This window comes from Xanthomonas cannabis pv. cannabis, assembly GCF_000802365.1.
Lineage (GTDB): Bacteria > Pseudomonadota > Gammaproteobacteria > Xanthomonadales > Xanthomonadaceae > Xanthomonas > Xanthomonas cannabis.
Window position 1 is genome coordinate 1 of the sequence record NZ_JSZE01000023.1, and the last position, 44,890, is coordinate 44,890.

A 44,890-nucleotide genomic window follows, 5' to 3' on the forward strand; every position below is an offset into this window, starting at 1 on the left:
ATGGTGGGCGGGCAAGGGCCCTGCAGCGACGGCCCGGATGATCAGCTCTCCGCCTGATCTGGCCGTAGTGAACAATCAGGTTGAGACCCATGCGCTGTGCGCATCGTGATCGCTTGGCTGTCTTCAAGTCTGGTCGAGGGCGCGGTGCCCTCACCGCTCGCGGGACACGCCGCAAGTACGTCCCTGTAGGCTCGGTGGCGGCATCCATGCCGCCACACGGTCCCGCAATCGGCAAGGACACCACGCCAGACAGTTGGTTGGTGGTTTTATTGAAAGCAAAGGTCACCGCATCGCCAGCCTGATCGTCGCTGGTTTATATCCATGCGGACCGACCAACTCGACTGGTCCTTGCCCGCCTACCGTCGCGGGACCCTTGGCGGCATGGATGCCGCCACGGAGCTTACAAGGATGTACTTGCAGCGTGTCCCGCGATGGTGGGCGGGCAAGGGCCCTGCAGCGACGGCCCGGATGATCAGCTCTCCGCCTGATCTGTCCGTAGTGGACAATCAGGTTGAGACCCAAGCGCTGTGCGCATCGTGATCCCCCGGCTCTTAAAGCATGGTCGAAGGCGCCGCACCCTCACTGCCAGCAGGACACCCCATGAATCTGCGGCCCTCCCCATACCGTCTTGCAGAATCAGCGTGCACCAAACAGACGCTGATCCATTCGCAGCATCACCAAGCGCAGCGGCGTCCATGTCAGGCACAACCCGGCCAGGATGCCCAAGGTGTCGGCCAGCGCGTCATAGGGATCGGCACTGCGATTGGTGGTCAGTGCCCCCTGCGCAACCTCGATCCCGATCCCCAACAGCACCAACCCGAACGCCGCCAGCAACAGCGCCCGTCGCGTTGCGAACAACTGCACCGCCCCCCAGCACAACAGCGAAAAACTCAGGAAATGTTCGGCCTTGTCGCTGTTGGACGGCAGCTCCGGAAATTCTGGCGGCGGCCCCAGGCACACCGCAATGAGAACGCCGATGGCCGCGACCCACAATCCTACCCACACACGCGGCCGATGGAACGGCCGTAGCGCCGGGGTCACAGCCGCCACGTAAGATCGCCGGCCAGGAATGCAGGAGCGAAATCCACATCGCGCGAGAACCCCATCACCTGGAAGCGCTCGCCCATCTCGCTGGGCAAGGTCAGCCGCTTGATCTGCTCGCGCAGGCGCATGCGCCCCACGTCATCGGTGCGCGTCTCGGCCTGGGCCAGCAAGGCATCCAGCCCATTACCCAGCAGGAAACTCGCCTGCGTGCAGTAGCCGGCCAACTCGAAACCGGCACCGGTGCCGGCCTCGGCCAATGCGGTGAAGTCCACCGACGCCGTCAGGTCCTGCAGACCTGGCCAGCGATACAGGTCTTCATGCATGCGATGGCGATAGAACGCCCGCAAGGTGCCGTCCTCGCGCTGCGCACGATAGAACTCGCCGCGCGGATAACCGTAATCGACAAACAGCATTGCACCGCGTTTCAGACCGCCGGCCACCGCCTGGATCCAGTACGGCAGCTGTGGCAGCAACTCGGAGCGGTACCCGTCGGCAAACGGCTGTTGCAGGTAGCGCTCGAGGTGGCGCACCGCCGCGCTCAACAACGCATCGGCCGGCTGCTCGCCACGTGCAAACTGCTGCTGCGCGTCCAGGACCACGGTTTCCTCGTAGACCTCGCCATCGCGCAACGCGAACCGCGGCGTCGGCAATGCATCGATCACCTCGTTGGCGAACAGCACGCCATCCCAATCGTCGGGGAATGGCGCATCCAGCCACTCGACCAGATCGAACACCGGCGGAATCAGGCTGCGGCCCAGGCGCTCGCGCTGCCGCTCGCGCAGGTCGGCGCTTGGCTCCAGGATCGCGTAGCGCTCGGGTAGCGCATCCAGCTCCAGCAACCGCTTGAGGGTGACTTCGGCAAACGCGCCGCTGCCGCCCCCCACTTCCAGCACCCGCGCCTGCGGACCGAGCTGCTGCAGCACCGGGGCCAGCGCACCGGAGACGGTGGCAGCAAACAACGGCCCAAGCTCGGGGGCGGTGACAAAATCACCAGCCTCGCCGAACTTGCTAGCGCCGGCGCTGTAATAGCCCAGGCCCGGCGCATACAGCGCCAGCTCCATGAAGCGCGAGAACGGAATCGCACCCCCAGCGGCCTGGATTTCGGCGCGCAGGTGCGCGGCCAACTGGTCGCTGTGCGCCAGCGCGTCCGAATCGGGAGTGGGAAGGTCGGCGTGCATGCGGGCACCGGTTGCGGGGACAATGCACAGGATAGCCGAGCCCTCTGCAACGCCGAGCGAGTACGCCATGACAGACAGTTCCAAGGTGGTGTTGATCACCGGTGCAGCCCGCCGCATCGGCGCGCAGATCGCCACCACGCTGCACGCAGCCGGCTACCGCGTGGCCTTGCATGCGCACCACTCCGGCCAGGCGCTTGACGCACGCGTGACCGAACTGTGCGCACAACGCGCCGGCAGTGCGCACGCCCTATCTGCGGATCTGCGCCTGCCACAGGCCCCTGCGCAGTTGGTGGCCGAATGCATCGATGCGTTCGGTCGCCTGGATGCGGTGGTCAACAACGCCTCGGCGTTTTTCCCCACCGTCCTGGGCGAGGCCACGCCGGAGCAATGGGACGCGTTGTTCGCGGTCAATGCGCGTGCGCCGTTCTTCATTGCCCAGGCCGCCGCGGCGCAGCTGCGTCAGCACCATGGCGCCATCGTCAACCTCACCGACCTGCACGCGCAGCAGCCGATGCGCAACCACCCCATATATGGCGCCTCCAAGAGCGCACTGGAGATGCTCACCCGCTCGCTGGCGCTGGAGCTGGCGCCCCAGGTGCGCGTCAATGCGGTGGCGCCCGGCGCGATCCTGTGGCCGGAAGAAGGCAAGCCCTCCGACGCCAAGCAGGCGCTGCTGGCCCGTACCCCGCTGGCGCGCATCGGCACGCCGGAAGAAATTGCCGAGGCCGTACGCTGGCTGCTGGACGACGCCGGTTTCATCACCGGCCACACCTTGCATGTGGATGGCGGCCGTCAGCTCAGTTAGAGCGGCCAGCACCACGACTGCACAGCTGCCAGGCGCGCGGCCGGTGCCGGGATCGGCATGTGCCGCTCGCGCCGATTCATGCGCGCCGACCGCGCCCACACCCGACACTGCTCGCTACGGTTTGTCGGCCGCTCTTGGGGCTTGCGTGCCTGCACGCGCGGCTGCGACGCCGGACACCTTCGCCGATCACAGCGCATCCACCCGATCGCCCTGCGCTACACGCAACCACCGTGGCGCAGTGACGCCGGTCGGGCGGCGGCGCTACTGCGCGATATCGGCCGTCGCCGCTGCGGGCTCCAGGTCCACCGTGGTGAAGGCAGCGCCGTACTGCGCATGCGCCTGCCAGAGCGCGGCCAGCGTCTGCCCGCTCAATGGATCGACGAAGTCCGGCGCGATGTCGGCCAGCGGCTTCAGCACGAACGCGTGCTTGAGCTCGGGGCGCGGGATGCGCAGCTGGCCCGGGCCTTCGATGATGCAATCGCCGAAGAACACCACGTCCACATCCAGGGTACGGTCGCTGAAGCGTGGCCCGCTGCGATCGCGGCCGTGCGCGTCTTCCAGCGCATGCAACCAGTGATCGAGCGCATGCAGCTCCAGATCGGTCTGCAGCGCCACGGCGTTGTTGACGAAATCCGGCCCGTCGAAGCCCACGGCCGGCGTGCGATATGCCGGGGATACCGCGAGCGGGCCAAAGCGCGCGCGCAAGGCCGCCACGGCCAAGCGCAGGTAATGAGTCGGCTGGACATTGCTGCCGAGGCTGAGAAGCACGGTGGTCATGCGGTATTCGCGCATGCGGCCGGCGTCAGCGTCAACTGTTGCGGCATGCCGGCGGTGATCCGGCACGCACGCAGCGGACCGATGCGGCCTCAGGCCACTTCGAGCGCGTGCGCCACGGCACGGAACACGCGGCGCATCTCCAGCGGTTTGCGCAATACATGCACCGGGATATCCGGCGGAAAGTGCCCGCGCTGCAACGGCGCGCCCATGTCTTCCAGCACGATCGCCGGGCCCTGATACCCCAGCTCCTGCATGCTCAGCAGCACGCCCACCGCAGACAGCAGGATGATATCGCTGTCGATGATCACCAGATCCGGCATGGCGTGCTGCTGCACCAGCTGCAGCGCGGCAGCGCCATCGGTGGCCAGCTGCGGCTGATAGCCCTGACTGGACAGGGCATTGCCCAGCAGCGACAGGCGCGTGGCCTCGCCATCCACCAACAGGATGCGCTGCCCGTGGCCCAGCGCGAGCGGCGGGTCGGCCTCGGCCGCCACGACTGCCGCCGCACGCATCGGCACGATCATGTCAAAGCGCGTGCCCTCGCCCAGGCGGCTGTCGACCTGGATGCTGCCGCCGTAGCTTTCCACGATGCGCTTGCACGAGATCAGGCCAAGCCCGGTGCCATCGGCCTTGGTGGTGAAGAACGGGCTGAACAGGCGTGCGCGGGTTTCGTCGCTCATGCCCACGCCGGTATCGGCCACGCTCATGCGGACGCGCGTGGCATCGTGCTGATCGGCCGCCAGAATCAAGGTGCCGCCGCCGGGCATCGCCTGGATCGCATTCAGGCCCAGATTGAGCAGGCACTGCTGCAACTCGGTGTAGTTGGCTTCGATGGTCAGCTCCGAGGCGATGCTGTCCATCTGCAGGCGCACCCCGTCGGGCAGGCTGCTCTTGAGCAGCATCTGCACGGCCTGGAACAGGTTGGCGATGGACACCTGCTCGCGCGGCTTGTTGGAGCCGCGCACGAACGAGAGCATCGACTCGGCCATCTCGTGGCCGCGCCGGCCGCACTCGGCCACCACATTGGCCAGCTGCCGCAACTGCGGGTCGTCGGTGCGCCCGGCCAGCAGGTCGGGCACGATCAGCAACGGCTGCAGGATGTTGCGCAGATCGTGGCTCAGGCCGGCCGCCAGCATCGCCAGGCTTTCCAGACGCTGCGCGCGCATCAATTCGCTCTCCACGCGCTGGCGTTCCAGATCGGCGCGCGCCTCGCGGATCGCGCGCACCACCGCACTCGGCAATCGCGTTGGGTTGTGCTTGATGATGTAGTCGTTGGCGCCATCCTGCAGCGCCTTGACCGCGGTCTCCTCGCCCATGGTGCCGGAGACGAAGATGAAGGGCGTGGCGCCGTTCTGGCGCACCAACCGCAGCGCCTGGTGACCGGAAAACCCGGGCATGCTCAGGTCCGACAGCACGATGTCCGGCTGGAACGTATCCAGCGCGCTCCGCAGCGAGGGCTCGCTGTCCACGCGCTCGAACGCCGCATCGATGCCGGCATCGAGCAACTGATCGGACAACAGCTCGGCATCTTCCGGTGAATCTTCCACCAGAAGGATCTTCAGCTGCTCCAGATTGCCACCCTCATGCGGCATGGCTCAGTCCAGCTCCGGTGCCTGGTTGATCACCGCCCAGAAGGTCCCGAGCGTCTTGACCGCGTTGAAGAACTGGTCGACATCCACCGGCTTGACCACATAGGCATTGACGCCCAGGTCCCAGCTGCGCGCCAGGTCGCTCTCTTCGCGCGAAGAAGACAGGATCACCACCGGCAGGCGCTTGAGCGTCTCGTCGCTGCGCACCTGCTTGAGCACTTCCAGCCCGTCCAGGCGCGGCATCTTGATGTCCAGCAGCAACACCGCCGGCAGGCCTTCCTCGCGATCGGCGAAGGCGCCACGGCGCAGCAGGTAATCCATCGCTTCCACGCCGTCCTCGACGTGCACGATGGGGTTGGCCAGACGGGCTTCGCGCAAGGCGTCGACCGCCATTTCCGCATCGGCCGGGCTGTCTTCTGCCAGAAGAATGGTACGAATGGCGGTCATTCGGTGAACTCTTGGTTGGGCGCTTCGAGCGCAGGGGGAAGCACGAAATAAAACGTGGCACCTTCATCGACGATGCCTTCGGCCCAGATGCGGCCGCCATGGCGCGTCAGCACGCGCCGCACGCTGGCCAGACCAATGCCGGTGCCGGCGTACTCGCTGGCCTTGTGCAACCGCTGGAACACGCCGAACAGCTTGGCGCTGTACTCCATGTCGAAGCCGGCACCGTTGTCGCGCACGCTGAACTGATGGCCGCCATCGGCCATCGGCGTATAGGTGACCTCGATCTTGGCCACCTCGCGCTTGGCGCTGTATTTGACGGCGTTGCCCAGCAGGTTCATCCATAGCTGACGCATCATGTTTTCGTCGGCCACCAGCACCGGCAGCGGCGCAATCTGCCAGTCCACACGGTGGCCGGTATTCTCGCTCTGCAGGTTGGAATCCAGGATCGCGCGGGTTTCGGCGACCAGCGATTGCATGTCCACCGCCTGCAGCCGCAACGCACTGCGGCCCAGGCGCGAATACACCAACAGGTCGTCGATCAGCGAGGCCATGCGCCGCGCCGAGGAGCTGATCACTTCCATGTAATGGCGCGATTTTTCGTCGGCTGCATCGCCCAGGTGGCGCGCCAGCTTGTCCGAGAAACCGGCCACGTGCCGCAACGGCGCGCGCAGGTCGTGCGAGACCGAATAGCTGAAGGCTTCCAGCTCGCGGTTGACCTCCGAGACCTGCTCCACCTTGCCTTCCATCTGCCGGTTGAGCTCCTGGATGCGCAGCTGCGACGCCTTCTGCAGGCTGATATCGCTGACCGTCATCAGCACCACGTCCTCTTCGGCGGTGTCGGGCAACGGCATGCGCCGCGCGTTGATCAGCATGGTGCGCAACACGCCATCGGCGCCGCGCTGCTCATGCTCGAAATCCCACAGCTCGCGGCCGCGCAGCAACACATCGGCCAGCCGCTGGTGGATCTGCGGATCGCGCCACGCGCCCTCGCCCACCTCGTCCAATGCCATCAATTCGTTGCCGCGATCCTCCAGGCCATACAGCTCGGCGAAGGCCGGGTTGTGCAGCACGATGCGCTGGCTGGCATCCAGCAACACGATCGGCTCGCGCACGGTCTGCAGCACCGAACTGGCACGGCCGTTGGCGCGCAGGTATTCCTGCTCGGCCGCCAGGCGACGACGGATCTGCCGCTGCAGCAGCCAGATCACCGTGGCCAGCAACAGCAGCTGCACCGCCAGCGCGGCCCAGCTCAACACTGCGTAATGCAGGCGCTCGGTCTCGGCGCGCGCATTGCGCAAGGTCAGCAAGCGTCCCTCGGCGACCTGCACCTCGTCGATCAGCACGCGGATCGGGTTGCTCAGCGTCATCTCGTTGATCAGCGCGCGGATCTGCTCCGGCGAGGTGGTCACGGCGATGCGCTCGGCCAGCACCATCCGCCGCTCGATCGTGCTCTGGATCCGTCCCAGGCGCACCTGCTGCGCAGGATTGTCTTTGGTCAGTTCGATCAGACGCTGCACTGCAGCGAAGGCTTCGCTGCGCCCGCGGCGCATGCGCTCCAGCAGCGCCGGGCGCTCGACGCCGTGCGACCGCATCAGCGCAGCCGACTCGGCGTTGCGCATCGCCGCCTCCAGGCGCTGCGCGTTTTCCTGCACATCCTGGCTGTGCGACACCCACACCGCCGCCTGATTGGCGTTGTGCGCCATCTGCTGCAACAGCAGCGACGGCACCACGACGATCAGGCACACGGCGACCGCCAATGAAGGCAGGCGCCAGCGATCCCATCTGTCTGCTTGGACCGTTGTCTGCATTACCAGGTCTGTCTTCGCTCGCTGCGTGTGCCCGGGACCAGCCGGCATTGTCTCCGATTGCGCCCCGAACGAGATTAACGATTCAGCAAATCAGCTGCCATCGTGACATAGCTGAATGGGCATATCATACGTGCAGCAAATGTGAAAACCGCGAGAGTATCCGGTAGCGCTGCAGCTTCCCCGACGCCGGCAGCAAGGCAACAAAAAGGCGCACTCCTGGGGAGTGCGCCTGGTGCTCGGTCCCGCCGCCTCGCCTCGGCCGGCCCGGCATTCGCAGCGGCTGCGCTTACTTCTTCGCAGCGGTGACCTTCAGGCCGGTCGACTTGACGCTCTTGACGCCTTCGATGCCCTTGGCGACGGCCACGGCCTTGTCGTGCTCGGCCTGGGTGGCCACCGTGCCGGTCAGGGTCACGATGCCGTTCTTGGTCTCGACCTTGACGTCGGTGCCCGACACATTGTCGGTAGCGAGCAGGTCGGCCTTGACCTTGGTGGTGATCCAGGTGTCGGTCACCGGCTTCTTGGACTCGTTGATGTTGTCGGCAGCATGGTCCTTGGTGGCGTGATCCTTGTGCGCACCCATGTCCTGCATTGCGGCGAACGCCTGCGAGGCGCCCAGGGTCAGGCCGAGCGACAGCGCCACTGCCAGCAGCTTGCGTGCATGCATCATGTTCTTCATCCGAGACGCTCCTGTTGAATGTGCGTGGAGCTTGCGGTGGCGCTCGTCGAGCAGACGTGACCGCAACATGCAGAGGTTGTGAACCCGGCGCACACAGGCGTGTGCAATACCATGCTGGCTTCCTCCGTCGTTGCGATGAACCGTTTTCAATGCCTAAACCGTTCAATCTGGCCGTTGTCGGCTACGGCTATGTGGGCCACACCTTCCACGCCCCACTGATCGCCAGCACGCCTGGCCTGCGGTTGCACAGCGTGGTGTCGTCCAAGCCGCAACAGGCGCAAGCCGACTACCCCGACGTCACCGTGGTTGCCGACCTCGACAGCGCACTGGCCGACCCTGCGCTCGACGCGGTCGTCCTTGCCACGCCCAACCACACCCACGCGCCGTTCGCGCTGCAGGCCCTGGCCGCAGGCAAGCATGTGCTGGTGGACAAGCCATTCGCACTCGACGCCACGCAGGCACGCGCCATGGTCGATGCGGCCGCCAACGCCGGGCGCGTCATCAGCGTGTTCCAGAACCGCCGCTGGGACGCGGACTTTCTCACCGTGCGCCGCCTGATCGAAGAAGGCCAGGTGGGTGAGGTGGTGGAATTCCATTCGCACTTCGATCGCTACCGCCCGCAGGTACGCGACCGCTGGCGCGAAAGCGATGCTCCCGGTGCAGGCCTGTGGTACGACCTGGGCCCGCATCTGCTGGACCAGGCCCTGCAATTGTTCGGCACGCCGCAGGCCATCGCTGCGGACCTGCAGCGCCAGCGCAGCCAGGCGCGCAGCGATGATTATTTCCACGTCACCCTGCATTACCCGCGGCTGCGCGTGATCCTGCATGCCGGCTCGCTGGTGGCCGACAACGGCCTGCGCTTTGCCGTGCATGGCACGCGTGGCAGCTATCTCAAGCATGGTTTGGACACGCAGGAAGACCAGCTACGTGCCGGACGCCGTCCGGGCACGGTGGGCTGGGGGGTGGACCCGTTGCCTGGCACGCTCACCCGCATCGACGACGAAGGGCGTGTGCACAGCCATCAACCCGAAAACCTGCCGGGCGATTACCGCCAGTGCTATGCCGCCTTCCGCGATGCGCTGGCCGGCACTGGCCCGGCGCCGGTGGACGGCGCCGACGCGGTGCTGCTCATCCACTTGCTGGAGCTGGCGCAGCGCAGTGCCGCCAGCGGCCAGGTGCAGTGGCTGGATGGCGCACGCGGCCTGTAAGGCCACGATCAACTACACGGTGCGCGCGGCCACATAGCACGCGCATCAACATGCGAGCTTGCGCTGTCGGTCCGCAAAAGCATCCGGCGATGATGCGCCTGTGCTGCGCACGCCGCGCGGGTGACGACGATGCAGCGCCATCGATCGTGATCGAACAGCACCTGCGTTGTCAGCGGGTGCACGGCTGCCCGGAAAGCGCATGACGTCGGATTATGCGATCCGTCGGTGCAGCCAATACGCCTGAGCGCTGCGCTGTTCGAACCTGCGGCGAACCGCATGCTTGCCACAGACGGCTTGGCGTGAGCTTTCGCGCAACACGCATGACCCTGACAGCACACCGCCCCAACCCGACGGCCACGCCTGCCGCAAGGCACGCGTGGCCGTCTGACGGATCGCGCTTATGCGTCCTTGCTGCCGATCGTCGGCGCGGCGGGGGTGGTGGTCATCACCGCATGCCCACCGAACTGGTTGCGCATCGCCGCCAGCAACTTGTCGGTGAACGAATCCTTGTCGCGCGAACGCAGCCGCTCCATCAACGACAGGGTGATGATCGGTGCAGAGACTTCCAGATCGATCGCCTCGGCCACCGTCCAGCGACCTTCGCCCGAATCGGCCACGAACGGCGCGATACCGGCCATGGTGGGGTTGTGGCGTAACGCGTCGGCGGTCAGATCCAGCAGCCACGAGCGCACCACGCTCCCGTCGCGCCAGATCTCCGACACCTGGTGCAGGTCCAGCGCAAAATCGCTCTTGTGCTGCATCAACGCAAAGCCTTCGGCATAGGCCTGCATCATTCCGTACTCGATGCCGTTGTGGACCATCTTGGTGAAATGGCCGGCGCCGCTCGGGCCCACCCGGCCCCAGCCCTTGTCGGGCGCAGGCGCCAACGTGGCCAGGATCGGGTGCAGCGTGGTCACCGCCGCTTCCTCGCCCCCCACCATCAGGCTGTAGCCTTCCTGCAGGCCCCAGATGCCGCCGCTGGTGCCGCAATCGACAAACGCGATGCCACTGGCCTGCAACTGCGCCGCACGCCGCTGCGAATCCTTGTAATACGAATTGCCGCCATCGATGACGATGTCACCGGCCTGCAGCAACGGCAGCAGCTGCGCCAAGGTGTCGTCGACGATCTTGCCGGCCGGCACCATCAACCACACCACGCGCGGGCTGGGCAGCGCTGCCACCAGCGATGCCAGTGCATCGGCCGTCACGATTCCCTTGGCCTGCGCACTGCTGCGTGCGGCCGCGCCCGGATCGTACCCATGCACAACGTGTCCGCCGTGCACCAGACGCTCGGCCATGTTGGCACCCATGCGGCCCAAACCCACCATACCCAGTTCCATAACGACTCCTCGTGATCTGATCAGTGCAGGGTGCCACGGCCGGCGTACGCCGGCGTCGCGGAATCCTCAATGGATTGTTCCGTGGCAATGTGCCCAGCGCACTGTTGCAGCTGCCAGTCGATCCATCGCCAATACAACGTGGTGCGCAAATTGTGCAGGGTCAGGTCGATCGCATACGGCGTGCGCGGGTTGCGGTCGAGAAGGCGCGCCACGTGGTAACCGATCGGCTTGACGCCCTTGGGATGCACATAAACCAGAAACCCCTGATAGAACGGGTCGTCCAGCAGCGTCTGCAGCTGGTGCAGCCGTGCCTGCTGCTGCGCATCCAGGGTCGCGCGCAGCTGCGCATCGCGCTCGTACAGCAGGCGCTCGAAACGCCGCTTGCCCGGTCCACGCAACGGCTGAGCCAGCTCCCAGATCTGGCGGTTGAGCGCGTCGTAATGCGCAAAGCCCCCGTGCTGCGCCAGGGCTAGCGCGGCGGCATCGCTGACATCCACCACCACGAAGTTTTCGGCCTGATTGTGGATATCGTCCAGAAACGCCTTGTCGAACACATGCGCGATGAAACCCGGCGCACCGGCGAAGGCCTGCCGCCCGAGTTGCGAGGTCTTTACCGCCTTGCCGTCGGCAAAAAAATCGCCGGCATGTGCGCCGAGCAGAATGCTGTCGGTGTCGTGCAAGGTCAGGAAGGTGCCGATCGACAACTCGCCAGGCGTAAACACCTGGTCGAAACCCGCGTCGCCGTACAACTCGCGCTGGGTGGCGAGCTGGGCAACCTGCCGCCCCACGCCGCATTCAGAGCGCACCCGCCCCCGGTAGAACGCATCCAGTGCCTGTGCGTTGCTGCCTCGCGGCTGATAGCCGCGGCCGAGACTGCGAAAGCCGCTCCACCCTTGCGCGGCCGCACCGCGCCAACCGAAGCCAATCCAGCCCAGCTGCAGCGCTGAAAACCGATACCCAGGATTGTCCTGCAACTGGCTTACGGCGCGGCGCGTTGCCGCACCGACCTCGAACGCGTAAGCACACTGGGTGGCGCTGTCATCCAGCAACGCCGTCAGCGACGCGCGGCGCTGTTGCGCATCCCAGGCGGCCGGCACGGTCAACTTCAGGTCGCCGGCAGCACGCGCCTGCGCAAGCGAGCCGCGCGTGCACGGCGCACCACGCTCGATGACCGGTGCAGATACGGCGCCGCGCTCGATCCTCCAGCCCAGCCGGCGGAGCAGCCCTTCCACGCAGTCGGCGCTGGCCGCGGTTGCGGCCGCACTGGGCGCCGCGCCAGCGACCTGCTGCACCTGCGCAACCAACACGGCAACGGTGCACACCACCGCAGCAACGCGGTGTCGCGTTGCATGTCGCATCAGCAGGTGTTGCAGTGTGCGGATCCGGAAGGCGCGCATCGGTCAGCGGTCGACTCGGCAGCACGCAGCCGCCTTGGCAATAAAGAAAGCCCCGGCAGGGCCGGGGCTTATGACAGTCACCACATCAGGCTTAGTGACGTTCGCAGACGCGCTCGACCTGGCGGTTGCCATTGGCCTGCTGGCGATTGCCCTGGATGGTGCGGCCTGCCGCGCCACCGGCTACTGCACCGGCCACCGTGGCCAGCTTCTTGCCGTTGCCGCCGCCGACCTGGTTGCCGAGCAGGCCGCCGATCGCGGCGCCGGCAACGGTACCGCCGATGCGATTGGGGTCGGTCGAGTTCTTCTGCACTTCCACGTTACGGCAGCGCACGCGGGTGCCGTCGGAGAATTTGCGGCCTTCGTCCGCCTCGGAATACCGCTGCTGATGCGAGTAGTTCTGCGCCTGTGCAAACGTGCTCGTCGCCATCAGGCCAATCAGGGACATACCCAGCAAGGAATTACGCATCTTCATCGTCGGTCTCCATCGTTCTCGCCCATTCGGCGAGTCATGGCTGCACTCTGTTCGCTGCGTCGAGAACACGACGTGAAGCGCACGCCCCTCTATTCAGGCTTTGGAGCGGTGCGTGAACCGCGCCATCACGGCTGCTTGGCGGGCTCGCTCTGTGGCACATCGACCGGCGCCGGCGGCGGGTCCTGCGCTTCCACCGGCAACGGTGCAACCGGCGGCTGCGCCACGGTGCTGGATGCGGCCGGCGGCGTGGCTGCGGCAGCTGGCGTGCCGACTGCCGGCGCAGTGGTGGATGCCGCTGCAGGCACCGGCGCGGGCGGGTGCGGAGCCACAGGTGTCGGTGTCGGCGCAGCGCTCGCTGCGGCGGGCGCCACGTCGGTCACCTTGGGCAGATACGAGTTCAGGCGTTCGAAGAAGCGCTTGTAGAAGGCCGCATCCTGCACCGTGGTGCTGGACACGCGCACCAGCGAGTCGCCACTACTGCCCACCGGCAACGACAACGAACCCAGCACGCCGACGCCCACGCTGGCCGAGGTCGAGCTCTTCTTCAGTGCGTAGCGATCCTGCAACGCACTGACGAACACCTGCGCCTTGCCGCCATCCTGGGTTGCGCAGGAAATGCGCAGGTTGAGCTGCTCGCTCTGCTCGGCTTCCTTCAGCTGGAAATTCTTGCTGCCCTCCACTGCCGCGGCGTCGGCGCGCGTGACCGCGTAGCCCTGGCTCAGCAACACGCGGCGTGCGGCTTCGCAGGCCTGTGGCGAACTGGCCGCCACACTGCGCGAATAGGTGTCATCGGAATTGAACGACTCGCGCATCAGCATCGTGTCGCCCTTGCTGCCACCGCAGCTGACCAGGGTTGCCAGCGCGCCGAGCAGCGCGCCACGCGCGATCAGGGAAGTGCAAGACATTGGGAGATTCCATCATCCAAAACCGCTCAAAGCATAGCCGCAAGCCATGTGCGCGCGGCGTCGCGTTGCCGGCTCAGGGCACCGGCGGTTCATCCGCTGGCAGTTGCAGGTCCAACTGCAGGCGGCTGCCGTCGGCACCGATGCGCTCGGCGCGCAGGTAGTGATGGGCGCGCACCGCCGCCAACGGCACAGGTGCGCGGCACGGCTCGCCCCACAGGCTCAGGCTGAAGCCCTGCGCCTGCAGCCAGCTGGTCAGGCAGTCCCAGAGCGGCTGCTCGGCAGCCAGCATCAGATCCAGGTCCGCCGGGCCGTCCGGCACCAGCGTCGGCGACTGCAACCAGCGCGCGTAACTGCCGTGCAACACCACCGGCAGGCCCAGCGCCTGCACCGCCTGCAGCAGTTGTGCCGCCTGCTGCAGGTCCATCCGGGCATGGCAGCGCTGGAAGATCAGTGCGTACTCGTGGCTGCGGTTGCTGTCGGTGCGCGCGTGGGGCAGCGCATCGGCCGGGCGCTGGTAGCACAGCACGCGCTCCTCGTGCAGTGTGAACAGGCTGCCCACCAGCCGCCCTAGGTCCCACGCCTGCGGCAGCAAGCGCCCGCCGATGCGCACGTTCTGGACCATGGCCACGCCGAATGCACCTGGCCGCATTCGCCGCCGTAGCGCGTGGAATATAGCGCGCATTCCCGCGAGATAGCTGGCGTAGTCGGCACTGGCATACAGCTGGCCCGGCACTGTCTGCCCGCGCCACTGACAACCGAAGTACGGCACGTTGGTCAGGCATAGATCAACCGTTGACGCCGGGGCGGCATGCACCAGGCTGCCGACCACGATCGGCGCCGTCACCCCGTGCCGTTGCAGGCGCGTGCGGGCCAGCTGGGCGCGCCCGGCATCGATCTCCATGCCGTGGGTAGCGCGACCTTCGAAGGCCGCCGCCAGCAAGGTGCTGCCAAACCCGCAGAACGGGTCGAACACCTGCTCGCCCGGCTGGCTGAAATGGCGCACGAACGGCCGCATCTGGTTGACCCATCCGCAGTCGCGCCCGTTGAGTGGATCGGCGGCCCGTAGATCATCGGGCAAGGCCCAGGCCGCATCGTCCGCCGCCGGCGTCCACCAGCTGCGCTGATCGAACTCATCCATCGCGCGCTTCCGCCCCGGCGGCGTCCCACAACACATCTGCGTCCGGGTCCCAACCTGCGCACAGGCGCCCATTGGCAAAGAACACCAGCTTGTACACATCCCCGGTGGCGTGACGCGCATGCATCGCGGCATAGTCGGCGCTTTCGAATACCACCTGCATGCCGTCCGCGCTGCGCAGGCGCACATTCCAGAAGTAATACCCTTCGGTCATGCTGTCCAGCTGCCAACGCGACCACCACGGCTGTTGCATGCACTCGGCCAGCAATGGCTCCACCCCGACGCGATGCTGTGCGATGTAGCGCCAGGTGCCATTGCTGCGATACGCATCGTCCAGCCGCGACAGCTCACGGAAGATCACCTGCTGTCCACCACAGCTGCGTGCCCAGTCGATGTACTGCGCAACATCATCGGCACTGCACACACCGCCGCGTTGCACGATGCAGACCAGGCGTACCGGCAGACGCGCAGCCAAGCGGCGGGCGGTCTGCAGGAAGACGCCCGCCTCGGCAACCGGCTCGCCGGGGCGGAAACGCATGATCGCATCGTTGCGCGCCTGCACTGGATGGTGGCGCGACAGCTCGATCCACGACAGGCCGAACTGCAGCAGTGCCTCGAGCAAAAGGCCGCCATGCGCACGCGCCAGACCGGCGCCGTTGCTGTACAGCACGCGCTGCTCGACCTGCGGACCCTCGGCGGTGGTCGACAAGGTCTGCAGCAAGGTCTGCAGCCAGTCCGGATCGTCGGTCATTTCCAGACCGGACAATGAATACGACAACGGCACTGCGTGCAGCAGCTGCAATACCTCACGCAGCTGCCTGAAATAGGCGGGCCCCGGGCGCAGCATCGAGGCCGCCGGACCACTGCCGTGCTGGCGCAGGTTTTCCGAACAGAACCCGCAGCGTGCCGAACAGGGCCGCACCGACGCATACGGGGTGAATGTGATCGGCAATGCTGCGCGCAAGCGCCGTGCGCCGATCTGCAGCCGGTGCCAGCGGCCGGCGTCGTCTTGCAGCGGCACGCGCTGCTGCAGGCTCGGCGCTGCGGCGCGCAGCTGCGCCAGCAGTGCCGAGGGGGGCAATGTAGACCCCGCATCGCTGCAGGCGGGCATGCTCATTCCCGCCTGCAGGCCATCAACGGCGTGCAGCGTCGGCACGCGCGCGCACCTGCTCCAGCGTCCACTCCTGCTGCATCGCGCCGTTTTCCCACACCGTCACCAAGGCGTCCTCACTCTCGGCATGGGCAGCCACTTCATCGAGCAACGCACTGCGATAGCTGCCGTCGCGACGGTCGCGCAGCAAGGTCAGCCGGCCACGCTTGCTCTGCTTGCCCTGGTCGGTGATCGGGTCCTTGTAGACATCGATCCACTGCCCGTCCACACGCACCGCCGAACACTTCAATGCAAACTTTTGCGTGTCGCGGTCCACCTTCTGCAGCAGCGCCCCGCCCATGCCGAAGGCGACATTGTCGGCGGCATAGCCGGCGGCAGTGATGCGCTCCAGGATCGCGCGCAGCGAGGTGGGGTTGATGCCATCGCCCTGGATCACCCGTACGTGGTTGAGCACCTTGTAGCCCTTGCCATTGACCTGATGGCCGAACGCCTCGTCCAGCAGCGCCAGGCACTGCTCGACCACGTCCACCGGGTCGCCGGAGTCCGGACGGATCACCACCGTTGCGCCCGATGCGACGATTTCCTCGCGCAGGGTCGTGCCCCAATGTTCGCGAATGGCGCGGTAGATGTCGTAGCTGTCCGATACCACCGCCACGATCGATCCCGGGCGTGCGAACTGCGTCAGCATGTTGCGATACGCGTCCACCTCGCGCTCGCGGCCCCAGCTGGTGATGGTGCTGTGCTCGGCTGCCGGGATCGAATAGCCGGCCACCGGCGTGTGGTAATGCGCACGTGCCAGCAGCAACGCCGACAAGGTGTCGGTGCCGAGAAAATTCACCAGGTGTGCGGCACCGCCCAATGCAGCCGAGCCCAGGCTGGACACGCCACGCGCACCGAAATCATGCAGCTTGAATGGCAGCTGCCCTTCCGGATCGTCGCTGGTACGCTCCAGGTAATCGCGCACGATCTGCTTGACCTGCCAGCTCACCGTGGCCACCGTCACCGGGTACCACACGCGCAACAACAGGGTTTCCAGATACGAGGGCACCCAGAACGCCTTGGCGTCGGTGGACTCGATGGTCATCAACACGTTGTGGGTGGGCACCACCGCGCCCTCGGGCACCGCGCGGATGCGGATCGGCAGTTGTCCGCCCAGCCGGTCGACGATGTCGCGCCAGCCGGCTTCGTTGAACGGTTCGCCATGCGCGGCCAGCAATGCTTTCGCATCGTCGATATCGGCATGCGTCACCGGCCGGTTGATCGCTTCTTTCAGGATCGACTGCAACCCGAAGAACACCGTCTGGTCGTACACGCCACCGCGCGATTCGACATAGAAAAACGAGGCATCGGTGCCGGGCGGATATTGCAGCCAGTGGCTGGCCTTGTAGCTGTCGGTGTTGAGCAGCAGGTTATCGAGGTAATGCATGACGGAAGCTCCTTCGCGTCGGGTAAACCAGCGGTCTGTCCGCCGGTGGGAGGTCGTGGATCAGGCAAGCCCATCGCACCGTGCCGACGTCGGTCGGCGGCAGCACGCAGGCGATGGCAGCGCCCTCAGCCACGGCCCAGGCAAAATTCAAGAATATGCAGGTGGTCTTCGTACAGGCGCGGCCCCATCGCCATCACTTCGGCGATCGGAATCCAGCGCGCCTTGTCGGCATCGTCGCCGCCACGCACCGCAGGCAACTCCCCCGCAGGAAATTCGAAATGGAACGCATGGGTGATGGTGCGCCCGCGCAGACTGCGCTCGGGATGGTCGAATACCTGGCGGCCGCGTAGGGAGCCCTTCAGCACCGGCACCGGCACCTTGAGCCGGGTCTCTTCGCGCAGCTCGCGCAGGCAGCTTTCCAGCAGGCCTTCGTCCTGAGCGATGAAACCGCCCGGCAGCGCCCACAGGCCCTTGCCCGGTTCGGCACGACGCCGCACCAGCAGCACATGCCCCGAATGCACGACCACCGCATCGGTGGTCACGAAGGTCGGCGCATACGGCGCATCCTTCCACGCGGCACGGTACTGCTCGATGAAGCGGTATTCGGCCACCAGCTGCGCATAACTGGGCGAGTTGCGCCGGAACGCCTCCAGCATGTCGTACACCGGCGCGGGCACGTTGCCACGCAGCATCAACAGCCCGCCATGAAACCCGATGTCGCCGGCCTCGAACAGATAACGGCGTAATTCGGTGGCCGAGAGGGTGGCGGTGTGCTGCACATCTTCCAGCGGCCACTGCGGAAACTCACGCAGGTAATAGCTGCTGGCATCCTTGTCCATGCCGATCAACCCGATACGCGCATCCGGCGTGCCGCCATCGGCTTGCACGGCCTCGGCAACCTGACGCTGCACCTCGGCAATCCACAGGCTTTCGTTGTACAGATGGTCGCGCAGCGGCCGCAGGATCAACCGCTCGCTTTCACCCGGCAACGCAGACTCGATCATCACCGCACGTTCGGCGACGGTCCATGGATTGCGGATGGTGCGAGGGGTGTCGGCCGAGCCGATCAACACGATGAGCTTGCGCGCCTTGCCCAGCGCGTGGCGGGCGACGGCGGCATGGCCGTTATGAAAGGGCTCGAAACGCCCGATAAACACGAGATAGTCGTACGGTGCTGCCATGAGAATCCCTCACGGTTGAGTGGTGAGGCCAGCGGTCTATCCGCAGGCCTGCAACAAATGCTACGCCGTTGCGCAGGGACGTCAAGCGTGCAGTGGCAGCGACGGACCCCACCGCCGCGCTGTCACGGCCGTCATCATTGCTGGCTAGACTTGGCGTCTTGTTTCTTCGGGAATCTGCCTGCATGCCACGTCCGATCACACGCGCACTGACGCGCTGCCTCCTTGCCATCGCCCTGCTGTGCATCGCCTTGCCGGCACTGGCCGCACCGGCCATCGCACCGTTGCGCGTGATGTCGTTCAACGTGCGGGTTCCTGCCGACACCGAGGGCGACAAGCGCTGGCAGGTGCGCCGCAGCGCAATGGTCGCCTTGATCAGGCAGACGCATCCGGATGTGTTCGGGACGCAGGAGCTGGTGAGCGAGCAGGCCAGCTACCTGGCTGCACAGCTGCCCAACTATCGCTGGTTCGGCCAGGGGCGACGCGGCGATGACAGCGACGAACACATGGGCGTGTTCTACGACACGCGCGCGCTCGATGTCGTGGAATCCGGCAATTTCTGGCTCTCCGACACGCCAGAGGCCCCCGCCAGCATCACCTGGGGCAACGTGCTGCCGCGCATGGTGACCTGGGCATTGTTCGAACGGCGCAGCGACAAGCGGCGCTTCTACCTGTTCAACACGCACTTCCCCTATCGAGACGAAGACGAACCCGCGCGCGAACGCAGCGCGCAGCTGATCCTGTCGCGCATTGCGCAGCTTCCGAGCGAGATCCCGGTGGTGCTGACCGGCGACTTCAACAGCGACCCCGACAAGATCACCTACCCCACGCTGACTGCCGTGCTGGGCGATGCACGCGCAAAGGCATCAAAACGCAGCGGACCGGAAAAGACCTTCCAGGATTTCACCACTCACCCGACCCGGCGCATCGACTGGATCCTGTTCCGCGGGCTGACGCCAACGCACTTCGTCACGCTGGATGACCGCCCCGGCGGCGTGTTGCCGTCAGACCACTATCCGGTGCTCGCCGAGTTCGCCTGGCCGCGCTGAGCGCACGCACGCGGGATTGGTCGGTTGATTGGCTGATTGGCTGATTGGTTGGTTGGTTGGTTGGTTGATGGTCAGCACGCTCGCTTACGGAGGCTGAATCCCTGCCTGCGCTGCGCTTGCCTGCAACCATTCCAGCAAGGCCTGCAGGATCGCCGAGGGCCTGTCGCGCCACACGATGGACAGCTCGCGCCGCGCCCAGGGTTCGTCCAGCGGCACGGCCACCAGCTGCTGGCTGACGCTGGAGCACGCCAGCGCGGCGCGCGGCACGATGGCCACGCCGATGCCGCGCGCCAACATGCGGCACAGCGTTTCGATCCCCGGAACACGCGCGCGGATACGAAGGTGCACACCCGCCCGTGCCAGATGGGTGCGCAAATGGCGCTGCAGGGCGTTGTCCACCGATAACGCCAGCAACTGCATGTCGGTGAGATCGGCCAGCCGCAGCGCGGTCGCGCCGGCAAGCGGATGGCCGGCCGCAACCGCCACGATCAGGCGATCATGGCGCAATGGTCGCCGCTGCAGGCCAGTGAAATCCGCATGCCCGGCGACGACCGCCAGATCCGCGCGCTCGTCGCGCACTGCATCGGCGGCCTCCTCGCTACCCCATTCGGCCAGGGTCAGGTCCACCCGTGGATGCGCCAGCAGGAAGTCGGCCACGCATTCGGGCAGCCATTCCGACAGCGCCGCCGTATTGGCGGCCAGCCGCAGGCTGACCTGCCCGCCCGCGCCGTAATCGCCCAGTTCGGTACGCATCGCCTGCGCTTGCCGGGCCAGCGTGCGGGCGTGGCGCAGCAAGACCTGGCCGGCAGCGGTAAGGGTGACGCCACGCCGGCCACGCTCGAACAGCGCCGCGCCGACCTGCAGCTCCAGCGCGCGGATACGGGCGCTGGCGGCGGCCAGCGACAGCGCCACGCGATCGGCACCGGCGGTGATGCTGCCGGTCTCGGCCACCGCCACGAAGATCCGCAGATCGACGAACTCCACTTGCATTGCGCACCCACAGCCTTCGGCGTGGACGAAGTCTGCCTCAAACAAAGACAGCTTGCCGTGTCGCCACCGCCGCCGGATCCTGCCCGGCATGACTGATGATCGATTGCACTGGGTCCTGATTGCAGGCGTGTTCCTGCTGGCTGGCGGGGTGAAGGGTGTCGCGGGGATGGGGCTGCCCACCGTGGCGATGGGCCTGCTGGGGTTGTGGCTACCGCCGAGCCAGGCAGCTGCGCTGTTGGTGCTGCCTTCGTTGGTGACGAATCTACAGCAGGCCTGGGGACCGGCACCGGGGGCGCTGTTGCGGCGCATCTGGCCGTTGCTGACGCTGATGAGCGTGAGCACCTGGCTGAGCGTGGGTGTCATGATCGGCGGCAACCCACGCAGCCTGCGCGCCGGGCTCGGCGCCCTGCTGGTGGCCTACGCGTTGCTCGGGCTGGCGCGCTGGCAGTGGACGCTGCCACCCCGCCATGAACGCTGGGCCAGTCCGTTGACCGGCCTGGCCAGCGGCCTGCTCAACGGCGCCACCGGTGTCGTGGTGCTGCCGGTGGCGCCGTATTTCGCCGCGCTGGGGCTGCCTCGCGAGATGCTGATCCGCGCATTGGCAGCCTGCTTCGGCACCGCAACGCTCGCGTTGGCCATCGCGTTGGTCTGGCACGGTGGCGTGCCGTTGTCGGCGGGGGTGCCGTCGCTGCTGGCCTTGCTGCCGACGGCGCTGGGGGTCTGGGCCGGCACCCGGGTCCGGCGGCGCATTTCCGCCGAGACGTTCCGGCGCGTGTTCTTCTGCACCCTGCTGCTTCTGGGCCTGCAGGCCTGCTGGCAGGCGCTGAACTGAGACGCGGCAGGCCGTTGCCACTGTACGGCCGGCGCGGTGCATTGGCCCAAAACAAACGCCACCGACAGGCGGTGGCGTTGGTCAGTGCTCGGTCGTGCGGGCTGTCAGTCCGCCCAGCGCCCCGGCGCTGTGGACTGCGGCAGTACCTGCGCCGACAGCGGCCGATCCTGCGCAAGCAGGCCCAGCGCGTCGGCCAGGATGGCCGCCGATTCATGCAGCAACGGATCCGGGCGCTTTTCTGCGGCCTTTTCGCGTGCCGTGTCCTTGACGATGTCGCGCTCGTTGCCGGTCAGCCCGTCGTCGCTGTCATCGGCCAGCGGATCCAGCGGCAAGCCCAGCTGCTTGCGGACCTGCTGACGATCCTTGCGCTGCTGGTCCTGCTTCTGCCGTTCGGCGACACGTTCGGCCTCGTTCAAGGAGATGTACTTCTTGGCCTTCTCATCGCGGAACTGCTTGACGTCTTCCTCCCACCACTGAAATTCCTTGTCGGCAGCGATGCGCGCGGTGTGCAGGGACTGCAGCTTGGGCAGCAGTGGCGCGAAGTTGCCGTACTGGGTGTGCGGCGCAGCGGCAATGCGCGTCCACGGCAGTGCGTTGTCGTAGGTGCTCTCGCCGAATTCGGTGGCATCCACACTGGCCGGGAAGGCGATATCCGGCACCACGCCCTTGTGCTGTGTGCTGGAGCCGCTCACCCGGAAGAACTGCGCGATCGTCAGCTTGACCTGGCCATAGCGCTGCCCTTCCGCGGCCGGCCAACGGTCCAGGTCGACGATGTTCTGCACCGTGCCCTTGCCGAAGCTGGTTTCGCCGATCACCAGGCCGCGACCGTAGTCCTGGATGGCGCCGGCAAAGATCTCCGAGGCAGAGGCCGAACCACGGTTGATCAGCACGCCCAGCGGGCCGTCCCAGGCCACCTTTGGATTGCTGTCGCCATTGACGGTGACCCGGCCACCGGATTCGCGCACCTGCACCACCGGACCCTGTTCAATGAACAGCCCGGTCAGCTCGATCGCCTCGTCCAGCGAACCACCACCGTTGTTGCGTAGATCCAGCACCACGCCGTCGACCTTGTCGGTCTTGAAACCGGCCAGCAGCTTGGCCACGTCGCGGGTCGCCGAGGCATAGTCGGTCGCGTTGCGGCGACGACCTTCGAAGTCCTGATAGAAGCCCGGCAGCTTGATGATGCCGATGCGACGTTCCGGTTCGCTGCCCTTGGCCGGCAAGGTGATGGTTTCGCCCTTGGCGGCCTGCTCGGCCAGACGCACCTTCTGCCGGGTCAGCGTCACCGTGCGGTGCTTGCCGTCGATACCGGATTCGGCCGGGATGTACTCCAGGCGCACCTGGGTGTCCTTGCTGCCGCGGATCTTGGCCACCACGTCGTCGATGCGCCAGCCGATCACGTCCTCGATCGCGCCATTCTTGGCCTGGCCCACGCCGACGATGCGGTCGCCCGGCTTGAGCGTGCCATCCACCGCCGCCGGACCACCCGGGATCACCTCGCGGATCACCACCATGTCGTCCTGTTTCTGCAGCTGTGCGCCGATGCCTTCCAGCGACAACGACATCTGCTGATTGAACGTCTCCGCAGTACGCGGGGTGAAGTAATCGGTGTGCGGGTCGACAGCGTTGGTGTAGGCGTTGACGAAGAACTGGAACACGTCCTCGCCCTTGAGCTGCTTCACCGAATCGGCGAGCGCGGCATAGCGCTTGTCCAGCGTCTTGCGGATGTCATCGGGCTTCTTGCCGGCCAGCTTGAGGCGCAGCCAGTCGTTCATGACCGACTGGCGCCACAACACATCCAGCTGCTTGTCGTCGCTGGCCCAAGGCACGTCCTTGCGGTCGTACTCGAACTTGTCGCTGCCGGTGAAATCGAAGTCCTGCTTGAGCAGGTCGCGCGCGTACTTGACGCGCTGGTCCACACGCTTCTTGTAGACCGCAAACACCTGGAACGCCGGTTCCAGGTTGCCGCCGCGCAGTGCGTCGCCCACACCGGCCTGCAACGGCGCAAAGCCGTCGATGTCGGTCTGGGTGAAGAACTGTTTACCGCCGTCCAACGTTTCCAGGTAGCGCTTGAACACGTCCTTGGACATCGCCTCGTCCAGGGTGCGCGGACGATATGCATAGCGGCTGTCGGACAGCAGGCCGTAGACGAGCTTGGTGGCCGTTGCCTGTTCGGGCGTGGCGGCCGCCGGCAGCGCGGTATCGGCGCGCGCCAGCAATGCCATCGGAGTGGTCAACACCAGCGCCAGCAGGCCGGCCTTCATGGACGCAGAAACGTTGTAGGTCATCGAATGGCTCTCGGCACGGGGCCGACGAAAGAAAGGCGGTGAACGGATCAGACAGCATGACAGTGCCCAAAGTTGCTGGCGTTGTCATCCGCCGGCTGAATCAGCCTAGCGCCGGGCACGTAGCAGATTGTGAACGCGACCGTACCTTGCACCCGCGCGCTCCGGTGCCAAAAACGACACGGCCCCGTGCGATGCACGAGGCCGTGTGGAAGCGCGAACGGTCTATTGGCTGGTCAGCCAGCAGGTCACCAGTGGCAGTAGGCATCGCCACCGCCAAGGTGGGCTGGATGATCGGCGCCAAGGCCCGGACCCTGGCCCGGAGTACGCGCTGCGTCGCTCAGGCGGCAACGCCGGCGCCGGCCGCCTGGCGATCGGCGTGATACGACGAACGCACCATCGGCCCGGAGGCGACATGGCTGAAGCCGAGCGCGTTGCCGTACTCCTCCAGCGCCTTGTATTCCTCCGGCGTCCAGTAGCGCATCACCGGGTGGTGGTGCGGGGTCGGCTGCAGGTACTGGCCGATCGTGATCATGTCCACATCGTGCGCGCGCAGGTCGCGCAGGGTGGCCTGCACCTGCTCCATCGTCTCGCCCAGTCCCAGCATGATGCCGGACTTGGTGGCGATGGACGGGTGCTGCGCCTTGAAACGCTGCAGCAGGGTCAGCGACCACTGGTAATCGGCACCAGGACGCACGTTCGGGTACAGGTCCGGCACGGTTTCGATGTTGTGGTTGAACACATCCGGCGGACTCAGGGCCAGGATCTCCAGCGCGCGGTCCATGCGGCCCTTGCCGCGGAAATCCGGGGTCAGGATCTCGATGCGGGTCTTGGGCGAACTGACCCGGATGGCCGAAATGCAATCGACGAAATGCTGGGCACCGCCATCGCGCAGATCGTCGCGGTCCACGCTGGTCACCACCACGTACTTCAGGCCCATGTCGGCCACGGTGGCGGCCAGGCTGGCCGGCTCGCCGGCGTCCGGCGGCTTGGGCCGGCCGTGCGCCACGTCGCAGAACGAGCAGCGCCGCGTGCACACCTCGCCCAGGATCATGAAGGTCGCGGTGCCGTGGCTGAAGCACTCGTGGATGTTCGGGCAGCTGGCTTCTTCGCACACCGTGACCAGGCGGTTTTCGCGCAGCTTGGCCTTGAGGTTCTGCACCGCATTGCCGGAGGGAATCCGCACCCGGATCCACGACGGCTTGCGCAGCACCGGCGCATCGACGAACTGCACCGGCGAGCGATTGATCTTGTCGCCACCGATCTGCTTGACGCCGGTCTGCAGCGGCGCAGGCGCGGCGGTGTCGCCGGAGACGACCTGCAAGGGAATGGAACGGGCGATAGGCTGGGTCATGACGGTACGGGCGCTCAGGCCGGAAGCGAAAGGTCGGGCAATGCGGAGACAGGCTGCAACACGAGACCAAACTGGCGCGCCAGCTGATCGAGCAGCACCGCCTTGACGGCGGCCATCCCGGAGGGGCCGCCCAAGTCTAGCACCGAGGTCACCCGCAGGCCCTGGTAGCCACACGGATTGATGCGGTGGAACGGCTCCAGGTCCATCGCCACGTTGAACGACAACCCGTGGAAGGTGCAGCCGCGCCGCACCCGGATGCCCAGCGCGGCGATCTTGGCATCGCCCACATAGACGCCGGGCGCGCCCTCGCGGCGCTCGGCCACGATGTTCCACTCGTCCAGGGTGTCGATCAGCGCCTGCTCGATCTTGCACACGTAGTCGCGCACACCGATCTTGAGCCGGCGCAGGTCCAGCAGCGGGTAGACCACCAGCTGGCCCGGACCGTGATAGGTCACCTGCCCGCCGCGGTCCACCTGCAGCACCGGGATCTCGCCTGGCGCCAGCACGTGCTCGAGTTTGCCGGCCTGGCCCAGCGTAAACACCGGCGCATGCTCAACCATCCACACCTCGTCGGCGGTGGATGCATCGCGCGCATCGGTGAAGCGCTGCATGGCACGCCACACCGGCGCATAGTCCTGCCGGCCAAGGTCACGCAGCGATGCGGGCGGCACCAACACAGCGGCCGGCGCCGCTTGGGTCGCTACAGCGTCCACTTCACTTCCGGGTGATCACGCAGCGCCTGATGCGCCGCGTCGAACTGCTCCCTGCTCTCGGCACGGAAGCCGATCTTGACCGAGACGTACTTGCCGCTGGACGAATGCTTCCAGCTGACGCTTTCCTCCAGCAGTTCCACGCCGGTGGCAGCGAGCAGACGCGGCAGCTCGGTTTCCAGACCGCGTTCGGCCGCGCCCATCGCGCTCAGTTCGAAGGTGCCGGGGAATTGAAAGCCGTGATCAGGGTTGTCGGTGCTGATATCCATCGCCCCATTATCGGGCCGGCAGGGGGTAAACCCAAGCCCACGCCGCCTGAAACGACGCGCGGAGCCATTGTGCCGGGCACTGGCTCCGCTGCCTTGCCAGGCATTGACGCCTGGCGGAACTGCCGGACCACGGTGGCCGGCACGCGCGGCGACCATGCCCGCATCGACCACGCCGCTGCTCAGACGGCGGTGGCACGTCACTCGACCATCTGTCTACCGGTCAGCGACCATTATGCAAGCGTATCGAACCGCTGCGTCAACTAGGCAGCGCAGCGGCCGAGGACAGCACTTACTTGGACAGTTCGAGCATGGCCGAGGACACCCAGCCGCGGTTGCCCATCTCGTCTTCGACTTCCCACATCACGCCTTCCTTGGTGCCGGTGGGATACAGCATCATGCCGGGCTCCAGCGTACGCACTGCTGCGCCGGTGCCCTTGGCATTGGCCAGCAACCGACCTGCACGCGTCACGGTAACCGCCTGTTGCGCGTTGGATGCAGCCGCGTTGCCGGACAGGCCGCCGAGCTGGCCGACGATATCGGTATAGGCCTGCAGATAGGCCAGGGTGATCACCTGCCCGATTTCGGTATTGGCGTAACCACCCGCACCGGCCGCGCCATAGTCGCCGCCCTTGAATACGTTGCCGCGCGCGCCCCAGCCCAGGTCGGTCTTCTTGGCGTTGCCTTCGGCCATGGCGACCTGTTCGGACGAGCGCACATCGGTGATGGTCAACACCACGTCTGCCGTCTTCTTGCTGAGATTCAGACCGCCTACCAGGTTGCCGGCATTGCCGCCCACCAGGCCACCCAGCATGCCGGCAATGGCGCTGCCGCCGGCATTGCGGTTCTGCGAAATGAGGTCCGGCGTCATCACATAGTCGGCCGCGCGAATCTGGCCCTTGCCGACATTGGAACGTGCACGCAGATCGCCATTGGCCGCCATCTCGCGCTCGCGCTGCGATGCCGCCATGCCGGCGCCACGGTCCACCAGGGTGAAACAGCGGGACTTGTTGACGAACACCTTGATCAACTTGGACGGCGCCGGCAGCTGCTGACCCGACCACCAGTTGACCGCGTCTTCCGGCTCGATCACCGACAGGCTGCCGAGCGGCTTGGCGCACACCGGAATCTGCGCGGCGGCCTCCTTGCGCTGGTCCTGTGCAGAGCCTTTGAAGGCATCCTTGAAGCCGGCCGATGCCGGCGCGCTGACGCCGCTCAACGCAACACCCAGCATGCCCGACAGCACTGCCGCGCTTACAGAAATAGTCTTGCTCATAAGTAGTCCCCTAACACCTGCGCTGCCGTCGGCGAACGCGATCCGTTGGTGATGAGATGGCCTGCAAAGGCCGCCGTTCCTTGGGGCGTGTCCCCCGGGGGCGGATCATATGCTATTCGCGCCGGCTTTTCATGGCTCGCGCGTGCGGTTCTGACCACCTCGCAAATGGAACGCACCGGTGCCAGCAGCTTTTGCTATAGCTCGGTCGTGCAGGCGCATGATGGCCCGCACTTCACGCGGCACAGCCGTGCGTCCAGGCACCTTTGCCGAACCAGGTCACTCCTTACTCCCCAGGTCCTCTATGCTCCGACCGCGCGCGTTGTCTGCTGCCTTGTTGCTTTCTCTCACCGGGCTGTCGCTGCCGGCCCTGGCGGCCGATCAATGCGATTCGAGCCGACTGGGACGTACGCCGCCGGCGGTGAATTTCCGGGTCGACAACGACCTGTTTGGCGGCGAGGACCAGGATCAGGGTTATTCCAACGGTGCCGTACTGACCCTGGTCTCGCCCAACCTGGTCGATTACACCGACGACCCCTGCCTGCCGCGCACCGCGCGCTGGGTCAACAGCTATCTGGAACGCCTGCATCCGGGCGAGTTCGACCAGCAGAACATGGTGTTCTCGATCGGCCAGGCCATCTTTACCCCGACCGACTACACCCGCCGCGACGTGATCCCGGACGACCGCCCGTATGCGGGCATCCTGCTGGCAAGCTTCGGCTACAACGCCCGCAACGATGCCCACCTGCGGACCACCCAGCTGCAGATCGGCGTGGTCGGCCCGTGGGCCTTTGCGCAGGAGGCGCAGGATGCGATCCACGACGCGCTGGGCGACGAGAAATTCCAGGGCTGGGACAACCAGCTGCACAACGAGCCGCTGATCAATCTGGTGCACGAGCGCATGCATCGCTGGCCGGCCGACGCCAGCGGCAATGCCGGCGGCTTCGGCTGGGATTTCATCTCGCACTGGGGCGGTTCGCTCGGCAACATGGCCACGCATGTGAACGCAGGCGGCGAAGCGCGCTTTGGCTGGAAGCTGCCGGACGACTTCGGCAGCACGCCCACCCGGCCGGCCGGCGAGAACACTGCGCCAAGCCGCTTGGGACGCGCCAGCGGCTGGTCGGGGCATGTGTTCTTGACCACCGATGCGCGCTGGGTGATCCGCGACATCACCCTGGACGGCAATACCTTCCGCAACAGCCACAGCGTGGACAAGCGCCCGTTCGTGGGCGACGTCGGCTACGGCCTGGCGGTGATGTACGGCCGCTGGAAATTCGCCATTGCCCGCTACCACCGCACCCGCGAATTCGAGACCCAGCGCGAGACGCCGGTGTATGGCAGTTTCACGATCAGCCGGATGCTTTGAGGGCCGGGATTGGGGAGTCGGGATTGGGGATTTGTAGGAGCGGGCTGCTGATGGTTCGCTGCTGCCCTAGCCTTACCAATCCCGAATGCCGAATTCCCAATCCCCGCAAAGAAAAAGCCGGCGAAGCCGGCTTTTTCTTTGGATTACTCTGATTCCCACCACATCCAGAACGCGTCCCAGAGGCGTTTGAAGAATCCGCCCTCTTCGACCGCGTTGATGGCGACCAGCGGGGCCTGGGCGATGATCTTGCCGTCCAGGCTGACCTTCACCGTACCCACCTGCTGGCCCTTCTTGATGGGCGCCTGCAGATTCTTGGGCACTTCCATGCTGGGCTTGAGGTCGTTGTAGCGGCCGCGCTGCAGGCTGACCAGCAGCGGCTGCGCCACGCCCAGCTGCACTTCGTCCTGCTGTCCTTTCCACACCTTCTGCTGGGTCACGACCTTGCCGGGCGCGTACAGGCTGTGGGTTTCGAAGAAGCGGAAGCCCCAGTTGAGCAGGGCCAGGCTGTCGGTGGCGCGCTGCTCCTCGGAGCTGTCGCCCATGACCACGGCGATCAGGCGCTGGTCGCCGCGCTTGGCCGAGCTCAGCAGGCAGTAGCCGGCCTCGGAGGTGTGGCCGGTCTTGATGCCATCCACCGCCGGGTCGCGCCACAGCAGCCGGTTGCGGTTGCTCTGCTTGATGGTGCCGACCTGGAATTCCTTGATCTTGTTGTAGGCGTACGTCTCCGGGTAATCGCGCACCATCGCGCGCCCTAGCATGGCCAGATCGTAGGCGGTCGAGTGGTGCCCTTCGGCGCTGAGCCCGTGCGCGTTGACGAAGTACGAGTTCTTCATGCCGATCTTGGCGGCGTAGCTGTTCATCAGCGAGGCGAAGGCTTCCTCGCTGCCGGCCACGTGCTCGGCCAGGGCGATGGCGGCATCGTTGCCGGACTGGATCGCCATGCCCTTTTCCATGTCTTCCAGACGCGCGGTCTGGTTGACCGGGAAGCCGCTGTAGCTGCCGTCGGTGCCGGCGCCGCCCTCGCGCCAGGCGCGCTCGCTCATCATGACCTGGTCGTCGCGGGTGACCTTGCCGTTCTTGATCTCAGCGGCCACCACGTAGGAGGTCATCACCTTGGTGATGCTGGCCGGTGCCAGCTGCTGGTGGATGTTTTCGCCGGCGAGTACCTGCCCGGTGGCGTAGTCCATCAGGATCCAGGACTTGGACACGGCCGGCGCCGGTGCGGGTGGGACCGGCAATGCAGCCTGTGAGGCCGGCGCGGTAGCCGCAGCGGGCGTCGGCTGCGGCGCAGGCGTCTGGGCGCAGACCAGGCCGAAGGCGAACGTGGCCACGGCAGCGGCGGCGAAGCGGAATTTCATTGAAGAACGACTCCTGACGGGCCCGAAGGCTGGGTAATGCGAAATTGTAAGGCGCCACGGCGATCGGGGCGACGCGCGACGGTGTGCGCGCGCTTGCACAGTTCAGTGTCCGCGCGCCCCACGCTGCGGGTGGCACGCCGTAGACGATGAGTGGGCGACGCCGGAAACCACCGCATCGCACACGGGACGATTGTATTCAACGGGCGTGCCAGGCGTTGCCACACCCGCGCAGCGGCGCTCAGTTGGCGACGATCTGCGGCCGCCCGAAGCCCAGCCCTGCGATCCGCTGGGAGATTTCCGACGCATTGGCATGATCGCGGGCGTTGACGCGCAGGCGCCAGAGGGTACGGCCACCGCTGACGATGTCGCTGACGCTGGCACCGGCGATGCCGGCCGAGGCCAGCTGCGACAGTGCGCGATTGGCGTTCTCACGGCTGGCGAAGCTGGCCACCTGCAACAGGATGTCGCCCAGCGCCGCTTCGGCCACGCTTGGCGCCTTGGCCGGGACCTGGGCCGGGGCCTGCGCGGCCTTGAGCGGACGTGCGGGTGCGTTGTCCGGCGCCTTGACTGCCGCAACGGCGACCGGTGCTGCTGCCGGCACGGGAGCGGTGGTTGCGCCAGCCGGGCGCGGGGTCGCCGCGGCCGGCTTGCCGGTGGCCACGCGCACGCCCTGCGATTTCATCCACGCATCGAAGTTGTCGGCATTGCCGGGCTGACGCGAGTCGGCCACGCGATAGCGCCAACGCTCGCCGGCGGCCGTGACTGGCACCGCCGCCGATGCGGCGACCGGCGCGGCAGCCGCTGTTGCAGTGCCTGCCGCAGCTGCACGCGGCGGCACGGTGCGGGTGGGCAGCCGTTGCACCAGGCCATCGATCTGGCTGGCGCTGGCCGCCGGCCGCGCGCTGGCAATCGCGGCGTTCACCGGTGCCTGGCCACTGCGGCGCTTGGCGAGCAGATTGCCGTTGTCTGCCTCGGTCAGGCCACGTACTTCGACATTGCCAGTGCCCTTGCCGGTAATGCCCAGCTTGACCGCGGCGGCGTAGCTCAGATCGATCACACGGCCGTCGTGGAACGGGCCGCGGTCGTTGACGCGCACCACCACCGACTCGCCGGTGTCGGTGTTGGTCACCAGCGCAAAGCTCGGCAGCGGCAAGGTCTTGTGCGCGGCGGTGAAGGCGTACATGTCGTAGACCTCCTTGTTGGAGGTCAGCCGGCCGTGGAATTTGTTGCCGTAATACGAGGCGGTGCCGCGCTCGACATAATCGCCGGGGTTGTCCATCACCACGTAGCGCTTGCCCAGCACTTCATACGGCGAGCGGTTGCCGACCGCCGAGCGCGGCTCGTTGGTGACCAGCGGCTCGGGGATGCAGGCCACGTTGGGCACATGATCGGGCGTACTGTCCTTGACCCCGGGCTTGTACAGGCCGCCGGCGGTGTAATCGCCACGCGTGGATGGATCTTCCTTGGCGGCGGCGTATGGCGAGGTGGATGGGCAGCCGGTGGCCACATACGCCGGCCCCTTGCCTTCGACCTTGACGCCCTTGACCGCGCCGCCGCCGGTGTTGCCCGCGCTTTTCTTCGGTGCGCTGCTACAGGCCGCCAGGCCGAGCATCAGCGCCATCGGGATCAGCCACTTGGGGCCTGTCGTGCTGTTCATGCCGGGGGTAACTCCTTGCCGGCGATGGCCTCGGACAGCTGGAACACGGCCATCGCGTACATCTTGGAAATGTTGTAGCGGGTGATTGCGTAGAAGTTCTGGAAGCCCAGCCAGTACTGCTTGCCGTTGGCATCGTCCAGGCTGATCGGGGTGGCGGTGCTGCCGGCCACCACCGGCGCGCTCGGGTGATACCCACGCGTGGACAGGTCGGCCAGCGTGTACACCGGCGACCAGTCGGTGGGGTTGAATTCTTCGTGGCCGGCGGCCAGCGTGGCCGGCACGGCGACCTGCCCACCGCGTACCCAGCCGCCCTTCTTGACGAAGTAGTTGGCGATGGAGGCGAACACGTCGTTGTAGTCGGTGAACAGGTTGCGCTTGCCGTCGGCATCGCCATCGACGCCGAACTGGCGGTAGCTGGACGGCATGAACTGGCCCATGCCCATCGCACCGGCGTAGCTGCCGATCAGGGTGGTGACATCGAGTTGCTCTTCCTTGCCCAGCGCGAACAGCTGGCCGAGCTCATCGCGGAAGAACAGCTCGCGGCGCACTTCGCGCTCGAGCTTGGCCGGGTCGCCACTGCGCGGGTAGCGGAACGCCAGCGTGTACAGCGCATCCAGCACGCGATATTTGCCGGCATTGCTGCCATAGCTGGTTTCCACGCCGATGATGGACACGATGACCTGCGCCGGCACGCCGGTGGCGGCTTCGACCTTGCTCAGCTCGGCGCGATGCTCGGCGAGGAACTTGCGCCCCCCGTCGATGCGCGCCTGGGTGATGAACATCGGACGGTATTCGTTCCACGGCTTGACCCGCTCGGCCGGGCGCGACATGGCGGTGACGATGGCGTCCTTGAACTGGGCCTGGGCCAGGGTCGCTTCGATCTGCGTGGCATCGAGGCCGTACTTGGCGGCGGTGTCGCGCACGAAATTGGCACGCGCGATTTCGAACGGCACCGGGGTCAGATCCACAGGCGCCAAGGCAGGTGCCTCGGCGGCAGCGCTGGCAGGCACGGCAGCCGCAACCGGGGCAGCAGGCGGCTTGGCCGGGGGCGCACTGGCGGCCGGCGGCGGGGACGGAGGACTGGGCTGGGTCGCACAGGCGACAAGGCCGAGGGTGAGCAGGCAGGTCAGAGTGCGTCGAATCATCGGCCGAGGGTAACAGACATCGGATGAACTTCTGGCAATAAGACCATGAAACGAAAAGACTTTAGCTAAAGTCAAGGGGGCCGCAGCAGTGGGCGTGGTTTTCTTGGTTCGGGATTCGGGATTCGGGATTCGGGATTCGGGATTCGGGATTCGGGATTCGGGATTCGGGATTCGGGAATGGGGAATGGGGAATGGGGAATGGGGAGACGGGAGACGGGAGACGGGAGACGGATCAGAGGGTGGGCGCGAACGTGCGGGGCGGTGTTGCGCCCGATTCGGCGACGTAGCGCGCGCCGCGTAACGGGTCTGGGGGACGGGAGGCGATGCCTGTACCGGGTCGCTGCTTCAGCGCACAGCGATCGGGATGGTTGCCTGGCCGCGGTGCTTGCCGGCAGCCGCCGATACCGAACCGCTGGCGGCATGGGTCGATGGTGGCCTCGATGATTCGATCCAGGTAATGGGTCAGGCGCGGCCGGCCCGGCGGCCGCGCCTGACCCTCAGCTCACAGCGCGGGGAAGCGCGGTGCGCCCGAGCAGGTGGGCACCGCACCGCCCACTTGCGCCGGGGCGGTGGTGACGCCGGTGCCGGTGGGCGTCAGCGTGCTGTTGCTCAGCCCGATCCGGGCATTGCTCGCGGTAACCGTGACCGAGGCGCTTGCCGTGGCCACATTGGCCAATACCAGATCCAGCGGGGTCTGTGCGTCGTAGCCGCGCAGGATCCAGCCCTTGCCGCCGGCGTCGTTGGCACTGCGCAGACCATCGACCACGATGTCGCTGAAGGTCGGTTTGGTGCCGCTGCTGCCGCCGGCATAGAACGGGTTGATCACCACCGGGCTGGTCACCCCGTACAGGCACGTATTGCGATAGGTCACCTGGTTGACCGGCCCGCCCTTGACGATGCTGGTCTTGATGCGCAGGCCGTTGTTGTCGGTGCTGCGATTGCCCGCATCGTCGGTGGAAACGAGTGCGTTGTTGTCCACCAGCACGTTGCTGACGCCGGACATCACTTCGCTGCCGATGGAAATGCCATGCGTGCCGTAACAGCGGCTGTTGCGCACGGTGATGTTGGCCGACTTGGACGCGATGGTCTTGATCGCCACGCAATCGTCGCCGCCCATCACATCGCTGTCGTGGATGGTGGCGTTGACCACGCTGTCCAGATCCAGGCCGTCGGTGTTGGGACTGGTGGCCGGCGACTTCACCCGCACGCCCCAGATGGTCAGGCCATTGACGATGTGCGAGAAGAAATGGAAATACGCGGCATTGACCAGATTGACGTTGTAGAGGGTGAACTGGCTGGAATTCTGTACCTTGATCAGGTCCGGGCTGTTCTGCACCTGACCAGCCGCCTTGGCGTTCTCGCCGAACTCCCACCAGGTGGTGCTCTTGCCGAGCATGACTTGATCGCCACGGCCGTCGATGGTGCCTTGTCGCCCGTCGGTGCGGACGCCCATCACGCCTGAGTTCGCACCTTTGACGCTGATCAGGGGCAGGCACCCGCCGCTCTTGGAGCCGGCGCTGCCGCAGCTGCTGCCGTAATCGGCCGGGTTGCGCGAGCCATACAGGGTCACGCCCTGATCGATGACCAGGGTGACGCCTGAGGGAACCGTCAGCGGGCCGGTCAGAAAGGCGTTGCCACTGCCGCCGGTGAGCAGCACCGCGCCGTTCTTGCACGCACTGAGTGCCGCCTGGATGGTCTTGGTATCGGGCGGCGCACTTTCCAGCGCCGCATCGAACAGGTGCCCGGTCGGTGTCAGGTGGGCGCGCAGCGACGAACACATGGTTGGAATCGTCGGTTGCGCGACCGCGCGGGTATCGCCGGTGGCAAAGGTGACGGCGCCCGCCTGCGCGCAAAGCGACAGACAGACACCGCCGATGGTGGCGGTTAGCAGTTTCATGGAAGAGGTCACCCGAATGAGGAATGGCGCGCGCTGTGCAGGCGCGGCGACGCGGCCGCCAACGCTGCGGCGGCCAGGCGGACTCTACGAAGCGCTGTGCCCGCATGCAGCAGGCGCGCGAACCCGGCACCGCACGAACGAAGCAGGCCTACGCCGGTGTCGCGTCGTTGCTATGCACTGCGCAAAAACGCGATGCGCCCAAAACGTGTCAGCGTTTGACATATGCCTGTCGCATCGACCGACGCTGCGAGATTGCATGCGCCGCGTACGCGAGCACACGCGCACGACATTGGCGCAACGCGGCGACACTCCCGCATCAATACCCGTGCACCGGCCGGTGCGTCCTGACCGCCATCACCAGCCCAAGGCCGGCCAGCAGCGACACCGCCGAGGTGCCGCCGTAACTCATCAGCGGCATCGGCACGCCCACCACCGGCAACAGGCCGGAAATCATGCCGCCGTTGACCAGCACGTAGACGAAGAACGCCAGGCCGGTGGCGCCGGCGACCAGGCGCGAATAGGTGTCGCGCGCCTGCGAGGCGATCCACAGGCAGCGGCCGATGACGATGAGATACAGGGTGAGCACGGTGGCCACGCCGATCCAGCCGAATTCTTCGCTGAGCACCGAGAACGCAAAGTCGGTGGTCTGTTCGGGAATGAAGTTCAGGTGCGATTGCGAGCCTAGTCCCCAGCCCTTGCCATCCAGCCCGCCAGACCCAATCGCGATCTTGGACTGGATGATGTTCCAGCCGGCACCGAGCGCGTCGTTTTCCGGGTTGAGGAACATCATGATGCGGTCCTTCTGGTACGGGCGCAGCAGCCAGAACCAGGCCACCGGCGCCGCCGCCGAGACGCCGCCCACGCCCACCGCCACCCACCACCACGGCAGGCCGGCCAGCAGCAGCACGAAGACGCCGCTGGCGGCGATCAGCACGCCGGTGCCGAAGTCCGGCTGCAGCATGATCAGCGCGGTGGGCACGCCGATGATCATGCAGGTGACCAGCACGGTGGAGATGCGCGGCGGCAGCGGCATGCGGTGCAGATACCAGGCCGCCATCATCGGCAGGCTGATCTTGAGCAGCTCGGCCGGCTGCAGATAGAACACCTTCAGGTCCAGCCACTGCCGACCGTATTTGCCGGTACCCAGCGCGAATACCGCCAGCAACGGCAGCATCGACAGGCCGTACACCCACGGCGTCCAGGCACGCAGGCGCAGCACCGACATGCGCGAGATACCCCACATCGCGGCCACGCCGATGGCAAAGCGCACACCTTGCGCCATCACCAGGTGATCGCCATTGGCAGCGCCGCCGGCGCTCTTGAGCACCGACAGGCCGATCACCATCAACGCCCCCAGCGCCAGGCACAGCACCCAGTCCAGGCTGCGCGTGAAGCGCGCGGCCATGTCCACCAGCCAGCGCAGGATGTCACTCAATGGTCGGTCTCCTGCACCGCGTCCGGCACGTCCGGCACCACCGGTTGCGCGGGCGTGTTGGGGTCCAGTGCAACGGCGGTCTGGCCGATCACCACCGGCAGCTCGTCCAGCGTGGCGGCGGCCGCGTCGCCGGCTGCGCGCGCGTCAGTGGCGCCGGCTTCGAACTGGTTGATGCCCACCGCAGTCATGCCCAGCTCGCTGTCCAGCGGCAGGAGGCCGGCCGGCATCTTGCCCAGCAGCCAGGCGTCGAAGATCTTGCGTGCGATCGGCGCCGCCGAGCTGGTGCCGAAACCACCGCCCTCCACTGCCACCGCCACCGCGATGACCGGGTTGTCGGCCGGTGCGAAACCCACGAACAGGCCACGGTGACGCAGATGCAACGGCAGGCTGCGCGGGTCCACCGCTGCCACGCCCTTGCGGCTGACCACCTGTGCGGTACCGGTCTTGCCGGCCATCTGATACGGCGCGCCGGGGGTGATGGCGTAGCCGGTGCCGCCCGGGCGCATGGTGTCCATCATGCCCTCGCGCACCACCTGCAGATGCGCCGCGCTCGGGCTGATCGGCTTGCCCGGCGGCTGGATCATCGGCTGCCAGGGGTGATCGAAGCCGGTGCGCTGCTCCAGCACCAGGTGCGGGCGCAGCAGCAGGCCACTGGCGATACCCGAGACGCCGCGCACCAACTGCAGCGGGGTCACCTTCCAGTCGCCCTGGCCGATGGCGATGTTGACGGTGTCGCCCGGGTACCAGCGTTCCTTGCGGGTCTTGTACTTGTAGGCCGGCGACGGCAGGATGCCGCCGATCTCGCCCAGCAGGTCCACCCCGGTGGGCGCGCCAAAGCCGTATTCGGCCATGTAGTGGTCGAAGCGCTCGATGCCCATGTCCACCGCCAGACGGTAGTAATAGGTATTGACCGACTGGGCGATCGACTTGCGCAGGTCAGTCCAGCCGTGCCCGCCGCGGTGCGAATCGCCCCAGCCGCGGCTGACGCCGGGCAGGTAGAACATGCCGGTGGATAGCACGCGGTCTTCCGGCCGGCGCAGGCCGCTGTCCAGGCCGGCCAGCGCGATCAGCGGCTTGAGCGTGGAACCTGGCGCCACGCCCCCCAGCACCAGCCGGTTGAACTGCGGCCGCGACGGATTGTCGTTGAGCATCTTGAAATCGGTATGCGAGATGCCGTTGACGAACAGGTTGGGGTCGTAGCTGGGCAGGCTGACCATGCCCAGGATCTCGCCGGTGCGCGGGTCCATGGCAATGGCCGCACCTTCGTGCTCGCCGAACGCGGCCACCATCGCGCGCTGCAGGTCGGCATCCACCGACAGGCGCAGGTCGGCACCGGATTGCGGCGCAACCCGGCCGACAGTGCGGATCGCCCGCCCCTGCACGTTGGTTTCGACCTGCTCGTAACCGACCTGGCCGCGCAGGTCCTGCTCGTAGTAGCGCTCCAGCCCGGACTTGCCCATGTGGGTGAGCGCGGCATTGCCCTCGCCCAGCACCGCCAGATCTTTTTCATCGATGCGGCCGACGTAGCCGATGATGTGCGCGAACAGCGGGCCGTACGGATAGCGCCGGGTCAGATACGGCTCCAGCTCCACACCGGGAAAGCGCCAGCGCTCCACTGCAAAGCGCGCCATTTCCTCATCGCTCATGCGCAGCTTGAGCGTGACCGGCAGGAAGCTGCGGCGGGCCTTGCGCTCGCGGTTGAAGCGTTCCAGATCCTCCGGCGCGATCGGGATCACCTTGCCCAGTGCGGCCAGCATGGCGTCCATGTCGACCACCTTGTCCGGGGTCACATCCAGACGAAAGGCCGGCACGTTCTCGGCCAACAACCGGCCGGTACGGTCGTAGATCATGCCGCGCCCGGGCACCACCGGCTTGGGCTTGATGCGGTTGGCCTCCGAGCGGGTGGCGTAGACCTCGTGGTCGAGCACCTGCAGCTTGAAATACCAGCCGCCCAGCCCGACCAGGCAGATCACCACCATCACAAAGCCCAGCACCGCGCGACGACGGAACTGCTCGGCCTCGGCGTGCGGGTTCTTGGGCTGGCGACGGCCGTGCATGGGCTACTTCTTGCTCCGCTTGCCCAGCCGCACCGCATCCAGCAACACGAACAGCGGCGGCCACAGCGCCATGCCCAGCAGCGGCGCCCACCAGTAACTCCACGGCAGGGTCGGCTCGCCGACTGCCAGATGGACCGCCGAGGAGACGATGCGGTCGTTGAGCAGCAGCCCGCCGATCGCCAGCGCCTGCTGCGACACCGGGAAGAAGCGCATCCGCGCGCGGAAGCGCTGCAGGATGAAGGTCATGATCACCAGCCGCAGCGCCTGCTCGCCGAGCAGCCCGCCGTACAGCAGGTCGGCCAGCACGCCGGCCACGAAGGCCACGCCCAATCCAACCCGGTCCGGCTCCTCGATCACCCAGTAGGCCAGCACCAGCGCCAGCCAGTACGGACGCAACGGCTGCACCACGGCCGGCAACGGCAGCAGGCCCAGCACCAGCGCGATGAAGATGCTGGCCGGCAGGATCCAGGTGTTGCGCATGCGGGTCATTGGTCCGTCTCCGTTGGAGACGGACGGGATTGGGGAGTCGGGATTTGGGATTGGTTAGAAGCGGGTGCCTGTGCTGGCGCGTCGTTGCCGTTGCCGGTTCCAGCGTCTGCATCGCCTGAAGCACGTGAGCCCTGCGATGACGCTGTGCGGGAACCGGTGGTCTGGCGTTCGGGGCCGTTCGACGCAGGAGGACTGGCCGGCAGGCTGGGGTGGCGGCTCGATGCTGACGCTGGTGCGCGGGCCGACTGGGCACCAGGCGCGGCAGGTGCCGACACGGACTGTGCACGCGGCGCGATAACAGTGCCGGTGCCCGATGCCGCGGCGGCCGTCGGGCGCGCGGTATCACTCACTGCGTTGGACATCCCGCCCGCCGGCGTGCGTGGTGTGGCAGTCACCGGCGCGCTGGCGGCAGCCGCGCCGCCGTCGCTGTTGTCGCTGTTGTCGCTGTTGCGAATCCCCACTCCCGAATCCCCAATCCCGGCCCCCGGCATTACCCGCAGCGGCTTGCCCGCGCGCAGCAACAGCACATCGCGGCCACGATCGAGCTTGGCTGCCGGGGTGAGCTCGCCGACCAGGAAGGCGTGGGTGTCGTCGGGATGCAGCTCGGAGACCTTGCCGACCGGGAAGCCGGCCGGGAAGCGGCCGCCGAGGCCGGAGGTGACGATCTCATCGCCCACCTGCACGCCGGCGCTCAGCGGGATGTCGCGCAGTTCCAGGCGGTCGCCGCGGCCGTAGACGATCAGGCGCACGCCGTTGCGCGCCACGCTGACCGGCACCGCATGGTCGGGGTCGGTGAGCAGCAGCACGGTGGAATGCAACGGAGTCACTTCGATCACCTGCCCCATCAGGCCGCCGGCATCGATCACCGCCTGGCCCATCAGCACACCGTCGCGGCTGCCGGCATCCAGCAGCAGGCGCTGCCGGGTGGGGTCCAGGTCGATATCGAGGATCGGCGCCAGCTGCACGTCCAGGCCGCGGCGCTCGGCCACGTTGAGCAGTTCGCGCAGCTGCGCGTTGTCCAGCGCGGCGGTCTGCAACCGGGTCAGGCGCGCGTTGGCCACCAACAGCTGATTGCGCAGGTCGCGGGTTTCTTCCACCAGTTGCGCATGGGTGGCGGCGTTGTCGCGCACCTGCGAGCCGATCCGCCCTGGCAACCCGGCCACCGCCCAGATCGGCTGGATCAGCAGATTGGCCTGCAGGCGCACCTGGCTCAGCCAGCCCCCGCGGCTATCGAGCGCGATCAGGGTGATCGCCAGCACCAGATAGACCAGCAGCCGCAGCGTGGAGGTGACTTCGCCCGGGCGGGAGGCGACGGGAGGACCGGCGTAGGAGGGCACTTTCAGGGCCGGGAATGGAGATTCGGGAGTGGGGATTCGGGGAGCACTTGGCTGGCCCCGAGACGAATGCGGCTAACACGTGAATCAGCGGAACTGCGCGGCAATCCCGCCGGGCCGTAGACAGGAACCGCCTTTGCGAATCCCCAATGCCGACTCCCGAATCCCGAACGCATCACTCCGGCGCGAAGAACTCATTGCCATGCATGTCCACCAGCTCCAGTGCACGGCCGCCGCCGCGGGCCACGCAGGTGAGCGGGTCATCGGCCACCTGCACGTGCAGGCCGGTTTCTTCGGAGATCAGGCGGTCCAGGTCGCGCAGCAGCGCGCCGCCGCCGGTGAGCACGATGCCGCGCTCGGCCACGTCGGCACACAGTTCCGGCGGGGTCTGCTCCAGCGCCAGCTTGACCGCGGAGACAATGCCCGACAGCGGCTCGTGCAGCGCTTCGAGCACTTCGTTGGAGTTGATCTTGATCATCTTCGGTACGCCCTCGGCGAGGTTGCGGCCGGAGATTTCCATCTCCTGCACCTCGTCCTGCGGGTAGGCGCAGCCGATCTGCAACTTGATGCGCTCGGCGGTGGCTTCGCCGATCAGCATGCCGTGGTTGCGGCGCACATAATTGGTGATCGACTCATCGAAGCGGTCGCCGCCCACACGCACCGACTGCGAATACACGATGCCGTTGAGCGAGATCACCGCCACTTCGGTGGTGCCGCCGCCGATGTCGATGACCATCGAGCCGCGCGCCTCGGTCACCGGCATGCCGGCGCCGATCGCGGCAGCCATGGGTTCTTCGATCAGGTACACATCACGCGCACCGGCCTCTTCCGCAGATTCCTTGATGGCGCGGCGCTCCACCTGGGTGGAGCCGGCCGGCACGCACACCAGCACGCGCGGGCTGGGGCGCAGGACACGCGACTTGTGCACCTTCTTGATGAAGTGCTTCAGCATTGCCTCGGTGTAGGTGAAATCGGCGATGACGCCGTCCTTCATCGGGCGGATGGTGGTGATGTGACCAGGCGTGCGGCCAAGCATCTGCTTGGCCTCGGCGCCGACCGCCGCCACCGAACGCGTGCCGCCGATTGCGCGGTCCTGACGCACCGCCACCACCGATGGTTCGTTCAGCACGATGCCCTGCCCGCGCACGTAGATCAGCGTATTGGCCGTGCCCAGATCGATGGACAGGTCGTTGGAGAACATGCCGCGCAGTTTCTTGAACATCGAGGGAGTTGGTCCTGGGTAAGTCGCGCGCCCGGCCGCCAGCGTGGCGAAATTTTGGGCAGAAAACGAAGTCGGCTAGCCTAGCAATCCCCCCCGGGGTGAGCAAGGAAAAATCGGATCTGCCGGCCCGGTTTTCATGTGCCGGTCACGCCGGCCATGGCACGCGGTTGTGGCCCTGATCGGTCGCAGCCGTTACCCTTTGCGCCGCGGCGTTGCTGCCGTCCCGCTGCCATGCCCGGCAACTGGCGGGTATTTCCTTACGCAAAGGCCTGACTCGATGTCCGCACTGATCTGTGGTTCCCTCGCCTACGACACCATCATGGTGTTCCCGGACCAGTTCAAGAACCACATCCTGCCGGACAAGGTGCACATTCTGAATGTGTCGTTCCTGGTCCCGCGCATGCGCCGCGAGTTCGGCGGCTGCGCCGGCAACATTGCCTACAACCTGCATCTGCTCGGTGGCGCGCCGATTCCGATGGGTACCGTGGGCCAGGACTTCGGCCCGTACCGCGAACATTTCGAGATGCTCGGCATCGACCTGTCGCGGGTGAAGATCATCGACGACCTGTTCACCCCGCAGGCCTTCATCACCACCGACCACGACAACAACCAGATCACCGCCTTCCATCCGGGCGCGATGATGCGCAGCTACGAAAACCACGTGAAGGACGTGCCGGGTGTGACCCTGGGCCTGGTCGGCCCGGACGGGCGCGAAGGCATGATCCAGAACGCCGAAGAGTTCGCTGCCGGCGGCATCCCCTTCATCTTCGACCCCGGCCAGGCGATGCCGTTGTTCAACGGCCCGGAGCTGCGTCAGTTCATCGAGCAGGCCGACTACGTGGTGGTCAACGATTACGAGTCCAACCTGCTGCAGGAACGCACCGGCTGGGACGAGAAGGACATCGTCTCGCGCGTGCAGGCCTACATCACCACCCAGGGCCCGAAGGGCGCGCTGGTGCATACGCCGGAAAAGACCTACGACATTCCGCCGGCGCACGAACGCCGCGTGGTCGACCCCACCGGCTGCGGCGATGCCTTCCGCGCCGGCCTGATCTACGGCATCCAGCACAACTACGATTGGCTCACGATCGGGCGCATGGGCAACCTGATGGGCGCGCTGAAGGTGGAACACCCCGGCACCCAGAACCAGCGCTTCGACTTCGCCGAGTTCAACGACCAGTTCAAGCAACAGTTCGGCTACGCGCTTTAACGGACGCTTTGCCCTTCTCCCACCGGGACATTGTCCTCCTTCATGGGGGAGAAGGTGCCCCGAAGGGGCGGATGAGGGGACGGGCGAAGCCTCGCGCAGTTCGAGAATTCGGGCGCTACGCGCGCCGTACCCTCACCCCAACCCCTCTCCCGGCGGGAGAGGGGCTTTAACGCCCTCGCGCATCGACGTCCCTTCTCCCAATGGGACATTGTCCTCCTTCATGGGGGAGAAGGTGCCCCGAAGGGGCGGATGAGGGGACGGGCAAAGCCTCGCGTTGCCAAACTGCTTGGTGTGGCTTCGCCCCGTACCCTCACCCCAACCCCTCTCCCGACGGGAGAGGGGCTTTATGCCGACATCGCGGCGGCGGCGGCATCGTCAGCGGCGGCAACGCACTTTGCTGCAACGCAGTTTGAGCATGGGGACGATTTGTGTCTCTACTGCCGCCTCGCGTCCATTGAGGAACGCTGGGCCATGTCCGAGCCAAGCGTTGTCGCCGCCGCTTCCACCGCCCCGCCCCAGATCGAGCCGGATGTCCTCAGGCAGACCCGGCGGCTGCGCGATATCGCGTCGCTGGCGGCGCCGTTGTCGCGCTCGTGGCGGCGCTGCCTGGACGACTACGCGCTGCTGCCCGAGGCCACGCCCGAGCCCCTGGTGCACGACGCGCTGCACGTACGCGAGCGCCAGCAACGCCTGGGCGAGGTGCTGCGCATCGCCCGGGTGGAGATGGAAAACCTCTACGAGCAGATTGCCGGCAGCGGGTATGCGGTGATCTTCGGCGATGCCGAGGCCACCGTGCTGCACAGCGTGCACGACTCCACCCTGCTGCGCGAGTTCCGCCATGCCGGCCTGTTCTGCGGCGCCAGCTGGGCCGAGTGCCACCAAGGCACCAACGGCCTGGGCACCTGCGCGGCCGAGCGCACTGCGGTGAGCGTGCACCGCGGCGAGCACTACCTGACCCGGCATCTGCCGCTGTCGTGCAGCGGGGCGCCGATTCTGGACCCGCATGGCGGGCTGCTGGCCGTGCTGGATGCGTCCACCCCCAATGCGCAGGACAGCAAGCAGATCCAGCGGCACACCGTGGCCCTGGTGAGCATGTCGGCTGCGCAGATCTCGCGTTCGCATTTCCTCAACCAGTTCGGCCATGCCTTCATCCTGCGCTTTCACAGCCGTCCCGAATTTGCCGGACTGTTGCACGAGGCATTGATCGCGATCGGCGCCGATGGCCGCGTGCTGGCCGTCAACGAAGCGGTGCTGGAGCAATTGGGCAAACTCGACCGCAGCCAGCTGGTCGGCCGCGATATCTCGCAGGTGATGCAGCTGGATTTCGACACGCTGGAACATCGTGCCGGCAGCGACGCGGGCACGCTGTGGTCGATCCGCTGCGCCTGCCACGGGCGGCGGTTCTACGCGCTGGTGCGCCCGCCCCGCTCACGCCCGGCGATGCCGTCGGTGGGCGCCGCCGCGCAGGTGGCGCCGGAGGGCGAACAGCCGCCGGGCGAACATGTGGGCTCGGACCCGCGCATGCGCCACAACCTGGCCAATGCATTGAAGTTGGCCGCGCATCGCGTCTCGATCCTGCTGCGTGGCGACACCGGCACCGGCAAGGAAGAATTTGCCAAGGCTGTCCATCGCGGCTCGCCGTGGGCCGGTGGCGCGTTCGTGGCGATCAACTGTGCGGCGATCCCCGAGGCATTGATCGAAAGCGAGTTGTTCGGCTATGCGCGCGGCGCGTTCACCGATGCGGCGCGCGAAGGCCGGCATGGCAAATTGCTGCAGGCCAGCGGCGGCACCCTGTTTCTCGATGAAATCGGCGACATGCCGCTGCCGTTGCAGAGCCGCCTGCTGCGCGTGCTGGAAGAACAATGCGTTACCCCGCTCGGCAGCGAGCGCGCGGTGCCGCTGGAGCTGCACGTGATCAGCGCCAGCCATCGCGATCTGGCGCAGCGCGTGGCCGCCGGCGAATTTCGCGAAGACCTGTATTACCGCCTCAACGGCGTGGTGCTGCACTTGCCGCCCTTGCACGAGCGCAGCGACAAGGCCGAGTTGATCCGCACCCTGCTGCGCGAAGAGAACCCGGAGCACAGCGTGCGCATCAGCGAAGAAGCCATGCACACCCTGCTCAGCTACGCCTGGCCCGGCAACCTGCGCCAACTGCGCAATGTGTTGCGCACCGCGGCGGTGCTGTGCAGCGACGGGGTGATCCGGCTACCGAACCTGCCGCAGGAAATCGTCGACGCCGGCAGCGCACCGTGCCTGGTCGACGGGCGCGCGGTGGCCGCCGACGACATGCCCGGCCGCGTCGCACTCGACCAGGCCGAACGCCTGGTGCTGCAACAACAACTCGAACGCCACCGCTGGAATGTCAGCCGCACCGCCGATGCGCTGGGAATCAGCCGTAATACGCTGTATCGCAAGTTGCGCAAGCACGGCCTCGATACCGGGTGAATGGGGGGCTGGGATTGGGG

At 66.6% G+C, this 44,890-nt stretch carries 37 protein-coding genes and 1 other RNA gene; 8 read left to right on the plus strand and 30 right to left on the minus strand.

The features are described from left to right. Positions 1-636 precede the first annotated feature (636 nt). Positions 637-1,050, minus strand: a complete 414-nt coding sequence (locus tag OZ10_RS05590; protein WP_039564111.1) for a VanZ family protein — start codon at positions 1,048-1,050, stop codon at positions 637-639. Then, positions 1,038-2,291 (minus strand): class I SAM-dependent methyltransferase, encoded by a 1,254-nt coding sequence (locus OZ10_RS05595; RefSeq protein WP_184389875.1) that lies wholly within the window; start codon positions 2,289-2,291, stop codon positions 1,038-1,040. The genes OZ10_RS05590 and OZ10_RS05595 overlap by 13 nt, the downstream gene beginning before the upstream one ends. On the opposite strand from OZ10_RS05595, the gene OZ10_RS05600 reads away from it, so the two are divergent. Then, positions 2,290-3,027 carry a pteridine reductase gene (locus OZ10_RS05600; protein WP_039564112.1) on the plus strand — a complete coding sequence of 246 codons (738 nt, stop codon included), beginning with the start codon at positions 2,290-2,292 and terminating at the stop codon, positions 3,025-3,027. The genes OZ10_RS05595 and OZ10_RS05600 overlap by 2 nt on opposite strands. Before the next feature lie 57 nt (positions 3,028-3,084). Beyond that, positions 3,085-3,157: non-coding RNA, sX9 sRNA (locus OZ10_RS20550), on the plus strand. Between the two features lie 131 nt (positions 3,158-3,288). Here the strand turns inward: OZ10_RS20550 and folK are convergent. The 5 genes from folK to OZ10_RS05625 all read right to left on the minus strand — a co-directional run bounded on the left by folK (position 3,289) and on the right by OZ10_RS05625 (position 8,324). Further along, entirely contained in the window at positions 3,289-3,804 is a 516-nt protein-coding gene (gene folK / locus OZ10_RS05605) for a 2-amino-4-hydroxy-6-hydroxymethyldihydropteridine diphosphokinase (protein ID WP_039404399.1), read from the minus strand. An 89-nt stretch (positions 3,805-3,893) separates the two neighbouring features. Continuing rightward, positions 3,894-5,396, minus strand: coding sequence for an ATP-binding response regulator (locus OZ10_RS05610; protein ID WP_039564113.1), 1,503 nt, complete (start codon positions 5,394-5,396; stop codon positions 3,894-3,896). Positions 5,397-5,399: 3 nt separating this feature from the next. Continuing rightward, positions 5,400-5,840 carry a response regulator gene (locus tag OZ10_RS05615; protein WP_039404375.1) on the minus strand — a complete coding sequence of 147 codons (441 nt, stop codon included), beginning with the start codon at positions 5,838-5,840 and terminating at the stop codon, positions 5,400-5,402. Further along, complete coding sequence (locus tag OZ10_RS05620; RefSeq protein WP_039404373.1) at positions 5,837-7,648, minus strand: sensor histidine kinase; 1,812 nt, start codon at positions 7,646-7,648, stop codon at positions 5,837-5,839. The genes OZ10_RS05615 and OZ10_RS05620 overlap by 4 nt, the downstream gene beginning before the upstream one ends. A gap of 286 nt (positions 7,649-7,934) precedes the next feature. Further along, positions 7,935-8,324 carry a BON domain-containing protein gene (locus OZ10_RS05625; RefSeq protein ID WP_039404371.1) on the minus strand — a complete coding sequence of 130 codons (390 nt, stop codon included), beginning with the start codon at positions 8,322-8,324 and terminating at the stop codon, positions 7,935-7,937. Between the two features lie 149 nt (positions 8,325-8,473). Here OZ10_RS05625 and OZ10_RS05630 point away from each other — a divergent pair, with 149 nt between their 5' ends. After that, positions 8,474-9,532 carry an oxidoreductase gene (locus OZ10_RS05630; protein ID WP_039404369.1) on the plus strand — a complete coding sequence of 353 codons (1,059 nt, stop codon included), beginning with the start codon at positions 8,474-8,476 and terminating at the stop codon, positions 9,530-9,532. A gap of 398 nt (positions 9,533-9,930) precedes the next feature. Here the strand turns inward: OZ10_RS05630 and gnd are convergent, their stop codons facing one another. The 8 genes from gnd to OZ10_RS05670 form a co-directional block, all read right to left on the minus strand. Next, positions 9,931-10,872 carry a phosphogluconate dehydrogenase (NAD(+)-dependent, decarboxylating) gene (gnd, locus tag OZ10_RS05635; RefSeq protein ID WP_039404367.1) on the minus strand — a complete coding sequence of 314 codons (942 nt, stop codon included), beginning with the start codon at positions 10,870-10,872 and terminating at the stop codon, positions 9,931-9,933. A gap of 20 nt (positions 10,873-10,892) precedes the next feature. Continuing rightward, positions 10,893-12,269: a hypothetical protein gene (locus tag OZ10_RS05640; protein WP_425598929.1), complete on the minus strand. Its 1,377-nt coding sequence runs from the start codon at positions 12,267-12,269 to the stop codon at positions 10,893-10,895. A 91-nt stretch (positions 12,270-12,360) separates the two neighbouring features. After that, on the minus strand, positions 12,361-12,741 hold the full coding sequence (locus OZ10_RS05645; RefSeq protein ID WP_039404365.1) for a glycine zipper 2TM domain-containing protein: 381 nt from the start codon (positions 12,739-12,741) through the stop codon (positions 12,361-12,363). 125 nt (positions 12,742-12,866) lie between these two features. After that, the gene (locus OZ10_RS05650) at positions 12,867-13,646 is read right to left on the minus strand and encodes a DUF2242 domain-containing protein (RefSeq protein ID WP_039404363.1); all 780 of its coding nucleotides are present in this window, start codon (positions 13,644-13,646) and stop codon (positions 12,867-12,869) included. Between the two features lie 73 nt (positions 13,647-13,719). Next, complete coding sequence (locus tag OZ10_RS05655; protein ID WP_039564116.1) at positions 13,720-14,784, minus strand: DNA methyltransferase; 1,065 nt, start codon at positions 14,782-14,784, stop codon at positions 13,720-13,722. Continuing rightward, positions 14,777-15,892, minus strand: coding sequence for a hypothetical protein (locus OZ10_RS05660; protein WP_039564130.1), 1,116 nt, complete (start codon positions 15,890-15,892; stop codon positions 14,777-14,779). The genes OZ10_RS05655 and OZ10_RS05660 overlap by 8 nt, the downstream gene beginning before the upstream one ends. A gap of 22 nt (positions 15,893-15,914) precedes the next feature. Then, positions 15,915-17,318, minus strand: coding sequence for a nicotinate phosphoribosyltransferase (locus tag OZ10_RS05665; RefSeq protein WP_039404359.1), 1,404 nt, complete (start codon positions 17,316-17,318; stop codon positions 15,915-15,917). Between the two features lie 125 nt (positions 17,319-17,443). Beyond that, positions 17,444-18,499 carry a bifunctional nicotinamide-nucleotide adenylyltransferase/Nudix hydroxylase gene (locus OZ10_RS05670; protein WP_039404357.1) on the minus strand — a complete coding sequence of 352 codons (1,056 nt, stop codon included), beginning with the start codon at positions 18,497-18,499 and terminating at the stop codon, positions 17,444-17,446. 182 nt (positions 18,500-18,681) lie between these two features. On the opposite strand from OZ10_RS05670, the gene OZ10_RS05675 reads away from it, so the two are divergent. Further along, positions 18,682-19,545 carry an endonuclease/exonuclease/phosphatase family protein gene (locus OZ10_RS05675; protein ID WP_039404355.1) on the plus strand — a complete coding sequence of 288 codons (864 nt, stop codon included), beginning with the start codon at positions 18,682-18,684 and terminating at the stop codon, positions 19,543-19,545. Positions 19,546-19,629: 84 nt separating this feature from the next. Here OZ10_RS05675 and OZ10_RS05680 read toward each other — a convergent pair whose 3' ends face one another. After that, positions 19,630-20,535, minus strand: a complete 906-nt coding sequence (locus OZ10_RS05680; RefSeq protein ID WP_039564118.1) for a LysR family transcriptional regulator — start codon at positions 20,533-20,535, stop codon at positions 19,630-19,632. 88 nt (positions 20,536-20,623) lie between these two features. Here OZ10_RS05680 and OZ10_RS05685 point away from each other — a divergent pair, with 88 nt between their 5' ends. After that, positions 20,624-21,367 carry a sulfite exporter TauE/SafE family protein gene (locus OZ10_RS05685; RefSeq protein ID WP_039404351.1) on the plus strand — a complete coding sequence of 248 codons (744 nt, stop codon included), beginning with the start codon at positions 20,624-20,626 and terminating at the stop codon, positions 21,365-21,367. A gap of 104 nt (positions 21,368-21,471) precedes the next feature. Here the strand turns inward: OZ10_RS05685 and OZ10_RS05690 are convergent, their stop codons facing one another. From OZ10_RS05690 to OZ10_RS05710, 5 genes are all read right to left on the minus strand, one after another. Then, positions 21,472-23,631 carry a carboxy terminal-processing peptidase gene (locus OZ10_RS05690; RefSeq protein WP_179453870.1) on the minus strand — a complete coding sequence of 720 codons (2,160 nt, stop codon included), beginning with the start codon at positions 23,629-23,631 and terminating at the stop codon, positions 21,472-21,474. A gap of 361 nt (positions 23,632-23,992) precedes the next feature. Further along, positions 23,993-25,006 carry a lipoyl synthase gene (lipA, locus tag OZ10_RS05695; protein WP_039564120.1) on the minus strand — a complete coding sequence of 338 codons (1,014 nt, stop codon included), beginning with the start codon at positions 25,004-25,006 and terminating at the stop codon, positions 23,993-23,995. 14 nt (positions 25,007-25,020) lie between these two features. After that, the gene (gene lipB / locus OZ10_RS05700) at positions 25,021-25,719 is read right to left on the minus strand and encodes a lipoyl(octanoyl) transferase LipB (RefSeq protein WP_039564121.1); all 699 of its coding nucleotides are present in this window, start codon (positions 25,717-25,719) and stop codon (positions 25,021-25,023) included. Continuing rightward, positions 25,707-25,985 carry a YbeD family protein gene (locus tag OZ10_RS05705; protein ID WP_039404344.1) on the minus strand — a complete coding sequence of 93 codons (279 nt, stop codon included), beginning with the start codon at positions 25,983-25,985 and terminating at the stop codon, positions 25,707-25,709. Before OZ10_RS05705 ends, lipB begins: the two co-directional genes overlap by 13 nt. Before the next feature lie 289 nt (positions 25,986-26,274). Continuing rightward, positions 26,275-27,258: a CsgG/HfaB family protein gene (locus OZ10_RS05710; RefSeq protein WP_039564122.1), complete on the minus strand. Its 984-nt coding sequence runs from the start codon at positions 27,256-27,258 to the stop codon at positions 26,275-26,277. A gap of 301 nt (positions 27,259-27,559) precedes the next feature. Here OZ10_RS05710 and OZ10_RS05715 point away from each other — a divergent pair, with 301 nt between their 5' ends. Continuing rightward, positions 27,560-28,621, plus strand: a complete 1,062-nt coding sequence (locus OZ10_RS05715) for a lipid A deacylase LpxR family protein (RefSeq protein WP_039404339.1) — start codon at positions 27,560-27,562, stop codon at positions 28,619-28,621. Positions 28,622-28,764: 143 nt separating this feature from the next. On the opposite strand, the gene OZ10_RS05720 is transcribed toward OZ10_RS05715, so the two are convergent. The 9 genes from OZ10_RS05720 to OZ10_RS05760 form a co-directional block, all read right to left on the minus strand. Then, positions 28,765-29,979: a D-alanyl-D-alanine carboxypeptidase family protein gene (locus tag OZ10_RS05720; protein ID WP_039404337.1), complete on the minus strand. Its 1,215-nt coding sequence runs from the start codon at positions 29,977-29,979 to the stop codon at positions 28,765-28,767. A gap of 238 nt (positions 29,980-30,217) precedes the next feature. After that, complete coding sequence (locus OZ10_RS05725) at positions 30,218-31,636, minus strand: septal ring lytic transglycosylase RlpA family protein (protein ID WP_039404336.1); 1,419 nt, start codon at positions 31,634-31,636, stop codon at positions 30,218-30,220. Continuing rightward, entirely contained in the window at positions 31,633-32,781 is a 1,149-nt protein-coding gene (gene mltB / locus OZ10_RS05730; RefSeq protein ID WP_039564123.1) for a lytic murein transglycosylase B, read from the minus strand. Before mltB ends, OZ10_RS05725 begins: the two co-directional genes overlap by 4 nt. Before the next feature lie 502 nt (positions 32,782-33,283). Continuing rightward, positions 33,284-34,678: a glycoside hydrolase family 28 protein gene (locus OZ10_RS05735; RefSeq protein WP_039564124.1), complete on the minus strand. Its 1,395-nt coding sequence runs from the start codon at positions 34,676-34,678 to the stop codon at positions 33,284-33,286. Positions 34,679-34,994: 316 nt separating this feature from the next. After that, the gene (gene rodA, locus OZ10_RS05740) at positions 34,995-36,113 is read right to left on the minus strand and encodes a rod shape-determining protein RodA (RefSeq protein WP_039404329.1); all 1,119 of its coding nucleotides are present in this window, start codon (positions 36,111-36,113) and stop codon (positions 34,995-34,997) included. Beyond that, on the minus strand, positions 36,110-38,170 hold the full coding sequence (gene mrdA / locus OZ10_RS05745; RefSeq protein ID WP_039404327.1) for a penicillin-binding protein 2: 2,061 nt from the start codon (positions 38,168-38,170) through the stop codon (positions 36,110-36,112). The genes rodA and mrdA overlap by 4 nt, the downstream gene beginning before the upstream one ends. A 3-nt stretch (positions 38,171-38,173) precedes the next feature. After that, positions 38,174-38,659 carry a rod shape-determining protein MreD gene (gene mreD, locus OZ10_RS05750; protein WP_039404324.1) on the minus strand — a complete coding sequence of 162 codons (486 nt, stop codon included), beginning with the start codon at positions 38,657-38,659 and terminating at the stop codon, positions 38,174-38,176. After that, complete coding sequence (gene mreC, locus OZ10_RS05755) at positions 38,656-39,996, minus strand: rod shape-determining protein MreC (RefSeq protein WP_039564125.1); 1,341 nt, start codon at positions 39,994-39,996, stop codon at positions 38,656-38,658. Before mreC ends, mreD begins: the two co-directional genes overlap by 4 nt. A 172-nt stretch (positions 39,997-40,168) precedes the next feature. Next, on the minus strand, positions 40,169-41,215 hold the full coding sequence (locus tag OZ10_RS05760) for a rod shape-determining protein (protein ID WP_010368259.1): 1,047 nt from the start codon (positions 41,213-41,215) through the stop codon (positions 40,169-40,171). A gap of 277 nt (positions 41,216-41,492) precedes the next feature. Between OZ10_RS05760 and OZ10_RS05765 the strand changes: the two genes are divergently transcribed. Together OZ10_RS05765 and OZ10_RS05770 are read left to right on the plus strand one after the other, a co-directional pair. Continuing rightward, positions 41,493-42,425 (plus strand): carbohydrate kinase family protein, encoded by a 933-nt coding sequence (locus tag OZ10_RS05765; protein WP_039564127.1) that lies wholly within the window; start codon positions 41,493-41,495, stop codon positions 42,423-42,425. A 471-nt stretch (positions 42,426-42,896) separates the two neighbouring features. Then, positions 42,897-44,870, plus strand: a complete 1,974-nt coding sequence (locus OZ10_RS05770; RefSeq protein ID WP_039564128.1) for a sigma-54-dependent Fis family transcriptional regulator — start codon at positions 42,897-42,899, stop codon at positions 44,868-44,870. The last annotated feature ends 20 nt before the right edge of the window (positions 44,871-44,890 follow it).

Coding starts and splice junctions, on each gene's coding strand:
- OZ10_RS05600 (WP_039564112.1), top strand. CDS start 2,290: ATGACAGACAGTTCCAAGGTGGTGTTGATCACCGGTGCAGCCCGCCGC.
- OZ10_RS05595 (WP_184389875.1), bottom strand. CDS start 2,291: ATGGCGTACTCGCTCGGCGTTGCAGAGGGCTCGGCTATCCTGTGCATT.
- folK (WP_039404399.1), bottom strand. CDS start 3,804: ATGACCACCGTGCTTCTCAGCCTCGGCAGCAATGTCCAGCCGACTCAT.
- OZ10_RS05610 (WP_039564113.1), bottom strand. CDS start 5,396: ATGCCGCATGAGGGTGGCAATCTGGAGCAGCTGAAGATCCTTCTGGTG.
- OZ10_RS05615 (WP_039404375.1), bottom strand. CDS start 5,840: ATGACCGCCATTCGTACCATTCTTCTGGCAGAAGACAGCCCGGCCGAT.
- OZ10_RS05620 (WP_039404373.1), bottom strand. CDS start 7,648: ATGCAGACAACGGTCCAAGCAGACAGATGGGATCGCTGGCGCCTGCCT.
- OZ10_RS05625 (WP_039404371.1), bottom strand. CDS start 8,324: ATGAAGAACATGATGCATGCACGCAAGCTGCTGGCAGTGGCGCTGTCG.
- OZ10_RS05630 (WP_039404369.1), top strand. CDS start 8,474: ATGCCTAAACCGTTCAATCTGGCCGTTGTCGGCTACGGCTATGTGGGC.
- gnd (WP_039404367.1), bottom strand. CDS start 10,872: ATGGAACTGGGTATGGTGGGTTTGGGCCGCATGGGTGCCAACATGGCC.
- OZ10_RS05640 (WP_425598929.1), bottom strand. CDS start 12,269: ATGCGCGCCTTCCGGATCCGCACACTGCAACACCTGCTGATGCGACAT.
- OZ10_RS05645 (WP_039404365.1), bottom strand. CDS start 12,741: ATGAAGATGCGTAATTCCTTGCTGGGTATGTCCCTGATTGGCCTGATG.
- OZ10_RS05650 (WP_039404363.1), bottom strand. CDS start 13,646: ATGTCTTGCACTTCCCTGATCGCGCGTGGCGCGCTGCTCGGCGCGCTG.
- OZ10_RS05655 (WP_039564116.1), bottom strand. CDS start 14,784: ATGGATGAGTTCGATCAGCGCAGCTGGTGGACGCCGGCGGCGGACGAT.
- OZ10_RS05660 (WP_039564130.1), bottom strand. CDS start 15,892: ATGCCCGCCTGCAGCGATGCGGGGTCTACATTGCCCCCCTCGGCACTG.
- OZ10_RS05665 (WP_039404359.1), bottom strand. CDS start 17,318: ATGCATTACCTCGATAACCTGCTGCTCAACACCGACAGCTACAAGGCC.
- OZ10_RS05670 (WP_039404357.1), bottom strand. CDS start 18,499: ATGGCAGCACCGTACGACTATCTCGTGTTTATCGGGCGTTTCGAGCCC.
- OZ10_RS05675 (WP_039404355.1), top strand. CDS start 18,682: ATGCCACGTCCGATCACACGCGCACTGACGCGCTGCCTCCTTGCCATC.
- OZ10_RS05680 (WP_039564118.1), bottom strand. CDS start 20,535: ATGCAAGTGGAGTTCGTCGATCTGCGGATCTTCGTGGCGGTGGCCGAG.
- OZ10_RS05685 (WP_039404351.1), top strand. CDS start 20,624: ATGACTGATGATCGATTGCACTGGGTCCTGATTGCAGGCGTGTTCCTG.
- OZ10_RS05690 (WP_179453870.1), bottom strand. CDS start 23,631: ATGAAGGCCGGCCTGCTGGCGCTGGTGTTGACCACTCCGATGGCATTG.
- lipA (WP_039564120.1), bottom strand. CDS start 25,006: ATGACCCAGCCTATCGCCCGTTCCATTCCCTTGCAGGTCGTCTCCGGC.
- OZ10_RS05705 (WP_039404344.1), bottom strand. CDS start 25,985: ATGGATATCAGCACCGACAACCCTGATCACGGCTTTCAATTCCCCGGC.
- OZ10_RS05710 (WP_039564122.1), bottom strand. CDS start 27,258: ATGAGCAAGACTATTTCTGTAAGCGCGGCAGTGCTGTCGGGCATGCTG.
- OZ10_RS05715 (WP_039404339.1), top strand. CDS start 27,560: ATGCTCCGACCGCGCGCGTTGTCTGCTGCCTTGTTGCTTTCTCTCACC.
- OZ10_RS05720 (WP_039404337.1), bottom strand. CDS start 29,979: ATGAAATTCCGCTTCGCCGCCGCTGCCGTGGCCACGTTCGCCTTCGGC.
- OZ10_RS05725 (WP_039404336.1), bottom strand. CDS start 31,636: ATGAACAGCACGACAGGCCCCAAGTGGCTGATCCCGATGGCGCTGATG.
- mltB (WP_039564123.1), bottom strand. CDS start 32,781: ATGATTCGACGCACTCTGACCTGCCTGCTCACCCTCGGCCTTGTCGCC.
- OZ10_RS05735 (WP_039564124.1), bottom strand. CDS start 34,678: ATGAAACTGCTAACCGCCACCATCGGCGGTGTCTGTCTGTCGCTTTGC.
- mrdA (WP_039404327.1), bottom strand. CDS start 38,170: ATGCACGGCCGTCGCCAGCCCAAGAACCCGCACGCCGAGGCCGAGCAG.
- mreD (WP_039404324.1), bottom strand. CDS start 38,659: ATGACCCGCATGCGCAACACCTGGATCCTGCCGGCCAGCATCTTCATC.
- OZ10_RS05760 (WP_010368259.1), bottom strand. CDS start 41,215: ATGTTCAAGAAACTGCGCGGCATGTTCTCCAACGACCTGTCCATCGAT.
- OZ10_RS05765 (WP_039564127.1), top strand. CDS start 41,493: ATGTCCGCACTGATCTGTGGTTCCCTCGCCTACGACACCATCATGGTG.
- OZ10_RS05770 (WP_039564128.1), top strand. CDS start 42,897: ATGTCCGAGCCAAGCGTTGTCGCCGCCGCTTCCACCGCCCCGCCCCAG.